Raw genomic sequence first — 56,855 nt, 5'->3', positions numbered from 1 at the left:
GCCGCTTGCCGGCTGGTCCTGTTCACGACCAAGGCGGCGAAATCCTACCTTGATTTCGAGTATACGGCCTCCGATGTCCTGCTGTTCGGGCGCGAGTCGGCAGGGGTGACCGACGCGGTGGTGGCCGCTGCCGATGCAAGGCTGCTGATTCCGATCAAGCCGACCATGCGTTCGCTCAATGTGGCCGTCACAGTGGCCATGGCCGTCGGCGAGGCGCTGCGGCAGACAGGTTCGGCAATTGCCGGATCGGCAACTTAAGGGATTTCTGGTGAGCTACGCGGTCAAGGAGATCTTTCTCACCCTGCAGGGCGAAGGCGCCCATGCGGGCCGCGCATCCGTGTTCTGCCGGTTTGCCGGCTGCAACCTCTGGAGCGGCCGCGAGCAGGACCGCGCCGGCGCGGTCTGCCGGTTCTGCGACACCGATTTCGTCGGCACCGACGGCACGCTGGGTGGCCGCTATGCCGACGCGGCGGAGCTCGCCGGCACCATTGCCGGGCAATGGACCGGCGGCGAGGCCGACCGCTACGTGGTCCTGACCGGCGGCGAGCCGCTGCTGCAGGTCGATACCGCCCTGATCGAGGCCCTGCACGGCCACGGCTTTGCGATTGCGATCGAGACCAACGGCACCATCGCCCCGCCCGACGGGCTCGATTGGATCTGCGTCAGCCCCAAGGCCGCGTCTGAGCTCGTGGTGCGCAAGGGGCACGAGCTCAAGCTGGTCTATCCGCAGCCGGAAAACGCGCCGGAGGATTTTGCAGGGCTCGCCTTCGAGCGCTTCTCGCTACAGCCGATGGACGGACCCGACGTGATCGAGAATACCGAACGGGCGATCGCCTATTGCCTGAAGCACCCGCAATGGCGCCTCAGCGTGCAGACGCACAAGACGCTCGGCATTAGATGAACTAACTGAAACTGGATTGTTGAGAGAGATGTGGGAATTGACGAAAGCGTTTCGGTTCGAGGCTGCGCATGCGCTGTCCGGAACGACCCTTGGCACGGCCAGCGAGGAGATTCACGGTCACTCGTTTCGAGCTGAGGTGACCGTCCGCGGCACGCCCGATCCGAAAACCGGGATGGTGCTCGATCTCGGCCTGCTCGAGCGCGCCATGGCCGAGGTGCAGAAGACGCTCGATCATAAGTTCCTGAACAGGATCGAGGCGATCGGTGTCCCGACGCTGGAAAATCTCTCACGCTTCATCTGGGAGCGCCTGCAGCACGCCGGCAAGCTGACCCGCGTCAGCGTCCATCGCGACAGCTGCAACGAGAGCTGCACTTACTTCGGCCCGCAAGGTTAGTCATGCTGCCAACAGACCCAGCCATCATCGAGGACCGCAAGACGCGCGCGCGCAGCTGGTTCGAAGCGCTGCGCAACGACATCTGCGCGGCCTTCGAGACGCTCGAGGACGATGCCCCTTCCGCGCTCTACCCCGGCAATGCCGGCCGGTTCGTGCGCACCCCCTGGGATCGCACCGACCACACCGGCAAGCCCGGCGGCGGCGGTGTGATGTCGATCATGAAGGGCAGGCTGTTCGAAAAGGTCGGCGTGCATTGCTCGACCGTGCATGGCGAGTTCGCACCCGAATTCCGCGCGCAGATTCCCGGCGCCGCCGACGATCCACGATTTTGGGCCTCGGGCATTTCGCTGATCGCGCATTTGCGCAATCCGAACGTGCCCGCCGTGCACATGAACACCCGCTTCGTCGTCACCACCAAGGCCTGGTTCGGTGGCGGCGCCGACCTGACGCCGGTGCTGAACCGGCGGCGCACCCAGGACGATCCCGATACGATCGCCTTCCATGCCGCGATGAAAGAGGCCTGCAGCGGGCCGAATGGCGTCGCCGACTACGACAAGTACAAGAAATGGTGCGACGAATATTTCTATTTGCCTCACCGCAAGGAAGCCCGCGGTGTCGGCGGCATCTTCTATGACTGGCACGACAGCGGCGACTGGGAGGCCGATCTCGCCTTCACCCAGGACGTCGGACGCAGCTTCCTGAAGATCTATCCCGAACTGGTGCGGCGCAATTTCGACGCCGCCTGGAGCGCGGAGGATCGCGACGAGCAGCTGATCCGCCGCGGACGCTATGTCGAGTTCAACCTGCTCTATGATCGCGGCACCATCTTCGGCCTGAAGACCGGCGGCAATGTGGATTCGATCCTGTCGTCGCTGCCGCCGGAGGTGAAATGGCCGTAATGAACCTGCCGCGCGCAATGCTGATCGACATGGATGACACCATCCTGTCGGCCTATGGACGCCCCGAGATCGCCTGGAACGCGATCACCACCGAATTCGCCGCCGAGCTCGCTCCCCTGCCCCCGGATCAGGTCGCCACTGCGCTATTGGCCTCTGCCCGGCAATTCTGGTCGACGGCCGAGCCGATCTGGCGGATCAAGCTCGGCGAGGCGCGGCGGCTCACCGTGAAGGGCGGCTTCGCGGCGCTGGCCGCAGCCGGCCACCGCTCGCTGCCCGACGATCTCGCGGATCGCATCGCCGACCGCTTCACCGCCTATCGCGAGGAAGAGATGTTCGTCTTCCCCGGCGCCCATGAGGCGATCGATGCGTTCAAGGCGCTCGGCATCAAGCTTGCGCTGGTCACCAACGGCGCGGCCGACATGCAGCGCGCCAAGGTCGAGCGCTTCGATCACATCCAGATCGAGGGCGAGCATGGCTTCGGCAAGCCGGAGGAGCGCGCCTATCTGCACGCGATGCAGGCACTTGGCGTGACCGCAGCCGATACCTGGATGATCGGTGACAATCTCGAGTGGGAAGTCGTGGCGCCGCAGCGGCTTGGCATCTATGCGATCTGGATGGACGTGCATGGTGTCGGGCTGCCGGAGGGATCGACGATCAAGCCGGACCGCATCATCCGCTCGCTGAGCGAACTGGTTCCGGTCGCGCAGAGATAGAAGCTGCGGCTGTTTTCACGGCAATCCACCGCGCAGGACACCGGCCGTGATCGGACTGTCATCACCGCCCGGTAGCTTGCCGGCCGCGTCATCCAGCGCGGAGGGAAAGTCATGGAACTGAAACCAGGCGATGTTGTCATGCTGAAGTCCGGCGGCCATCCGATCACGGTCGTCGAAGTCGACGAAGACAAGGTCGAGTGCCTGTGGATGGGAACGGACGGCGATCTGTTCCGCGAAACCTTGCCGCTCGTCGCACTCGAATCGACCGAGATCGATCCGGAAGATGACGAGGAAGACGACGAGGACGACGACGAGGAAGAAGAGGACGAAGAGGACGAAGAGGACGAAGAGGACGACGACGATGACGGCGACCGCAAGAAGAAGCGCAAGGCGGCTTAACGAGGCGGCGTAGAATTTCCCGGGCGATGCTGCCTGGCGCACCGCCGGCAGCATCGCCTTCGCGTCCCGTCACAACGCGCGCAACGCGCTCGCAATCATCACCACGCCGCCGGTGATCACGGCGGCATCGAGGATCGCGGTGTGGATATGCACCGGCATCCGCTCGACAAAGGCCTTGGCGAGGAATGCGCCGGGAATGGCGACCAGGCCGATCAAGAGCGCAAGCGCCAGTACCTGTGCGGTGATGACGCCGGTCAGGCCGAACACCGTCATCTTGACCGCGGCGCTTGTCAGCGAGATCACCGCATCGGTTGCGACCACGGCCGCGCCTTCTAGGCCCGCCGCCATCAACAGCGACAGCAGGATGACGCCGGAGCCCGCGGTGCCGCCGACCACGACGCCATAGCCGACAGCGCCGGCTGCAAGGCCGCGCTCGCCGATCCTGACGCTGTGCTTGCGCAGCAGCCGCCTGAGCGGGACACTGAGGATCAGCATGCTTCCGATCACGAGCGACGCCCCGGCGCTGGTCAGCCGCGTATAGCCGTAGGCGCCGAGCGCCGTGGAGAGCAGCGCCGCCAAGATCACGATGATCGCCTTGCGGCGGTCGGCAAACCTGACGAAGGCAATGAAGCGGCTGGAATTGGTGAAGATCGACGAGATCGCGATGATCGGTACGACCGGTTCGGCGCCGACCATCGGCACCAGGACCAGCGGCATCAAGGCGCCGGTGCCGTAGCCGGCGAGGCCTCCGATCACGGAAGCAAACAGGGCAACGCCTGCGACGAGCAGAATTTGAAGGAGCGAGATGTCTGCGAAGCCGGAGAGGAAATTCAAAGCCGATGATCGCGGGTGAAACGGGAAACGGTCTGGTCGGCGATGCCAGACAACACCTGCGGGTCAAGCGGGAAATCCGCGGCTAGCCAAGCATCCTCGGCCAGGGTCAGGACATGCCCCAATGCCGGCCCCTCGGCAATCCCGCGCGCGATGAAATCCGACGCCCTCAACGGAAAGTGAGGCGCGCGCCAGCGCTGCGGTAGCGTGGCGAGCGCGCGCCACTGCTCGACGTCGCGGTTCGCGCCGGTTCGCGCCCAGGCGAGCAGCAGCCGGTCGCGATACGGCTCCTCGTCGAGCCGGTAGAGCCGGCGCTTTGCACGCGCCTCGTCCATGCCGGGCAGGCGCCACCAGCGATGCCCCATCGAGTCGAGCGCCTTGGCTTCGGCGTTGGAGAGCCGTAGCCGGCTCGCGATGCGCCGCGCGTCCTCGGTGACGGCAACGGTCAGCGCGGCCAGCCTGCGCGTCGCGCTCGGCTTAAGCGCCATCAATTGCTCGATCTCGATCATCGCCGCGAACGGCCCGGTATAGGCGACGCCGCCGAACAGCGGCAGCAGCAATCCGCCATCGCCCATCGCGACCACCGCGCCCGGAGCACCCTTGGCCACCACGAGCTTGAGAATCTCCATCCGGATGCGCTCGGCCGACAAGCCGCTCAAGCCGGCGCGCCCGCTGACGCAGGCGAGATAACCGGCGCGATCGACCTCGCCGGCGGCATAGGCGGCGTGGAAACGGAAGAAGCGCAGGATGCGCAAGTAGTCCTCGGCGATCCGCTGGGCGGGATCGCCGATGAAGCGCACGCGCCTCGCCTCGATATCGGCGAGGCCGCCGACGTGATCGTGCACGATGCCATCGGCATCCACCGAAAGACCGTTGATGGTGAAGTCGCGCCGCTCGGCGTCGCGCACCCAGTCGCGTCCGAACGCCACCTTGGCCTTTCGGCCATAGGTCTCGGTGTCCTCGCGCAGCGTCGTCACCTCGAAGGGCTGGCTGTCGACGACGAGGGTCACCGTGCCGTGCTCGATTCCGGTCGGCACGCTCTTGATGCTTGCCCGCTTGGCGCGGCGGATCACCTCCTCCGGCAGCGCCGTGGTGGCGATATCGATGTCGGCGAGCGGAATCCGCATCAGCGCGTTGCGCACGGCGCCGCCGATCACCCGCGCTTCCTCGCCGTCGGCATTGAGCAGGCCGAGCACGCGCGCCGCAGGCCCTGAAGCGAGCCATGGCGCGTCGGACAACAGGCGCTCCTCGCTCATTTCTCAGCTCCCGGCACCAGCCTGCCATTCTCGATATGGGCGGGAACGTAGGTCGAGTTCGGCGGCGCGCCGGTCAGTTCGGCCAGCAGCACGAAGCTCACGATGACCATCACCAGCGCCGCCAGCGTCAGCTTCGCCAGCATGTCGAGCGGCCAGGACGCCGGCACCGTCACGCCGGACCGCGTCGCGATGAGGAAGATGGCATAGACCGCGAAAGGGACCAGAAAGATTCCGATCTCGGTCAACACCGTGCGGATCATGACAGATAGATCCGCTCATACAGCACCCGCAGGATGCCCGCGGTGGCGCCCCAGATATAACGTTCGGCGAACGGCATCGCGTAGTAGGACCGGTCCATGCCGCGGAATTCCTTGGTGTGGATCTGATGATTCTCGGGGTTCATCAGGAAGGCGAGCGGCACCTCGAACGCATCGACCACCTCGGCCTCATTGATCTCAAGTGCGAATCCCGGCTTCACCTTGGCGACCGTCGGCAGGATGCGGAAGCCGAACGCAGTGCCATAGAGGTCGAGATAGCCGACCGGGTCGATGAATTCCCGCTTCAGCCCAACTTCTTCGCAGGCCTCGCGCAGCGCGGCATCGAGCGGCGAGGCGTCGGTGGCGTCGATCTTGCCGCCGGGAAACGAGATCTGGCCGGCGTGGCTCGACAGATTGGGCGAACGCTGCGTCAACAGCACGGTCGGCTCGGGATGATCGACCACCGGGATCAGCACCGCAGCCGGCCGCACCGGTTGCTCCTGTGCGACGATCTCGAGCATGCGGTCGTTGCCGGAATCTCCGGTGCGCGGAATGATATGCGGATCGACCAGGCCGGGCGGCACTTCGAAATTGAGCCGCGTGCGGGCCCGCGCGAAGAATTCCGTCGAGCTGATCGTCGCCGGCTTCACCTTCAGCAACGGCTCGTTCAAAGTGCGTCCCTCACCTGGCTGGCATCGGCCATCGCGAAAAATTCGCCGCCGGACTCGATGCCGAACATCTCCTGACCATCGACCATCCGCTGCTCGCCCATGTCAACCAGATCGTAGTAGAGCGCACGGGTAACCTTGGCCCACAGGTCGGCGCGGACATGCAGATAGGGCGTCAGTCCGCCATCTTCGGCGGCCTCGAATCTGAGGCCATGGCCTTTCTCGCAATCGACCCAGTCGTCGACATTGGTGCGGAACTTGAGCAGACGGCCCCGCGCGTCTTCCTCGGTCCGCATTTCCACGGCAAGGAACGGCGCGTCGTCGACGCGGATGCCGACCTTCTCCACCGGTGTCACGAGAAAGTGCTTGCCGTCCTCGCGCTTCAGGATCGTGGAGAACAACCGTACCAGCGCGGGGCGACCGATCGGCGTTCCCATGTAGAACCAGGTGCCGTCAGGCGCGATTCGCATGTCGAGATCGCCGCAGAACGGCGGATTCCACAGGTGAACCGGCGGCAGCCCTTTGCGTCCGGCCGACCCCGATGTCGCAGCTTGATTGGCAGCGCTGGTGAGCCCTTCGAGGCCCCGCGTCTTGAGCCCCGTAATTTCACTGCCGGAATCGCTCTGCCCTTGCTTCGCCATTGTTTGCCCTGAAGTTTCCGACCTTCAATCTGGCACGTTTGGTGCACGTATCCTGAGATGTGGTCGGGATGTCATTCTCGCCACAACGTGATGCCGTTCATACCCTGAAATGCCGATAAGGTGGGGATAGTTTAATTCAACGAATACATGGCCTTCGCGCAGGTTTAGCATGAGGGCCAAGATGGCGACAGATGATGACGACGGATGGCGGCGCAGGAATGCTCACATCGTCGAGAAGGAGCTGATCGAATGGCCGGTGCAGACAGCGTCGAAAAACTGGAGGATGTGATCGTCCGTTCGGCCGAGCAGGTCGCGGGCCAGATCAAGGCCGCCAAGGAAGCCGTGTCCACGGTCATTTTCGGCCAGGATCAGGTGATCGAAAACACCCTGGTGACGATCCTGTCCGGCGGCCACGCGCTCCTGATCGGCGTGCCCGGCCTCGCCAAGACCAAGCTGGTCGAAACGCTCGGCATCACGCTCGGGCTCGATGCCAAGCGCATCCAGTTCACGCCCGACCTGATGCCGTCCGACATTCTCGGCGCCGAAGTGCTCGACGAGAGCTCCGCCGGCAAGCGTTCGTTCCGCTTCATCTCGGGCCCGGTGTTCGCGCAGCTCCTGATGGCCGACGAGATCAACCGCGCCAGCCCGCGCACGCAATCGGCGCTGCTGCAAGCCATGCAGGAGCAGCACATCACCATTGCCGGCGCGCGGCATGATCTGCCGAAGCCGTTCCACGTGCTCGCGACGCAGAACCCGCTCGAGCAGGAAGGCACCTATCCGCTGCCCGAAGCGCAGCTCGACCGCTTCCTGATGGAAATCGACGTCGACTATCCCGATCGCGACGCCGAACGGCGCATCCTGTTCGAAACCACCGGCGCCGAAGAGGCTGCGGCCAAGCCGTCGATGGACGCGGAGACGCTGCTCACGGCGCAACGCCTGGTGCGGCGCCTGCCGGTCGGCGATTCCGTGGTCGAGGCGATCCTGACGCTGGTGCGCGCCGCGCGCCCCGGCACCGAGGGCGGCGAAGCCGGCAAGCTGATCGCTTGGGGACCCGGTCCCCGCGCCAGCCAGGCCCTGATGCTCGCGGTGCGCGCCCGTGCGCTGCTCGACGGACGGCTCGCGCCGTCGATCGACGACGTGCTCGATCTCGCCGAGCCCGTGCTCAAGCACCGCATGGCGCTGACCTTCTCGGCGCGCGCCGAGGGCCGCACCATTCCTGACGTGATCAAGCAGTTGAAGACGCGGATCGGTTGATGGCAGCAGACAACAGGCACCAGAACGAGGAGATCCTTGCGGTTCGACGTGCCGATGGCGAAAGCCGAACGCTCGCCGCATCGCTGCCGCGTCTGGTGCTTGAGGCCCGCCGTGTCGCCGCCAACGTCATCCATGGCCTGCACGGCCGCCGCCGCGCCGGCTCGGGCGAGAATTTCTGGCAGTACCGCCGCTTCGTCTCCGGCGAGCCGTCGCAGCGCGTCGACTGGCGCCGCTCGGCCCGCGACGACCATCTCTATGTCCGCGAGCAGGAGTGGGAGGCCGCGCACACCGTGTGGATCTGGCCCGATCGCTCGCCCTCGATGGCCTTTGCCTCGCGCGAGGCACGCGACAGCAAGCTGGAGCGCGGACTGATCGTCGCCTTCGCGCTTGCCGAGTTGCTCGTTGCGGGCGGGGAACGCGTCGGCATTCCCGGCCTGATGAACCCGACCGCAAGCCTGAACGTGATCGACAAGATGGCGGAAGTGATTCTGCACGACGAGACGACGCGCGCGAGCCTGCCGCCGTCCTTCGTGCCCTCGTCGCTCGCCGAAATCGTCGTGCTGTCGGATTTCTGGTCGCCGATCGCGGAGATCACGGCGATGCTGGCCGGGCTTTCCTCCTCCGGTGCGCACGGCACCATGATCCAGGTGGTCGATCCCGCTGAAGAGACCTTCCCTTATTCCGGTCGCGTCGAATTCATCGAGCCCGAGGCCGGCAGCGCCATCACCGCGGGCCGCGCCGAGAGTTGGGCGAGCGACTATGTCGCCCGCGTCGCGCTGCATCGCGACGAGATCCGCAGCGACACCAACCGGCTCGACTGGCTGTTCTCGACCCACACCACCAGCCGCTCCGCGGCCGAACTGCTGCTGTTCCTGCACGCCGGCATGATGGTGAGCAAGGGCGGCGGACGCTCAACCGTCAAGGCGGGACGCAGCGCATGATCGCAGGCCTCCCGCTCTCCTTCGCCGAACCGTTGCTGCTGCTGGGGCTGGTCAGCCTGCCGGTGCTGTGGTGGCTTCTGCGCGTGATGCCACCGCGGCCGCGCCGGATCGAATTCCCGCCGACGCGGCTGCTATTCGACATCGCGCCCAAGGAGGAGACGCCGTCGCGCACGCCGTGGTGGCTGACGCTGCTGCGGCTCGCCGCCGCCGCGCTGGTGATCTTCGCCGCCGCGGGGCCGATCTGGAATCCGCAGACCGGCGTTGCCGCCGGCAAGCAGCCGCTGGTGATCCTGCTCGACGACGGCTGGAGCGCGGCCTCGAGCTGGGATGCACGGATCAAGGCGGCGGACGAACTGATCACCAATGCCGACAGCGACCGCCGCGGTGTCGCGCTGGTGCCGCTGTCCGAGCCGACACGCGACATCACGCTGATGCCGGCCGGCGCCGCGCGCGTCGCGTTGCGCCAGCTTGCGCCGAAGCCTTACTCGATCGACCGTGTCGAAACCCTCGCGACGCTCGAACGTTTCCTCAAATCGACCGGCGACTGCGACATCGCCTGGCTGTCGGACGGCGTCGACACCGGCCGCGGCAGCGAATTCACCGAAGGTCTCGGCAAGGTGATCGAGAGCCGCAACCTGACGATCTTTGCCGGCGGTGCACAATCCGCGCAGGCGCTGGTCGCCGCCGAGAACGCCGCCGCCAAGATGACGGTGAAGGTGCTGCGCACCGAGAACGGCATCGCGGCCGGAACGGTGCGCGCGGTCGATGCCAAGGGCTCGCCGATCGGCGAGGCCCGCTACAGTTTCGGCCCGCAGGACCGCGAGACCGAGGCCGCCTTCGATCTTCCGGTCGAACTCCGCAACGACATCTCGCGGCTCGAAATTGCGGGCGAACATTCGGCCGGCGCGGTGCAACTGCTCGACCGGCGCTGGCGCCGCCGCGCCATCGGCGTGGTCTCGGGTGCGAGCAACGACACCGCCCAGCCGCTGCTGGCGTCGACCTTCTATCTCTCGCGCGCGTTGTCGCCGTTCGCCGACGTCAGGCTCGGCGATCGCGCGCGCCGCAGCAGGTGATCGGGCAATTCCTCGATCAGCGGCTGCCAATGATCGTGATGGCCGATGTCGGCACGCTGTCGCCGGAGATCCGCGACCGGCTCAACGCCTGGATCGAGCAAGGCGGCGTGCTGGTGCGCTTCGCCGGTCCTCGCCTCGCGCAGGCCGATGACGACCTCGTCCCCGTCAAGCTGCGCCGCGGCGGACGCACGCTCGGCGGCAGCCTGACCTGGGAGAAGCCGCAGCACATGGCCTCGTTCGCCGCCGACGGTCCGTTCGCGGGCCTCACCGTGCCGAAGGATATCACCGTGAGCCGCCAGGTGCTGGCCGAGCCCGACGCCGTGCTCGCGACCAAGAGCTGGGCCTCGCTCGAGGACGGCACGCCGCTAGTGACCGGCGAGCATCGCGGCAAGGGCGTGGTCAGCCTGTTCCATGTCGGCGCCGACATGCGCTGGTCGGATCTGCCGATGTCCGGCACCTTCGTCGAGATGCTGCGGCGGGTGATCGACATGTCCGGCTACACCTCGAAGCCCGGCCCCGGCGTTGCCAGCGATCCCAATGCCGAGACGGTCGCGCCGCTGCGCACGCTCGACGGCTTCGGTGCCTTCGGCCCGCCGCCGTCGACCGCGAAGCCGATGTCGGCGGACTATCGCGACCGCGGCACCGCGGACCATCCGCCCGGCTTCTACGGCAGCGCCGAGAGCCCGATCGCGGTCAACACGCTCGCCTCCGCCGACCGCATCGCGCCGCTCGACACCTCCGGCCTGCGCGCGAAGCATGCGACCTACACCAACACCGAGCCGCGCGATCTGCGCGGCATCATGCTGTCGACGGCGCTGGCGCTGTTCCTGCTCGACGCGATCGTGGTGGCGATGCTCGGCGGCGGCCTCGCCGCGCTGATCCGGCGCCGCGCCGCGCCGGCGGTGCTTGCGTTGGCCTTCCTGCTCGCGACGACGATGGCGCCCGCGCCGACCCGCGCGCAGAACAGCAGCAGCGACGACTTCGCCATCAAGTCGGTGTCGCAGACGCGGCTCGCCTATGTCGTGACCGGTAATGCCGACGTCGATTCCATCGTCAAGGCCGGGATGTCCGGACTGACGCTGTTCCTCGGGCAGCGCACAGCGCTGGAGGCCGGCGATCCCGTCGGGGTCGATCCGGCGCGCGACGAGCTGGCATTCTTCCCGCTGATCTACTGGCCGATCGTGCCGGGCGCGCCGAAGCCGCCGCAGGACGCCATCAACAAGATCGACGCCTACATGAAGCAGGGCGGCACCGTGCTGTTCGACACCCGCGACGCCGTCGAAGCGCCGCCCGGCGACAACGGCTCGTCGCAGACGCCGGGCATGCAGTCGCTGCGCGAATTGCTGTCGACCCTCGACGTGCCCGAGCTCGAGCCGGTGCCGCGCGAACACGTGCTCACCAAGACGTTCTATCTGCTGCGCGACTTCCCCGGCCGCTTCAACACCGGCCAGACCTGGGTCGAGTCGCTGCCGCGCGAGGACGACGAGGAGGCTGCACAGCGTCCGGCCCGCGGTGGCGACGGCGTCTCCCCGATCATCATCACCTCGAACGATCTTGCCGGCGCCTGGGCGATCCGGCCCGACGGCCAGCCGATGCTGCCGCTGACGCCGGGCGAGCCGCGCCAGCGCGAATTCGCCTTCCGCGCCGGCGTCAACATCGTGATGTACACGCTGACCGGCAACTACAAGGCCGATCAGGTGCACGCGCCTGCCCTGATCGAGCGGCTGGGACAATAAGATGAACTACGGTATCGCGTTCACACCGCTGGTTCCTTCGATCGTGCTGTGGCTCGGGCTCGGCGCGATCGTCGTGATCGCGGCCGTGCTGTTGCTGTCGCGCGCGCGCGGCGCCGCGGTGCGTGTCGCCGCGCTGGCGTTGATCCTGCTCGCGCTGGCCAACCCCTCCTTCACCCGCGAGGACCGCGAGCCGTTGACCTCGGTCGCCGCCGTCGTGGTCGACAAGAGCCCGAGCCAGAATTTCGGCACGCGCAACCAGGAGACCGACAAGGCACGGCAGGCGCTGGTCGACAGCCTGAAGCAGATCAAGGGCCTCGAGGTCCGCGTCGTCGAGGCCGGCCAGGCCGACGGCGAAACCGACGGCACCAAGCTGTTCGGCGCGCTGACCTCGGCGCTGTCGGATGTTCCGGTCGAGCGCGTCGCCGGCGCTTTCATGATCACCGACGGCCGCGTCCACGATATTCCGGCCAACGCGCAGGCGCTCGGCTTCCAGGCGCCGTTGCACGCCCTGATCACCGGCCGCAAGGACGAGCGCGACCGCCGCATCGCGATCACGGCCGCGCCGCGCTTCGGCATCGTCGGCCAGACCCAGACCATTACTTTCCGGCTCGACGACCAGGGCGTCAGCGGCGAGCGCGCCAAGGTCACGATCCGCCGCGACGGCGAGGTGATCAACGAACGCACGATGACATCGGGTCAGACCTCGAGTGTCGATATCGACATCAAGCATGCCGGCCCGAACATCGTCGAGATCGAGGCCTCACCGCTCGAGAACGAGCTGACGCCGGTCAACAACCGCGCCGTGGTCGCAATCGACGGCGTGCGCGACAAACTGCGCGTGCTGCTGGTGTCCGGCGAGCCGCATTCCGGCGAGCGTACCTGGCGCAACCTGCTGAAGTCCGATCCCAGCGTCGATCTCGTGCACTTCACCATTCTGCGTCCGCCGGAGAAGCAGGACGGCACGCCGATCAACGAGCTGTCGCTGATCGCGTTTCCGACCCGCGAGCTGTTCCAGCAGAAGATCAACGAATTCCAGCTGATCATCTTCGATCGCTACGCCCGGCAGGGCGTGCTGCCGATCGCCTATTTCGACAACATCGCGCGCTATGTCCGCTCCGGCGGCGCGGTGCTGGTGTCGGCCGGTCCCGACTACGCCTCGACCACCAGCATCTGGCGTACGCCGCTGGATTCGGTGCTGCCGGCCGAGCCGGTCGGCGTCACCGAGAAGCCGTTCTACGCACATCTGAGCGATGCCGGTAAACGCCATCCGGTGACGCGCGGGCTGGAAGGCTCGAATGCCGAGCCGCCGCATTGGAGCCGATTCTTCCGCACCGTCGACACCCGCAACGCGATCAACCCACCGGTGATGACCGGTGCCGACGGCAAGCCGCTGCTGCTGCTGTCGCGCTTCGGCGAAGGCCGCGTCGCGCTGCTGCTTTCAGACCAGATCTGGCTGTGGGCGCGCGGCTATGAAGGCGGCGGACCGCATCTCGATCTGTTGCGGCGGGTATCGCACTGGCTGATGAAGCAACCCGACCTCGACGAAGAGGCACTGCGCATGCAGGTGCAGGGCAAGGACCTCATGGTGGTGCGCCAGACCATGGCCGACACCGTTGCGCCGGTGACCGTGACGTCGCCTAGCGGCACCACGCGTGAACTGGCGCTCACCGCCGGCGATCCCGGCGAGTGGCGCGCCACACTGCCCGCGAGCGAGCTCGGCCTGTGGCAAGCCACCGACGGCACGCTCAAGGCACTGATCAATGTCGGCCCGACCAATCCGAAGGAATTCTCGGAAGTCACCTCGACCACCGAGATGCTGAAGCCGCTGGCGCAGACGACCGGCGGCGACGCACGGCGCATCGTCGACGGATCGAGCCTCGACATGCCGCGCATCGTCCCAGTGCGCGCTTCCTCGATCTTCCGTGGCGATGGCTGGCTCGGGGTCAAGATGCGCGACGCCAGCGTCGTCAAGGGCGTCGGCGTGCTGCCGATGTTCGCCGGCCCGGTCGGCCTCTTGCTGTTGCTCGGCGGGTTCGCGGCAACCTGGCTGCGCGAGGGACGCTGAGCCCGGCCGGGCTCACGTCTGCGTTGCGTCAAACACACACAGGCAACACGTCGATACAATATGTCTGAACGTTGGTTGACATCGCGCACGCCATCCGATGTTATAATGTAACATCGGGACCGCTGGGGTGTTGACGCGCTCCCGACTGGGTGGGCGCTATCGGCATGAACTGGTTCCGGAGACGCATCAAGACTGGCTCACGGCTGGCGCTGTTCGCGCTCGCTGTCCAGTTCGTGCTGTCGTTCGGGCATGTCCACCCCATCGCGGCCGCACAAGCCGCGCCGGCGGTGCAGAGCGGCCTGTCGCTGCTCGATCTCGCCTATATCGGGACCTCGGCGACGCCGGACCTCGCGGTCCGGGTCACCGGGACCGAGCCGCCCGCCAGGCACGACAACGGCCGGCATCCGGCCGACAATTGCGCGATCTGCGCCGTCATCTCGCTCGCGAGCAGCATGCTGTTCACGGCGCCGCCGGTGCTGTTGCTGCCTGAGGCCGTCGAGCTTCTGTTCCGCACCACCAATGCCGAGTTCATCCATCTGAAGTCGGCGCCTGCGGCATTTCACTCCCGCGCACCTCCCCTGTCCTGACATCGACTGATTGCTTCACGCCCTGAGCGGACGGCCGCGTCACAGTTGCGGCCCGCTCCCGCCGGGCAAATCGGGATTGATCCGTCGTTTCGACGGTATCTGGATCGGGACAATGACACATCAGAAAAAACGAGCACTCCACATCGGGGGCGCGAGCTGGCTGCTGCTCGGTGCAATGAACAGCGCCGCGCTGGCCGACGACACGCCGACGCAACTCCCTGAGATCACCGTGACGGCGCCAAGCCCGATCCAGCGGCACCGGGCCACACCAACACGCACGCCGACCCGCGCGGTCCGGGCCGCTCCGAGCCGCAACCGCGAACGCGCAACCGCGGAGCAACAGGCGTCCGCTGCAGCGCGCCGGCGCCGCAACAGGGCGTGCTGCCTGTCGTCACCGACCAGTTCGCAACCGTCACCGTGATCTCCAACGAGGAACTGCGGCGCTCCGGCGGCGCCACGCTCGGCGATCTCCTGTTCTCGAAGCCCGGCATCACCGGTTCGAGTTTCGCCCCCGGTGCATCCAGCCGGCCGATCATCCGCGGCCTCGACGTCAACCGCGTCGGCATTGTCGAGAACGGTCTCGGCGGCGGCGGCGCCTCGGATCTCGGCGAAGATCATTTCGTGCCGATCGATCCGCTCTCGACCAACCAGGTCGAGGTGGTGCGGGGACCGGCCGCGCTGCGCTACGGCTCGACCTCGATCGGCGGCGTGGTCAGCGCCACCAACAACCGCATCCCCGATGCAATGCCGACCTGCGCGGCGGCGCCGTTCCAGAGCTACGGATTGCCGGGGAAGGCGCCGCTGGCCGACGCCGGTGGCCCGGGTTGCCTCAACGTCGAGACCCGCACCTCGGTGAGCTCGGTCAATCGCGGCGTCGACGGCGGCATGCTGCTGGATGCCGGCGGCAACAATGTTGCCGTGCATGCCGACGTCTATGGCCGCACCACGAGCGACTACAGCATCCCGAGCTATCCGTATCTGTTCGACCAGACCCGGCCGGTGGGCGGCCGCCAGCCGAACTCCGCGACGCAGTCGGACGGCGCCTCGGTCGGCGCCTCCTATTTCTTCCAGGGCGGCTTTATCGGCGCGGCGATCACCCAGAACGACTCGCTCTACCACATCCCCGGCATCGACGGCGCCGATCACCAGACCCGGATCGACGCGCACCAGACCAAGATCGCCGTCAAGGGCGAGTACCGCCCCGATGCCGCGGCGATCGACGCGGTGCGGTTCTGGGTCGGCGCGACCGACTATCGCCACAACGAGATTGGCCTTGCCGATCCGACCGATCCATTGAGCGACGGCGTGCGCCAGACCTTCACCAACAAGGAGCAGGAGGCGCGCGTCGAGGTGCAGATGATGCCGTTCAACGCACGCTTCGCCACCGTGACCACGGCATTCGGTTTGCAGGGTGGACACCAGGAGCTGACCGCCCCAAGTCCGGACGATCCGACTAGCCCGCTTAACGGATTATGGGACCCCAACAAGAACAACCGGGTCGCCGGGTATGTGTTCAACGAGCTGAAGTTCACCGACACCTCCAAAGCACAGATTGCCGGGCGGATCGAACACGTCGATCTTTCCGGCACAACGCCGGCTTTCATTCCTCCCGTATTCGACGTCGCCACCGACCCCGCAAGCATCGGTCCAGCGACACCGCAGAATCCGAATTTCACGCCCAAGAGCGGCAGCATCGGCTTGATCCAGAATCTGCCGTGGGATCTGGTAGCAAGCGCGACCGCCCAATACGTCGAACGCGCGCCGAAACCGGCCGAGCTCTTCTCGCGCGGTCCACACGATGCGACCAGCACGTTCGACATCGGCAATCCCAATCTCGGCATCGAAACCGCAAAATCGATCGAGATCGGATTACGGCGGGCGACCGGGCCACTGCGGTTCGAACTCACAGGCTACTACACCAGGTTCGACGGCTTCATATTCCGCCGGCTGACGGGCAACACGTGTGACGGGAGCGCGTGCCAGCTCGGCCCCGGCCTCGAACTGAACCAGGCGCGCTATTCGCAGCGTGACGCGATCTTCCGCGGCGCCGAATTCCAGAGCCAGCTCGATATCGGTCCGCTCAACGGCGGCATCTGGGGCATCGAGAACCAGTTCGACGTGGTGCGCGCCACCTTCACCGACGGCACTAATGTGCCGCGGATTCCGCCGGTGCGGCTCGGCGGCGGCGTCTACTGGCGCGACAGCAACTGGTTCAGCCGCATCAACCTGGTGCACGCGTTCGCGCAGAGCGACATCGCGGTGATCGGCGAGACCCCGACCGCGGGCTACAATCTGTTGAATGCGGAGGTGACCTACAACACCAAGCTGAATTCGTCATGGATCGGCGCGCGCGAGATGACGCTTGGCCTGGTCGGCAACAACCTGCTCAACCAGAACATCCGCAACTCGGTGTCCTACACCAAGGACGAGGTGCTGATGCCGGGCCTTGGGGTGCGGGCCTTCGCCAATCTGAAGTTCTGAGACAGGCGTATCCCTCTGCCGTCGGCGGCAGAGGGATCGCACGCTGACGTCCGCGCCGGTCAATGGCCGACGACGACTTCGCTGATCTGGATCACCGGCTGCTGATCGGTGTAGTTCGGAATATCGCCCATGATCTCCTGGGCGTGCTTGCCCATGGCGGCCCCGAAGGCCTCAACCGAGTCGGAGAAGATGTGGCACATGCCGACATAGGTTGCCGGTTGCCCCGGCGCACCGCCGGCGAGGCCCTTGTCGATGGTGTAGTACTTGCAGGCGTCGCCGAGCCGCGCCTTCACCAGCGGCATGTGCTTGTCGCGATAATAGTCGTGATCAAAGCGTGCGCCTGGATTGTTCGGATACATCACACTGACCTTGATCATGGCGCGCACTCTCCCTGTTGATATGACATGCGCCGGTCTTGTCTCGGCGCTTGCCGCAACTGTGCTTCAGTTTCCGATAGCGCGCAACCTTTCCGGCAATACTCGCGGGAACGTCAGATCGCCTTGCTCCAGTCCGGCTGGATCGGCCCGGTCACGCCCTCGAAAGCACCGTCCACCAGTTCCATGACAAGCAGACGACTGTAATCGACGGGGCCCGGCATCGTCATGCGTCCCTTCGGGACCGGCTTGAAACCGACCCTCGCATAATACGGCTCGTCGCCGACCAGCACGATGAGCCGGTGACCCTTGGCACGGGCGTCATTGATCGCACGCTCGAGCAGCGCGCGGCCGACGCCACGGCTGCGGAACGGCGGCTCGACCGTCAACGGCCCGAGCATCAAGGCCGGCGTATCGCCGACGCAGACCGGCAGCTGGCGCACCGAGCCGACCAGCAGCGTGCCGATCCGCGCCGTGAACGAGACATCGAGCAGATGATCGACATGCTCGCGCAGCCGGTAGGCGCTGAGCGCGAAGCGGCCGGGACCGAAGGTGCGCTCGTGCAGGCGCTCGATCGCCTGGGCGTCTTTCGGGGTCTCGGGCAGGATGGTCAGGGACAATTCGGTCATTGTGGGGCGCGGAATAGCATCTGGCGCGGGCGCGGTCCATCACCGCCACGTCGCCGTCGGCGACATCACCGCCATGTCGCCGGCGGCGGCTTGCCCTCGAGCACCTCCGCGATCCGCAACCGCGTACCGGGGGTGGTCTCGTCGGGCAGATCGGCCGGATCGAAGAAGCCGCAGGCCACGATCTCGCGATTCGGCTCCGGCAGGCGATCCTGCCGGTAGTTCCTGACGACATAGACCGCGACGTGATCGCGCGGCGAGACGTGGCTGTTGTGGAAGATGCCATGCAGCACCGGCTCGCCGGCGAGCTCGATCCGCCCCTCCTCCTCCAGTTCGCGCCGCAGCGACTCGATAAAACTTTCGCCGACCTCGACCCCGCCGCCGGGCAGGTACCAGCCGTGGACGTAGCTGTGCTTGACCAGGAACACCTTGTTGTCGGCGTCGAGCACGACGGCGCGGACCCCGAGCGTCATGCTGCGGACCAGCCGCCAGTAGAAATGAAACACCCACCTGATCTGCGGCTCGAAGCGCTTGCGTAAATCCAGCAGGATCGTCACTGAACCCTCGACATCATGGTGATTGATCCGTGCCTTGATCCCCGCATTGATCCTTGCGCGGCTGCGCAGCTCTTGCCAATACAGGGCGAGACGTTCGGGATAGCACGACATGACCGGCTGCCGGCCACTTTTCGCGGACAATCCGAAGGGAATCGCCTGATGGCGGCGTTCCGCCTCGCGCATCTGTCGGATCCGCATCTGCCGCCGTTGCCAACGGCGCGGCTGCGCGATCTCGCCGGCAAGCGCGCCTTCGGCTATTTGAACTGGACGCGCAACCGTCACAAATATCATCGGCGCGACGTGCTCGACGCGCTGGTGTCGGACATGCAGGCGCAGCAACCGGACCACATCGCCGTGACCGGCGATCTCGTCAATCTGGCGCTGGATGCCGAGTTCAATCCGGCCCGGCAATGGCTGGAGGGCGTCGGCGATCCCACCGGTGTGACCGTGGTGCCCGGCAATCACGACGCCTATGTGCGCGCCACCCGGCATCGCTTCGTCAGTCACTTCGGCGACTATCTGCGCGGCGACGCCGATGGCGCGACGACGCATTTTCCGTTCGTGCGCCGCCGCGGCCCGGTGGCGCTGGTCGGCGTCTCCTCGGCAGTGCCGACGCCGCCGCTGATGGCAACCGGCTGGCTCGGCCACGCCCAGCTCGGCGCGTTGGATACGATCCTCGGACAGCTGTCGCGGGAGGATGCCTTTCGCGTCCTGCTCGTGCATCACCCGCTGCACTCCGACGGACGCGCCAAGCGGCTGACCGATTCGCACCAGCTGCTGGCGCTGCTCAAGCGCCACGGTGTCGAGCTGGTGCTGCATGGCCACGACCACATTCATTCGACCATGTGGTTCGACGGCCCCGGGCAGAAAATTCCGGCGATCGGCGTGCCCTCAGCATCGGCGCTGGCGCGCAAGCACTATCCTGCGGCGGCCTACAATCTGTTCTCGATCGAGCGTGACGGAAACGGCTGGCGCTGCGAGCAGACCGTGCGCGGCCTCGGCAATCACGACGGCATTCGCGAGATCAAGCAAATACGGCTATCCTAGAGTCTTCTCCGTTCCGATTGAATCGGAACGGAGAGGGCCCTAGATTCTCGTTTGACGCATTTTCTTCACGCGAACCGGAATCCACTTCGCTCGAAAATGCTTTAGTCGCCGCCACAACCGCCACCGCTGTCGCCGCCACCTCCACCGTCACCGCCTCCACCATCGCCGCCGCCGTGGCCACCGCCGTCACCACCATCGCCGCCATGGCTTCCATCGCTGCCGGCATCGCCGAAGCCCGCGGACGATCCGTCGATCGACGAGTCGGAGAAATCGCCGCCGCAATAGGGACTGCTGCCGCCGATTCCGCTGCGGCGCAGCGCCTCGCAGTCGGTGTGATAGACGAAGCCGTTCGCAAGATTCAGCTTGGCGTCGAGCGCGAACAGCAGCGGCAGCCGCGTCGGCCTGACCGGATCGATGTTCTCGTATTTGCAGCAGTACCACCAGACCCGGCGCAGCCCTTCATTGCTCCGGCGCTGCTCCTTCACCAGCACGACGGCGGGCATATGATGCAGGAAGGTGCCGAAGGCGCGGCGGCAGAACGCATCATATTCGCGGGTGTAGAGGATGAATTCGTGCCAGAGGTCGTCGGCCGCCTGCGACGGCATCGAGACGTAACGCTTGCCGCTCATCAGATAGGCGAGGAAGAACTGTCGCAGGCCGCGCGACACCAGCGCGCTGTCCTTGCGGGTGAAGCCGGGGTGATGCTGCTCGAGCCGCGCCAGCAGGCCCGCCGGCCATTTGAAGGTGCGGATGTATTCGGCGCGGCGCAGCGTCTGCCATTTGCCGAACAACACGGCGCTGCCGACCACAGCGGCAGCTGCCAGCACGCCGAAGAATGCCGAGGCGGGAGTTATGACCACGATGCCCCCGGCCCTTCAGCGGCTAAAAGTTCTGCAAGCTCGCAAAGAGCGCGAGGCCGAACAGCGCCAGCGCGCCCATGACGAAGCCGAGCACGAACATGCCGACCCCGCCGCGGCGCTTCGGCGCCACCACCGGCACAGGCGGGGGTGCCGGCGGCTCGGCCACCGGAAGCGGCGTTGCGACCATCGCATGCTCGCGCTCGATCATGCGGCGCGCGACATAGTCGGTGACGGCATCGACGATCACGGCAACGTCGTGCGATTCGGCGAGCACGGTCCGGCCGAAGCGGGTGTCCTGCACGAAGCGGTAGATGCGCTTGTCGCGGCCCATCAGCACGTGCGCGACGACATCGATCCACAGCCGCGGCGTCTCGCCCTGGCTGATGCCGCGATCGAACAAATCGACCTTCTCCGGCACCTGCGCGAACAGCGGATCGAGCGCGTCGTTGAGGATCTCGAGCCGCGCCACTTCGGCATCGCGCAACTCGACCACGACGCCGGTGCGGTCGGCCGCCTCGATGCGCGCCCGCCGCAGCGCCTCACGCAGCGTCGGCCGCATCTCGCGCGCCTCGCTGCCGGTGTTGTGCGGATCGGACATGCCTTGCGGCCTCGTGCTGACGGGTTTGCTATGCATTAACTTATCAGCAACCATGACGTCCGCAAAGGACGTTGGTTCCCAAGCACTTAGGCTGCCACTTATCCCCAGATCAAACGGCCCTGGCACTGTCCCAAAAGCGGTCGACCCCACCCGGATGAACCGGATGGGGTCGCCGTCCTTGGACGTCTTCTTAGCTCTGATAGTTTTGGCGGTTAGGCCGAAACCCGCGACGGCTCCTCGACGATGGAGAAGCGCACACCGGCCTTGTGCCGGCTCTCTTCCGAGACTTCCTTCCAGCACTCTTCGGCTTCCTTGCGGGTCTTGAACGGACCGCGGACCTGAGCGGAGCCTTCGACGAGCTTGTGGAAGTTCATCGAGCCGAATTCGCCGCCGATCACCCAGAAATTGCTGCCCTTGCTCATCGTCAGTCTCCTCTAAAAAGTCGGGCTGCCTGCTCAGCCGCCTGAGTTCCGATCCCCGCAACCTATTCGTCGTCTCGACATTCGTGACAGCGTGTTGCGAACTGCGTGTCAGGAGATAAACGCGAAAAGGCGAAGTTCGTATAGATACCTTGTTTTTTATTGGTGATGTCATGTAACATCTGAACTTGTAATAAATGTCGATTTGTAAATTTTGTCACAAAATAGGTCAGGAAAGCTGCCATGCCTGGCGAGTCCGGGAAAAAGCTGTTCGTCGGTCCGCGGTTCCGCCGGATCCGCCAGCAATTGGGACTGTCGCAGACCCAGATCGCCGAGGGGCTCGGCATCTCGCCCTCCTACATCAACCTGATCGAGCGCAACCAGCGCCCGGTGACGGCGCAGATCCTGCTGCGGCTGGCCGAGACCTACGACCTCGATTTGCGCGACCTCGCGACTGCCGACGAGGACCGGTTCTTCGCGGAACTCAACGAGATCTTCTCCGATCCATTGTTCCGCCAGATCGACCTGCCGAAGCAGGAACTGCGCGACCTCGCCGAGCTCTGCCCCGGCGTGACGCATGCGTTGCAGCGGCTCTACGCCGCCTATACCGAGGCGCGCCGCGGCGAGACGCTGGTGGCGGCGCAGATGGCAGACCGTGAGGGCTCGCAGTTCGACGCCAACCCGATCGAACGGGTGCGCGACCTGATCGAGGCCAACCGCAACTATTTTCCGGAGCTCGAGACCGCGGCGGAGAATTTGCGCGACGAGCTCAACGTGCCGACCGAAGGCCTGTTCACGGCGCTCGCGACGCGGCTGCGGGAAAAGCATTCGATCGTCACCCGCGTGATGCCGGTCGACGTGATGCGCGAGACGCTGCGCCGTTTCGATCGGCATCGCCGGCAGCTCCTGATCTCAGAGCTTGTCGACAGCTCCGGCCGCAGCTTTCAGCTCGCGTTGCAGATCGGCTTCGTCGAATGCGGCGCCGCGATCGATGCGATCGTCAGCCGCGCCGGCCCGCTCGACGACACCGCGCGCAGGCTCTATCGCATCACGCTCGCCAATTATTTCGCGGCGGCCGCGATGATGCCCTATCAGGCGTTTCACTCCGCCGCCGAAGCCCTGAGCTACGACGTCCATGTGCTGGCGCAGCGCTTCAATGCCGGCTTCGAGCAGGTCTGCCATCGCCTCACCACGCTGCAACGGCCGAACGCGCGCGGCGTGCCGTTCTTCCTGCTGCGGGTCGACAATGCCGGCAACGTGTCGAAGCGGTTTTCCTCCGGCACCTTCCCGTTCTCCAAATTCGGCGGCACCTGCCCGCTCTGGAACGTGCATTCGACCTTCGACATGCCCGACCGCCTGCTCAGCCAGGTGATCGAGCTGCCCGACGGCACGCGCTATTTCTCGATCGCACAGATGGTGCGCCGGCCGGTGGCGCCCTATCCGCAGCCGCAGCCGCGCTTTGCGATCGGACTCGGCTGCGAGATCCGTCATGCGGCAAAGCTCGTCTATGCGACCGGCATGGATCTGGAAAAGGTCGAGGGCACGCCGATCGGCGTCAACTGCCGGCTCTGCGAGCGCGAGAATTGCAGCCAGCGCGCCGAGCCGCCGATTACGCGCACCCTGATCCTGGACGAGACCACGCGGCGGGTGTCGTCGTTCGCGTTCTCGAATGCGCGGGAATTGTAGCTTCCCCCTCCCCTGGAGGGTGCTTCAATCCACCGCAGCGAAGGCCTTGCACCAGCCCTCCTTGCTGATGGCACCCTCGACCACCTTGCAGCCATCGGGTGCCACGAACAGCGTGCACAGGCCGCAGGAGTAGATGCCGTTCGGCGTGTCTTGATACTCGGCCTGCGATTTTGTCATCTTGTCGGAGGCGGAAGCGGTTCGCAGCAGGAGCGTCGCAGGAAGTCCCGCGATAGCAGCGCCAATGAAGCAGCGCCGCGAACGATCGGCTTGTTGTTTGGCCACGATGTTCACCCCACGCGTCGTCCCTGCGAAAGCAGGGACCCATACTCCGTGACGGACATTGTAGACGAGACTCTTCGTTGTCGTCCTGGCGAAAGCCAGCCCCATAACCACCGCATTCCGTGATGAAGGGGATCGTAGCCCCAGCGTCGTGCAACAATGCGCATTTGGGGTAATGGGTCCTGGCGTTCGCCAGGACGACACCGGGGATGGCTCGCGCTTCGCGCGCCCCGGAATGACAAAGGCAAGCCGCTCAGGGTTTCCGCAGATTGAGCGAGAAGCGCAGGTTGAGCGGCTGCAACATTTCCGGCGGCGGCGCCTCGCCGACATTGCCGCGCTTCAGGATGGTGTGCAGATCCTCGGTCGCGCCGGCGTCATTGAATGCGGGAAACGTGACGCGCTCGACGGTGCCGTCCGGGTTGAGCCAGGCGCGCACCACGAGCGTCGGCGGTGGCCCGTTCTCCTTGCCGGAATGCTCGATGACCCAGTTGCGGAAGCGATTGGCGACCACATCGTCGGCTGCGATCCATTCCTCGAACCGGTATTTGACCAGCTTGGCAAACTGCGCCCATGACGGCGGCGCCTGTTCGGGATTACGAAAATTGATATCCTGGGCGCGGCCCGGCGCTGTCGAGAGGATGAACAGGCCGAACGAGAGCACGAGCGTGCCCCGCAAGATGAGCATGGTTCTGCACAAGGTTGACCGCAACAACGGGCTACAGGACGACGCGAAAGCATCCACCCCGGCAGCAACTAGTCGCTCATTGTTGCAGGCATGTGACGCGCGCCGAAATGCTCGCGGCACGGTGGGCGCGGGACGCGGTGCCGCTCATCTGCGGTCGGTCGTCTTCCTGGAAGCGGACGCCATGTGCGGCGAGAAACGACTTGGCGTGCGCTGCATCGACCGCCAGCACGCGATCGATCGTGGTCCTGCGGCTCACCACGCCTTCCACGAGACCACGGGAATCCAGCACCGGCGCACCGCTGGTGCCGAAGGTGACATTGGAGCGCAGCACGAGGTGCGCGGGATCGCGCTGGGTGGCATCGACGAACGCATTGCCAAGCGCGCCACCATGCGCAAGCATCGGCTTCAGGCGGTCATAGGCCTCGGCAAACACCATATCGTTGGCGGCAGACGGGCTGGCGCGTGGAAATACCGCCGCAAGGCCCAGCGTGCGCGGGACCTTGATCAATGCAATGTCGGTCGCAGCCAGCGCCACCACGCGCGCCGCGACGGATCGGCCCTCCTTGCTGACGACAATGCGGGCGCAGTCCACGACCGCATGCCGCGCGGTGAGCATGTGTCCGAGATCGTCGACAAAGAACGCAGTGCCGTCGAGCCGCTGACTGACCGTGGGCGGCCCGTTGACGTCGCGCGCCAGCGGTTTGGCAGCCTCCATCTGTCGTACCGGTTGAAACGCTGAGAACGGCACCTGCGCCGCCGCCGGTTGCGGCAAGAAGCCATTGAGGGCGCAAGCGATGGCCAGACCGCAGGCCAGCCGGACAAGACGAACAGGCCATCCCGCGCGCGCCGCCAACGCGGCACAGCCTGACATCGTAACCGAGTGATGCACCTTCAGACCCCAGCCCCAGCCCGCCACTTCAACGTCGCCGCTCAAATCACCTACCGTCAATTCATACACCACACTCTCTACTTCATTTCGCGCAACGCGACAGATCTTTCCGGCGCTGGTGGCAGCCGACCAAGCGCGTCGCTCGCGGCCAGGATCCGTCGGCGGACCCGGCTTGCCGTACGAGGCGGCGGACGTCGTGCGACGGCACAACCGGCCGGGGCTATGCGAGCCGGCATGCGCGCGCGACATCCGCCTGAGCTACCGCCCATCCGTTGACTGCGCCCCGGATCAGTGGCGCGCGCAACGGCGCCCGTCTCAGCGCGGCACGCTGGAAAGCGCCGCCGCGCGCGAGTGACGGCAGTCGTCAGACCACTTGCGGTTCTTGATCGTCCGCCCTGTCAGCTGCCGGGCGGCGAGTAGGCGGCCTTGAGCTTGCTTGCGTGCTGACGCACCACCTTGATCTCGTCCTGGGTGAACAGCCGGGTCAGCTTCACGTTCTGCATGGTGCCAGAGGCAACGACCACGCCGCTGATCGCAGGCGCGAAGCTCGGATCCGGCACGTCGAAGATCACCATCACGCTGGGGCCATCGACCGCCATGCTGTACATCGAAATCAATTTGCCGCCGGCCGCCTCGATCAGATTCCTTGCGGCCTCATAGCGATTGGTGTTCGGGTTCTCCATGATGTTGTTGAGCGCACGTGGGGTGTATTCACCAGAGAAGCAGAAATGCATGGCAATTGCTCCGTTTGGCTGGAATGGAAATGACACTCACCCGGGCGCGGCCCAGGCAGAAGAGTTTTCGTACTGAAAATGAGACCATAAGGCCTGCCGATGGCCACTGACGCTGCCGCGCATTCTCCGGAATTCGGCGTGACCGGTGGCAGCTCGCCTGCAATCTACATCAACCGCCGCGCAAATGAAATCGCATTCCTGCGCTGACGTCAAAGTCGCTTCATAACCGACAACGTAGCGAGGGGCAGCCATGCTGACGCGATCGCCGAAATCAATCTCTGCCTGAACCCGCTTGCGTGGTAAAGCTTGGCTGCGTCCATTGCCGGGCGCTCTGAAGTCATTGGCCAAGGAGTTTTCTGAAATGAATTTTCTTGCATTGAGTTCTTCAATTGCCGGCTTGCTTGCAGCAGTTTCTGCCGCCGCGGCGCAACAGGCACCGCCGAGCTATCAAGGCGATCCCGACACCTACAAGGTCATCTTCGAGGATCAGAATTTTCGCGTTATCGCCGCGAACTGGAAGAAAGGGACGACCGACAAGCCGCATTCCCACCCGGTGCCATTCGTGGTCTATCCGTTGACCGACTGCACCATTCGGCTGCACAATGCCGACGGCACCACACGGGACAGCCCCAGCAAGGCGGGCACGCCGTTTGCCGGGCCGATCGTGGTCTCCCATACCGCCGAGAACATCAGCAGCGACGACTGCAAGGCTATATTCGTCGAGCGCAAGTAGCCGAGTCCGCGAGGTCTCCGCGGTTATCCATCGGCATTCCGCCACCGGAATGCTGACGGATTCCATGACAGATGACACGCAACGCTGTTCACCAGGCCGGCGAGCAGCGTTGCACGATCGCGACTGGTGCTGGTCGCAACCGCACGAATGCGGCAACGCAATGCGAGCTCAGCGCCTTGCAATCAAGACCGATCTGTCTCAGTCTCCCGCGCCTCCCGTCAAGAGAACAAGCGAAAGAACAAACATGAAGCATCGCGCGCTCGGCCGCTCCGGCCTCACCGTCCCTCCCCTGTGCTTCGGCTGCAATGTGTTCGGCTGGACGGTGGACGAGGCCTCGTCGTTCCGGCTGCTCGACACCGTGCTGGATCAGGGGTTGACGTTCCTGGACACGGCCGATGTCTATTCGCGTTGGGTGCCGGGCCACAGCGGTGGCGAGTCCGAGACGATCATCGGCAAATGGATGAAGGCGCGCGGCAACCGCGACCGCGTCATCCTCGCCACCAAGGTCGGCATGGACATGGGAGACGGCAAGGTCGGGCTGAAGCCGGACTATATCGCGCGCGCCGTCGAGGACTCGCTGCGCCGGTTGCAGACCGATTTCATCGACCTCTACCAGTCGCACAAGGACGATGAGACGACGCCACAGGAAGAGACGCTCGCGGCCTACGACAGGCTGATCAAGGCCGGCAAGGTCAGGGCGATCGGCGCCTCGAACTTCTCGGCGGAGCGGCTGAAGAGCGCGCTGGATATTTCCAGGGCGAACGGACTGCCGCGCTACGAGAGCATGCAGCCCGAATACAGCCTGGCGGAGCGGTCGAGCTACGAAGGCGCGCTGCAACGCGTCTGCGTGGAGAACGACGTCGGCGTGATCACATTCTTCTCGCTCGCCGCGGGATTCCTCACCGGCAAATATCGCTCGGAAGCGGACTTCACCAAGAGCCCGCGCGGCGCGCGCAGCATTCCGAAATACATGAACCCGCGCGGCATGCGGATCCTGGCCGGCCTCGACGAGGTCGCCGCGGAGACGCGTGCCGAGCCGGCCGCGGTGGCGCTCGCCTGGCTGATGGCCAAGCCCGGCATCACCGCGCCGATTGCCAGCGCCACCAAGCCCGAGCAGGTTGCAACGCTGGTCACCGCGGCCAAGCTCGAGCTGAGCAAGGACCAGGTCGCACGGCTGGACGCCGCGAGCGCGTAGCGCGGTCTGCTAACCAATCGCACCGTCATGACCGGGCTTGTCCCGGCCGTCCATGTCTTTCTTCGCGAGAAGACGTGGATGCCCGGCACAAGGCCGGGCATGACGAGTTTGTGGAGGCATTGAGCGCATCTGCGATGGCTCTCTCCCGCAAGCAGGAGAGGAGCAGGCGACACTAACCCCACGGCCCACGCTGGCCCGAGGCTCCGCCCCACGGGCTGCGCGGCGGGTAGCTCGCACCGGTGGGGCGCGGTGCGGCCTGCGTGCCGAGTTCGGCGGCGAGCTGTTGAAGTGCGGCGATGCGGTTCGCGGTCGAGGGGTGGGTGGCGAACAGATTGTCTACGCCATGGCCCGACAGCGGGTTGATGATGAACATGTGCGCGGTGGCCGGATTGCGCTCGGCCTCCATGTTCGGCACCTGATGCGCTGAATTCTCGATCTTCGCGAGCGCGGACGCCAGCCACATCGGCTGGCCGACGATGCGCGCGCCGTAATTGTCGGCGGCATATTCGCGAGTGCGGCTGATCGCCATCTGGACCAGCATGGCGCCAAGCGGGGCCAGGATCATCATCGCGATCGAGCCGACGATGCCGGGACCGTTGTTGTTGCGGTTGCCGCCGAAGAACATGCCGAACTGCGCCAGCATCGAGATCGCACCGGCGATCGTCGCCGTGATCGTCATGGTCAACGTGTCGTGATGCTTGATATGCGCGAGCTCGTGCGCGATCACGCCGGCGAGCTCCTCGCGGCTGAGCTGCTGCATCAGGCCGGAGGTGACCGCGACCGCGGCGTTCTCCGGATTGCGGCCGGTCGCAAACGCATTGGGCTGCGCCTCGTCCATCACGAACACGCGCGGCATCGGGAGGCTGGCGCGCTGCGCGAGCTCGGCGACGAGATTGGTGAGTTCGGGCGCCGAGCGCGCATCGACCTGATGGGCGCCGTACATCGACAGCACCATGCGATCGGAATTCCAGTAGGTGAACAGATTTGTCGCAGCCGCGACGATCAGCGCGATCACCGCGCCGGTGCCGCCGCCGATCAGATAGCCGACGCCCATGAACAGCGCGGTGAGGCCGGCAAGCAGGAGCGCGGTGCGGAAGTAGTTCATCGTTGTTCCCTCACGGCGAGCGGAATGCTGCCACAACTGACGCCGCTGAGGTAGGGATTTTGCGACGCGCGTCGCAAGGGGAAGGTGTGCGTCGCAGCGCCGCGGCGCGGATTAACGATTGGTCATGTAGCCTGCTCGTAGACCGGATGAGCGAAGCGACATCCGGGGCATCGTCCCAGCATATCACTCCGCTTCATCCGGGTTACGAGATCCTGCCTACTCCGCTGGCTCCTGCGCGACCACCGCCTCTTCCTCGCGCAGCGCGACGCGCAGCATGCGGGCAAGCTGGGCGCGGCTGTAGGGCTTTGCCAGGAACAGGATGCCCTGCGCGAGCTTGCCGTCCTGGTCGATGGCATTCTCGGTGTAGCCCGAGGTGAACAGCACGCGCAGACCGGGACGGCGCTTCTGCGCCTCGGTGGCGAGGTCGCGACCGTTCATCGCACCGGGCATGATGACGTCGGTGAACAGCAGCTCGACCGGCGCACCGCTGTCGAGCACGGCGAGCGCTTCAGAGCCATTGTTGGCCGAGCGCGTGGTGTAGCCGAGGCTCTCGATCTGGGTGAGCACATAGGAGCGCACCAGTCTGTCATCCTCGACGACGAGCACGGTTTCCCGCGCGCCGCGCACGTCCGGCTGCCGCCGCTCGGGCACCACGGCCGGCGAGGCCATCGCCGCACGTGGCAAATAGAGCATCACCCTGGTGCCGCGGCCGACCTCACTGTCGAGCACGACGTGGCCGTTGGACTGCTTGACGAAGCCGTAGACCATGCTGAGCCCGAGGCCAGTGCCCTTGCCGACATCCTTGGTGATGAAGAACGGCTCGAACACTTTTGCCAGATCGGCCTCCGCGATGCCCTCGCCGTTGTCGATCAGCGCGATCGCGACATAATCGCCGGCGGCAAGCCCGTCATGGCCCTGCACGTCAGACGGCTTGAGCTCGGCAGTGCCGGTCTCGATCCGCAGCCGGCCGCCCTTCGGCATGGCGTCGCGCGCGTTCAGCGCAAGGTTGATGATCGCGGTGACGAGCTGGTTGGAATCGACCAGCGCGCGCGGCAGATTTGGCGTCGGGCAAAAGTCGATGTCGACATGATCGCCGATGGTCGGCCGCAGCAGCTCGATGGTGTCGACCATCAACGCATTGACGTCGACGTCGCTCGGCTGCAGCGGCTGCTTGCGCGCAAATGCAAGCAGATGCCGCGTCAGCGACGCGCCCCGATCGGCAGCGTCGCGGATCAGCCCGGTGATCTCGACCAGTTGCCGGTTGTGGGTGACCGCATCGGACAGGATGTCGATGGTGCCGGTGATGACGGTGAGGATGTTGTTGAAGTCGTGCGCGATGCCGCCGGTGAGCTGGCCGACCGCTTCCATCTTCTGCGCCTGGCGAATCTTGCTCTCATTGGCCTCGGCCTCGCGGAACCGCTCGAGCAGGAATTCCGAGCGCTGGCGCTGCCGTCCCTCCTCCGCGAGCGCGACATGCGCCTCGCGCAGCTGCGCCTCGCTCGGGATCGCCAGGATCTTCGGGATCAGCGGCCACAGCAGCACCGCGGTGAAGATCGAAGCGACTGCAGTCAGCGCCTTGAGCAGGCCCTCGAGGCCGTAGATCGGCACCCACAGCGTGTAGATAGAGAACACATGGGTGAGGCCGCAGGCGAGGATGAAGGCGGCGAACGGCCAGGCCATCCAGCCGAACTGGAAGTCTCGCCGCTTGGAGACGAGGATCGCCAGCGCAAACGGGATCGAGAAATACGAAGCGGCGATCAGTGCGTCTGAAATCACGTGCAGCCAGATCAGCTCCGGCTCCCACAACAGGCAGATGCCGTGCGGCGAAAATGTCGACGAATCCAACAGACGCTCGAGAAAACTCCACATGGGTCCCTCCGGGCGTGATCGATCCGCCGACACCCCTGCCCGCGAATCACTTGGCCCGATCATAGCGGCCGCGACTCAACCTGCCGAAGCCCAATTGGTCTAACAGGCGCACCCCCGTTGTTGCCCGGTGTCGCCCTGGTGTATGCAGGATAGGTTTTATCCCCCCTATTCAAGCCGGTGATATCGATGCCAGCATTCCCCCTCCGCGCCCCGATCATGATCGCAGCGATCGCGGGGGCACTGGCGCTGTCCTCATTGGCCTCGGCACAGCAGCCGCTGCCCAATCCCGCAGCTGCCGCACCGGTCCGGGCGCGCCCGGCCGCGGTGGCCGCACCGAGGGCTGCGTCCTGCCACAACGGGCAGAGCTTCGATCGCTTCCTCGCCGAGCTGAAGCAGAAGGCGATCGCCGCCGGCGTCTCGCAGCGCACGATCGCGGAGGCCGCGCCCTACCTCATTTACGACCAGGGCATCGTCAACCGCGATCGCGGCCAACGCGTGTTCGGACAGATCTTCACCCAGTTCGCCGGGCGCATGGCGGCGAACTATCGCATGCAGCAGGGCCAGCAATACATCCGGACCTATGCGGCCGCGTTCGCGCGCGCCGAGAAGGAGTACGGCGTGCCGCCCGCGGTGATCGCCGCGTTCTGGGGACTGGAGAGCGACTTCGGCGTCCAGATGGGCAATCTGCCGACGCTGAAATCGCTGGTGTCGCTGGCCTATGATTGCCGGCGCTCGGAGATGTTCCAGGGCGAGACCATCGCGGCGCTGAAGATCATCGAACGCGGCGACCTGACGCCCGACGAGATGATCGGCTCGTGGGCCGGCGAGCTCGGCCAGACGCAATTCCTGCCGACGCATTATTTCAACTATGCCGTCGACTACGATGGCGACGGCCATCGCAACCTGTTGCAGAGCGGACCCGACGTGATCGGCTCGACGGCCAACTACATCGCCAACGGATTGAAGTGGCGTCGCGGCGAGCCGTGGCTGCAGGAGGTGCGTGTGCCGCAGGCCGCGAACTTTCCGTGGGACCAGGCCGACCTCACCATCAAGCTGCCGCGCTCGAAATGGGTCGCGCTCGGCGTCACCTCGACCGATGGCAAGGCGCTCGCCAATGACGAGATGCCGGCCTCGCTGCTGCTGCCGATGGGCCGCACCGGCCCGGCGTTCCTCGCCTATCCGAATTTCGCTGCCTATACCGAGTGGAATAACTCGCTGATCTATTCGACCACCGCCGGCTATCTCGCCGGCCGCATCGCGGGCGCACCGCCGATGCAGCGCCCGCATGCGCCGGTCGCGCAGCTGCCGTTCAACGAGATCAAGGAGCTGCAGTCGCTGCTGGCGCGCGCCGGTTACGACGTCGGCAAGATCGACGGCGTGATGGGTCAGGCGAGCCGCAGCGCGGTCAAGGCGATGCAGATGAAATACGGCCTGCCCGCGGATTCCTGGCCGACCGCGGAGCTGTTGGCGCGGATGCGCGGCGGCGGCCGCACGCAGCCGGCCGCGGAAGCGGCGGTGCCGGCGCGGTAAATATTCGGACTCCCTCGCCCCGCTCTTGCTCGTGCGGGGAGAGGGTTGGGGTGAGGGGCTCTCTCCGCTGGGCGGAGCGAATCGATGGATCCGTACCCCCTCACCCGGATCGCGTCTTGCGATGCGATCCGACCTCTCCCCGCAAGCGGGGCGAGGTAAGAACGAAGAATATTTGACCAAGTGTTACGGCCGTCCGCAGTTGTATTCTTCCCCTTGTCGCCCCATGTGCAGCATCGCCGTTCGGTCACATCCGGATTTCATCAGCACAGGGAGCATCCCATGTCCTTTTATGACGCTGTCGTCCCCGCCTATCTGCTGATCCTCAACAGCCTCACCGGCGAACTGACCAAGACCGAAGCGCATTGCGAGACCAAGAAGATTGCGCCCGAAGTGCTGCTGGGATCGCGGCTCTATCCCGACATGCTGCCGCTGACCAAGCAGATCCAGCTGGTCTGCGATCACGCCGCCAGGGGCTGCGCGCGGCTGACCCATAGCGCGGTGCCGTCGACGCCCGACACCGAGACGAGCATCGGTGAACTGAAGCAGCGACTGGCCAACACGATCGAATACGTGAAGTCGTTCAAGCCGGAGCAGTTCGAGGGCGGCGACGCCAAGGACGTCACCTTCCCGGTCGGCCCCGAGCGCACCATGACCCTCAAGGGCCAGCAATTCCTCAACGCATTTTCGTTCCCGAACTTCTATTTCCACGCCGTCACCGCGCACGGCATCCTGCGCCACAACGGCGTCGAGATCGGCAAGCGCGACTTCCTCGGCGTCAGCTGACGCGCGCCTAGCGGGTCATTCCGGGGCGATGCGCGAGCATCGAACCCGGAACCTTGGGTACAACGTCCAGATTCCGGGTTCTCGCTTCGCGGGCCCCGGAACGACGAACAAACATATTCCCCGCTGCGGGATTTTGGCCTCACATGCGCGGCCGTGCTACTGCTCCCTGACAACAACAAGACGTCAGGGAGCACGCCATGTCGACCACAACCCACGCACCGAAAGCCATCGATCCCTCCGCCTCGCTGCACGCGGAAGCGCTGGGGCTGGCGAAAAACCACGGTCGCCTCGCCGGCCGACGCATCATCGTGGTCGGTGCGGGACAGCGCACAACCGTGGATGAAGCGCCCCCGATCGGCAATGGCCGCGCCATGAGCGTGCTGTTCGCGCGCGAGGGTGCTTCCGTCGCCTGCCTCGACGTCAACAAGGACGCCGCCGACGACACTGTCGCGCAGATCGCAAAGGAAGGCGGCAAGGCCTTCACCGACGTGGTCGATGTCTCCGACGTCGCGGCGATCGCGCCCGCGGTCGATCGCTGCGCGCAAAAGCTCGGCGGGCTCGACGGGCTGGCGCTCAATGTCGGCATCTCCTCCGGCCTGTCGCTGCCCAAGATGACGGCAGAAGCCTGGGACCGCGACTACGCCGTCAACGTGCGCAGCCACATGCTGTTCGCGCAGAAGGCGCTCGAAGTGATGGCGCCGGGCGGCGCGATCATCCTGATCTCCTCGATGGCAAGCCAGCGTGCCGGCGGCCGCAACCCGGCCTATGAATCCTCCAAGGCGGCGCAGATCGCGCTCGGCCGGGCGATCGCCCGTGCCGGCGAGGACAAGGGCATTCGCTGCAATGTGATCGCACCGGGCTTCATGGATACGCCGATGGGCCGCGACGCCAGCCGCAGGCGGTCGGATCGCGCCCTGACAGTGCCTTTCGGCCGCCAGGGCACCGGCTGGGAGGTCGCCTATACTGCGCTGTTCCTGATTTCGAATGAATCCTCCTATGTGAACGCGCATACTTTGTTCCTCGATGCCGGCCACATGGGCGGGATCGTGCGCGGCTGATCTGCTGCCTGCGAATGTGACAGGCCATTGCGCTCGTCGCCGCAATGCACAACTCTCCCTTATCCATCATTGTCTGGAACGTTTCACATGAGCCAATCGACCAAACTCCTCGAGCCCTACAAGCTTGGCGCGCTGACGCTGCCGAACCGCGTCGCGATGGCGCCACTGACGCGCAACCGCGCAGTGCCGCCCGGCATGGTGCCAAGCCCGCTCGCGGTGGACTATTACGGCCAGCGCGCCTCCGCCGGCCTCTTGATCACCGAAGCGAGCCAGGTCTCGCAGCAGGGCCAGGGCTATCAGGACACGCCCGGCATCTATTCGAAGGAGCAGGTCGAGGCCTGGCGCAAGGTGACCGATCGCGTGCATGAGCGCGGCGGCCACATCTTCATCCAGCTCTGGCATGTCGGCCGCATCTCGCACACCTCGTTGCAGCCGAACGGCGGCGCGCCGGTGGCGCCGAGCGCGATCCGCGCCAAGACCAAGACCTTCGTCAACGGCACCTTCGCCGACGTATCCGAGCCGCGCGCGCTCGAACTGTCGGAAATCCCCGGGATCATCGAGGACTTCAAGCGCGGCACCGCGAACGCGCTGGCCGCCGGCTTCGACGGCGTCGAAATTCACGGCGCCAACGGCTATCTGCTCGACCAGTTCGCCAGGGACAGCAGCAACAAGCGCACCGATGCCTATGGCGGCGGAATTGAGAATCGCGCCCAGCTGATGCTGGAGGTTTCAAAAGCGGTCGCCAAGGAGGCCGGCGCCGATCGTACCGGCATCCGCATCTCGCCGGTGACGCCGGCCAACGACGTCTCCGACTCCAATCCGCAACCGCTGTTCGACTACATCGTCGACCAGCTCAATGCGCTGAAGCTGACCTATATCCACGTCATCGAAGGCGCGACCGGCGGCCCGCGCGATGTCGCGCCGTTCGACTACGCCTCCCTGCGCAAGCGCTTCAAGCAGACCTATGTCGCCAACAACGGCTACGACTTCGCGCTGGCCGAGAAGGTGCTGGAGGCAGGCGCGGCCGACATGATCGCATTCGGCAAGCCGTTCATCTCCAACCCTGACCTGGTCGAGCGGCTGAAGGCCGGCGCCCCGCTCAACGAGTGGGACAAGGCGACCTTCTACGGCGGTGGCGCCAAGGGCTATACCGATTATCCGACGCTGAAGGCGACTGAAGCGGCGGAGTAATCAAGTCCCCTCTCATCATATCGTAGTTCCGGGCTCGCACTTCGCGCGCCCTGGAATGACAGAAGCGAATGTTGCGATAGCGATTAAGAAGGCCGGGCTCGCTCCCGGCCTTTGCTTATTGTGCCGTAGGCGCCTTCATGCATCCACGGCCTCGCCACTCTCAACCTCTTCCGCCACCATGCGATCGAGGTTTCGATTGAGCCGCCGCAGCAGGTCGAGCAGCGTTGCGGCTTCGGCCGCACTGAAGCCGGCGAGCGCCTGATCCTGATTGCGATGAAGCGCCTTGCGCGCGGCCGGCAATTTCGCCCTGGCCCCCTTGGTCAACGAAACCTGCTGGCTGCGGCCGTCGCCCGGCATCGGCTTGCGCTGGATCAGGCCGTCGCGCTCCATCCGCGCCAGGATTTGCGCCATCGATGGCTGCTCGACTTTCGCGGCGCGGGCAAGATCGCGCTGCGACATCGCCTTGCCGTCACGCAACAGATAGAGCACCGGCAACTGGCCGATGCTGAAGCCGTACGGCTTCACCCGCCGCTCCCCGATCCGCAGGAAGCTGCGCGACGCCATGTTGACCAGCGGCGCAGGACGATCGAACAAGTCCCAATCGGTCACGATTCCACCATTTACATAGGTCCCTATTTATACTAGATAGGCCCCTATGTATCATGTTGTGAGCGTGGCGTCCATGAGTTGCAATCCAATTCGCATTGCCATCGTCGGCGCCGGCCCCGGTGGACTGACGCTCGCCCGACTGCTGCATGTTGCCGGCATCAAGGCCAGCCTGTTCGAGCAAGAAAGCTCGGCAATGGAGCGGCCGCAAGGCGGCACGCTCGACCTGCACGCCGAGAGCGGCCAGCTCGCCCTCGCGCGCGCCGGACTCACCGATGGCTTCCGGCGCATCGCACGTTACGAGGACCAGGGCAGCCGGCTCTACACGAGCGACGGCCGGTTGCTGCTGGCGGATGACGACATGACCGGTGACCGTCCGGAGGTCGACCGCTCCGCGCTTCGCGACCTGCTGCTGCAATCCCTGCCGCCGGATGCCGTCGCCTGGGGCCGCGCCTTGCTCGAGGTCGCGCCGCGGGATGACGGCCGTTACGATCTCGTCTTCGACAATTCGCGCGAAGGGCCGTTCGATCTCGTGATCGGCGCCGACGGCGCGTGGTCGCGGGTGCGGCCGCTGGTCTCGCGTTATCAGCCGCAATACAGCGGGCTGACCTTCATCGAATTCGGCATCGACGCGGTCGACACACGCCACCCCGCACTGTCGCAGCTGGTCGGCCGCGGCAAGATGGGCGCAGAGAGCACCGGCCGCAGCCTGATGGTCCTGCGCAACGGCAACGCCCACCTGCGCGGCTATGCGATCTTCCGCGTGCCCGTCGAATGGGCCGAGCGGCGGTTCGACGTCGCTTCGCCGTCCGCGATGCGCGACGCGCTGCTGGGCGAATTCGCCGGCTGGGCCGATGCCCTGCTCGACCTGATCCGCGCCAGCAATGATCTATTCGCGCTCCGGCCGATCCACGCGCTGCCGGTCGGGCATCATTGGACCAACCGCCCCGGCATCACCCTGCTCGGCGACGCCGCGCATCTGATGTCGCCGTTCGGCGGCGAAGGCGTCAACGCCGCGATGCTGGACGCTGCGGAGCTGGCCGAGCATCTGACGGGATCGTCCGATTGGCGCGAAGCCGTCCGCGCTTACGAGGCGGAGATGTTCGTGCGCGTCGCCGAGCCCGCCGGCGAGGCCGCCGAAGCCGCCGCGATCGAGCTGTCGCACATCAGCCAGGAACTCACGCTGGCGCACCACAAAGCCTACATGCAGATGCGCACGGCTGCCGGCAGCAACGCAGCGCGGTAAGCACTGGTCATGACTTCCGGCGCCGCATAGCATGGACCGTAACGAATTGGACCGAAGACGCTCACGCACGTGATAAAGCAGGACAACGCCGAGGATATCGTTCGACGCGCCACTACGGCCTTCAATGCCGGGCGGCATGGCGAGGCGGTCGAGCTCTGCGAGCACGGCCTCGCACGCCAGCCCGGCGAGCCGATGCTGAGCCATCTGCTGGCCGCGGTGCTGTTCGCCAGAGGCGAGATCGCGCCGGCCCGCAAGCATGTCGAGACCAGCCTGGCGCGGCGCCCCGACAACGCCGCGGCGCGGCTGCTCGCCGCCCGCCTCGCGCGCAGCAGCGGCGAATTCGGTGCGGCGCTGACGCATCTCGACCGCGCCATCGCGCTCAAGCCGCACCGCGATGCCTTCGTCGAGAAGGCGCGCACGCTGGAGCTCGCCGGCCGCAGGGCACAGGCCCGCGAGGCCTGGGAAGCGATCCGCAAGGCCATCCCGGAGCACCAGGAAGCCAATGCGCAGCTCGGCCGGATGGCCTGGGAGGATGGTGACCTCGCGGGTGCCGCCCGCCTGCTCGAGCGCGCGACTGCGAGCGCGGCGCCCGCCTCGGTGTGGTTCGACCTCGGCGTCGCAAAGCAGGATCTGCGCGACCATGACGGCGCTGCATGCGCCTATCGCAAGGCGATCGAGATCAGGCCGGATTACGCCGAAGCGGCGCTCAATCTGGGGATCGTGCTGCAGGAAAGCGGCGAGCTCGACGCCGCGATGCAGGCCTTCGCGCGCGCCTATGCGTTGCGTGCACAATTGTTCGGATCGATCGCGATGGCGCTGACCTCCGCCCCGCACGGCCGCCTGTGGCTCGACGAGCGCGCGCTGCGCGCGGCGCTAGAGCATGATCCGGAAAAGTGCGAAGCGGTTTTCCGAAACGATCATGCGCCAACAAAAGGCTGAAGCGCGATGACGATTCAACCCAATCTCATCGCGCTTTAGGTGGTTAGCCGCCCGCGCTTGGCGCGGAAATGCTTGCGATAGACATTGGGCGCAGCCAGCACCTCGCCGACGACTTTCGAATAGGCTTCGCGGTGCGCGTCGTCGAAGGCCTCGAATGTCAATTCGGGCGCCTCGCGCGGCACGCCGAAGCATTGCGCGACCGGCGTCCCTTTCGGCAACACGCCGGCAAAATCGGGCTGGGTCCAGACCGCCGGGAAATTGATCCCGCCGTCGTGAAACCGGTCGGCGTCGACCAGCCCCGAAATCAGGCGGAACGGCAGGTCGTCGCGATTGACCGGATGGGTCGCGAACAGCGACCAGCCCGGCTCGAGCTCGATGGTCCAGAAGCTGTTGAATTTCAGCGCGGCCTGCCCGTTGGCGAAAGGCGCGTCGGCCAATTGCGCGATGGGATGGAAGCTGAGCGGCGCGCGCGGATGGCCCTGTGTTGCCGGCTCCGGAATATCCCAGTCCCATGCGAACGCGCCGCGCTCGACCCTGACGTCGCAAGGCAGCGGGATCATGACCCCATAGGCCATCGCATCGACAAAGGGCGGGCATTGCTTGACCGTGCGGATCTCACGGTCGTGGATATCGGAATGCACCTTCGCCGGCATCGCGCGCAGCCAGTCCGGCAACGCGCTACGGGCCGGGAACGGCCGCGGCAGATGATCGGCAAGCCGCGGATCGCAGCGAAAAATCATGCGCATGGTGAGCTCCCGGATCATGGTGCGACAAAGGACACACATGATGATCTCATCGCGTCATTTGAGCACAATCGAGAGCCGGCCTCCACTCTCCAAGCCTCGAATGCCGGACGGCAAAAAAGGCCGGGATTGCTCCCGGCCTTTTGCAGCCTTCGGATGCCGTAGGCTGGTAAGCCTTACTTCGCTTCGGCGCGCTTGGGCGGCGAGGCCGGCCACGACTTGATCAGCGTGTCGTAGTCGACCGTCTCACCCTTCGGCTTTTCGTTGGCAAGCTTGCGCTGCGGCGCAATGTTGCCATCCTTGGCCGACTTGGCGAACCAGTACTCGGCGGTTTCCTTCTTGTTCAGCTTCGGTCCGCAGGCACCCTGCACACCGGACTTCTCAAGACGCTCCATCACCGAATCCTGGGCCGCGGCGAGCGCGTCCATCGCAGCCTGCGGCGTCTTCGCACCGGACGACGCATCGCCGATGTTCTGCCACCACAGCTGAGCGAGCTTCGGATAGTCGGGCACGTTGTTGCCGGTCGGGGTCCACTGCACGCGCGCGGGCGAGCGGTAGAACTCGATCAGGCCGCCGAGCTTCGGCGCACGCTCGGTGAACGACTTGTCCCAGATGTCGGATTCACGGATGAAGGTGAGACCGACGTGGCTCTTCTTCAGGCTCGTCGTCTTGGAGACGATGAACTGCAGGTAGAGCCAGGCCGCCTTGCGGCGGTCGACCGGGGTCGACTTCAGAAGCGTGATCGAACCCACGTCCTGGTAGCCGAGCTTCATGCCTTCCTTCCAGTACGAGCCGTGCGGCGACGGAGCCATACGCCACTTCGGCGTACCGTCCGCATTCATCACGGGCAGGCCGGGCTTCACCATGTCAGCGGTGAAGGCGGTGTACCAGAATATCTGCTGGGCGATGTTGCCCTGCGACGGCACCGGGCCCGATTCGGAGAAGGTCATGCCCTGCGCCTGCGGCGGAGCATACTTCTTCATCCAGTCGAGATATTTGACGATCGAATAGACCGACGCCGGACCGTTGACGTCGCCGCCACGCTCGACCGACGAGCCGACCGGACGGCAGCCTTCCATGCGGATGCCCCACTCGTCGACCGGCAGGCCGTTCGGGAGACCCTTGTCGCCGTTGCCGGCCATCGACAGCCAGGCGTCGGTGAAACGCCAGCCGAGCGAGGGATCCTTCTTCCCGTAGTCCATATGGCCGTAGACCTTGACGCCGTTGATCTCCTTGACGTCGTTGGTGAAGAAGTCGGCGATATCTTCATAGGCCGACCAGTTCACGGGAACGCCGAGATCGTAGCCGTACTTGGCCTTGAACTTGGCCTTGTAGTCCGGGTTGGTGAACCAGTCGTAACGGAACCAATAGAGGTTCGCGAACTGCTGGTCGGGCAGTTGGTAGAGGTGACCGTTCGGTGCCGTGGTGAACGACTTGCCGATGAAGTCGTCGACGTCGAGCGCCGGATCGGTGACGTCCTTCGCTTCGCCCTTCATCCACTCGGTCAGGTCGACGGCCTGGCCATAGCGGAAGTGGGTGCCGATGAAGTCGGAGTCGTTGATCCAGCCGTCATAGACGTTCTTGCCGGACTGCATCTGGGTCTGGATCTTTTCGACGACGTCACCTTCCTGGATGATGTCGTGCTTGACTTTGATGCCGGTGATTTCCTCGAACGCCTTGGCGAGCGTGCGGGATTCGTACTCGTGCGTGGTCAGGGTTTCGGAGACGACGTTGATCTCCATGCCCTTGAAGGGGGCAGCGGCCTTGATGAACCACTGCATCTCCTTCATCTGGTCGTCCTTGGAGAGGGTCGACGGCTGGAATTCGCTGTCGATCCACTTCTTCGCGGCCGCCTCGTCGGCGTGGGCCGGCGCGACAAGAGTGACCGATGCTGCGACGAGCGCGAGCGCGCTGGTCATCGTCAAAAGACTATCTTTAGTCATTCGTAAATGTCGCATTAGATTCCTCCGGTTGCAGCGACTAAATCCAGGCCCGGGTAGACCCCGGATCTGCTCTTTTTCGCGTTCCTCAGACGGTGCGAAAGATCACCACGGCTGAAAGAAGCGAAATTACCGTTCCGAGCCACAGGCTCGAAATCTCGACGCCCTCACCAATCGGCAGGCTGAAAATCGGGTCGGTGCCCACCACGCCGATCCACACCAAGTGGATGACGGCGGCCAGCACCAGCGAGACGAACAGGCGATCGCCGCGCGTGGTCGGAATCCGCAGCACCCCGACCCGCTCCGCCTCGGGATAGGCGGCCGCGAGCCAGGTCATGACGCCGAGCGTCGAGGCCAGCAGCACGAAGAAGATCGCGGTCGGCAGCGTCCAGGCCATCCATGCGATGGATTCCATAGCTCAAGTCCTCCCACGCGATGCGCTGCGCCCCCTCTCCCATGGGGAGAGGGCTGGGGTGAGGGGGTACGGTCCATCGATCGAGACAAACCCCTCGCCCGGATTTGCCGCTTCGCGCCAAATCCGACCTCTCCCCTCGGGAGAGGTGAAGCGCGATGTCGAGATGGTGCCTCGCTGCTTCATCATGACGCTAGACCCGGCCGAGCGCGAAGCCGCGCGCGATGTAGTTGCGGACGAACCAGATCACGAGTGCGCCCGGGATGATGGTGAGCACGCCGGCCGCGGCAAGCAGGCCCCAGTCCATGCCGGCGGCCGACACCGTCCGCGTCATCACCGCGGAGATCGGCTTGGCGGCAACCGATGTCAGCGTGCGCGCGAGCAGCAGCTCGACCCATGAGAACATGAAGCAGAAGAAGGCGGCGACGCCGATGCCGCTCGCGATCAGCGGCACCAGAATCTTGATGAAGAAGCGCGGAAACGAATAGCCGTCGAGGAAGGCGGTCTCGTCGATCTCGCGCGGCACGCCGGAGACGAAGCCTTCGAGGATCCACACCGCCAGCGGCACGTTGAAGATGCAGTGCGCGAGCGCGACCGCCCAGGGCGTATCGAACAGGCCGATCGCCGAGTAGAGGTTGAAGAACGGCAGGGCGTAGACCGCCGCCGGCGCCATGCGGTTCGACAGCAGCCAGAAGAACAAATGCTTGTCGCCGAGGAAGCGGTAGCGCGAGAAGGCATAGGCTGCCGGCAGCGCCACCGCGATCGAGATCACGGTGTTGATGACGACATATTCCAGCGAATTGATGTAGCCCGAATACCAGCTCTCGTCGGTGAAGATCCGCTTGTAGTGCTGCAACGTCGGCGTATGCGGCCACAAGGTCATCGTCGAGATGATCTCGGCGTTGGTCTTGAAGCTCATATTGACGAGCCAGTAGATCGGCAACAACAGGAAGATCAGGAACAGCCCCATGATCAGGCGGCGGCCAGGGATCGAGTGCATCACGCCGCTCCTTCCTTGACCGGACGCTCGGAGCCGGCATTGGTCATCACGGTGTAGAACACCCAGCAGACGATCAGGATGATCAGGTTGTAGGCCAGCGACAGCGCGGCCGCCTTGCCCAGGTCGAACTGGCCGAGCGCGATCTTGACGAGCTCGATCGAGACGAAGGTCGTCGAGTTTCCGGGACCGCCGCCGGTGACCACGAACGGCTCGGTGTAGATCATGAACGAGTCCATGAAGCGCAGCAGCACCGCGATCAGCAGCACGCGGTTCATCTTCGGCAACTGGATCGCCTTGAACACCGCCCAGCGCGACGCGCCGTCGATCTGCGCCGCCTGGTAGTAGGCGTCGGGGATCGACTTCAGGCCGGCGTAGCAGAGCAGCGCAACGAGGCTGGTCCAGTGCCAGACGTCCATCACGATGACCGTGACCCAGGCGTCGATATCATTGGCGACGTAGTTGTAGTTGAAGCCGAGATGATTCAGCACATAGCCGAGCAGGCCGATATCGGGCCGGCCGAAGATCTGCCAGATGGTGCCGACCACGTTCCACGGGATCAGCAGCGGCAATGCGAGGATGACGAGACAGGCCGCGACGCTCCAGCCCTCGCGCGGCATCGACAGCGCAACGACGATGCCAAGCGGCACCTCGATCGCGAGGATCACGGCGGAGAAGAACAGGTTACGGCCGAGCGAGGCCAGGAAGCGGCCGCCGAGATCGGTCGAGGGATCGAGCAGCTCCTTGAACCAGCCGACGCCGTTCCAGAAGAACTGGTTGTTGCCGAAGGTGTCCTGCATCGAATAGTTCACGACCGTCATCAGCGGTAGCACCGCCGAGAACGCGACCACCAGGAACACCGGCAGCACCAGGAACCAGGCTTTTTGGTTGATGGTCTTGTCCATCAGGCGACCCCTTCCACCAAATGGCTGTCGGCATAGACGTGGACGTAGGCGGGATTGAAGATCAGGCCGGCGGTATCGCCGGAGACCGAGAAGCCCGGCGGCACGCGCGCCGCAAGTTTGGTGTTGCCGACGCGAACGCGGGCGAACTGGATACGGCCGAGATCGTCGATCCGCTCGATGGTGGCCGACAGCAGCCCCGATGCGGGCGCCGCGACGTCGACGAATTCAGGCCGCACGCCGATCTCGATCTTCTTGCCGGCCGGCAGCACACCATAGTTTCGATGCAGGCCGATGACATGGCCGTCGATCCGCGCCTCGTGGCCGGAGACCTCGGCCGGTACGATGTTCATGCCGGGCGAGCCGATGAAATAGCCGACGAAGGTATGCGCCGGCTTGTCGAACAATTCGGCCGGCGTGCCGCTCTGCACCACCCGGCCGTCATGCATGACGACGACGGTATCGGCAAAGGTCAGCGCCTCGGTCTGGTCGTGGGTGACGTAGATCATCGTGAGGTCGAGCTCGCGATGCAGCGCCTTCAGCTTGGAGCGCAGCTGCCACTTCAGCTCGGGATCGATCACCGTCAGCGGTTCGTCGAACAGCACCGCGGCGACGTCGGAACGCACCAGGCCGCGGCCGAGCGAGATCTTCTGCTTGGCGTCGGCGGTGAGCCGCGTCGCCTTGCGGTTCAGATACGGCGTGAGGTCGAGCAGGTCGGCGATCTGCTTGACCCGCGCATCGACCTCGGCCTTGGCGATGCCGCGGTTCTTCAGCGGGAAGGCCAGGTTCTCGCCCACCGTCATGGTGTCGTAGATCACAGGGAACTGAAACACCTGCGCGATGTTGCGCTTCTGCGTCGACAGCGGCGTGATGTCACGGCCGTCGAACAGGATCCGACCGCGCGACGGCGTCACGATGCCGGAAATCAAATTGAGCAGCGTGGTCTTGCCGCAGCCGGACGGCCCGAGCAGCGCATAGGCGCCGCCCTGCCGCCAGGTCATGGTGACCGGCTTCAGCGCAAAGGATTCCAGCGGCGCGTCATTGCCGTTGTAGGACTGCGCGAGATCGACGAGGTCAATGCGGGCCATGAAGCATCTCCCTCACTTCGAGAAACTTGTTGCGGGTGAAGCGACGAGGCGATCGGCCGCGTCGAACACGAAGATGTCGTCGGGATCGAGCGCGGCGTCGAGCACCTGCCCGGGTTCATATTCATGCACGCCGTGCAGCACTGCGACCCAGTTCGAGTCATGGACATGGACGTGCACGAAGCTCTCCGAGCCGGTGATCTCGGTCACCGTCACGGTGGCCGCGAATTTGTGGCGGCCCGCCGCAGCGCTGCCGACCTCGAGCTGGTGCGCACGGAAGCCGATCCGGTAGGCGCCGTCGGGCAGCTTGGCGTAGAGGCCGGCCGCGGGCGCCTGCTCGCCGCCGGCATAGATCACCCGGTCACCTTTCTTTTCGATGCCGATGACATTGAGCGGCGGATCGGAGAACACCTGCCCGACGCGCAGCGTGTCCGGATGGCGGTAGACCTTCGGCGTCGCGCCGATCTGCAGCGCCTCGCCTTCCCACATGCAAACCGTGTCGCCGCCGAGCAGGAGCGCTTCCGACGGTTCGGTGGTGGCGTAGACGAAGATCGCGCCGGAGGCCTCGAAGATACGCGGCAGCTCGGCGCGCAGCTCCTCGCGCAGCTTGTAGTCGAGATTGGCGAGCGGCTCGTCGAGTAGCACGAGGTCGGCGCCCTTGACCAGCGCGCGCGCGATTGCGGTGCGCTGCTGCTGGCCGCCGGAGAGCTGCAGCGGCGTGCGCTTGAGGTAAGGCTCGAGCCGCAGCAGGGCGGCCGCTTCCGCCACCCGCTTCTCGATCTCGGCCTTCGGCTTGCCCTGCACCCGCAGCGGCGAGGCGATGTTCTCGTAGACCGTCAGCGAGGGATAATTGATGAACTGCTGATAGACCATCGCGACCGAGCGCTGCCGCACGTCAGCGCCGGTGACGTCCTTGCCGTCGACCAGCACCCGGCCGGTGGTCGGCTTGTCGAGTCCGGCGAGCAACCGCATGATCGAGGTCTTGCCGGACAGCGTCGGCCCGAGCAGCACGCTGAGCGTGCCACGCTCCAGCGTCAGCGAGACGTCGCGGATGGTCGGAATGCCATCGACGGCTCGCGTGACGTTCTGCAGTGTAACGCTCATGCCCGTCCTCCCGCTTCGCGGAGGGAACGTTCACCGGACACACGGTTGGCGACCATCCACTCGTCGAGCGCGGCGATTTCACCCGCCGTCATCCGCAAGCCCAGCTTGGATCGTCGCCAGACGACATCTTCCGCAGTCCGCGCCCATTCGTTCGCCATCAGGTACCGGACTTCACTCTCCGTCAAGGTGGCGCCGAAGGACCGGCCGAGATCTTCAGCCGATGCTGCATTGCCCAAGACTTTTCTGGCGCGCGTGCCGTAGGCATGCGCGAGACGGTTGGCGTGGGGCTGCGTGAGGAATGGATGGTTGCGAACCAGCTCGGCGCTCAGCGCCGCGACCGCCGACACGTCCATGTCGCCGCCGGGCAGCGGCGCCTTGCCGGTCCAGCCTTCCTGCGCTTTCGCGCCGCGAAGATAGGGCGACAGCCGTTCCAGCGCCTCTTCGGAGAGCCGGCGATAGGTCGTGATCTTGCCGCCATAGATCGACAGCAGCGGCGCTCCGCCGGGCGTATCGAGCTCGAACACATAGTCGCGCGTCGCGGCCTTGGCCTCGCTCGCGCCGTCGTCATAGAGCGGACGCACACCGGAGTAGTTCCAGACCACGTCCTCGGGCTTCACCGGCTTCGCCAGATACTCGCTGGCGGAGGCGCAGAGATACTCGATCTCCTCCTGCGTCGCCTTCACCTTGGCCGGATCGCCGTCATAGTCGCGATCGGTGGTGCCGATCAGCGAAAATTCGTTCTGATAGGGAATCACGAAGATGATGCGGCCGTCGGCATTCTGGAAGATGTAGGCGCGGTCGTGGTCGTAGAGCTTCGGCACCACGATGTGCGAGCCCTGCACCAGGCGCACCTTGGCCCGCGCGTTGACGCCTGCGCCGGTGGCCAGCACCTGCTCGACCCACGGACCGCCGGCGTTGACCAGCACGCGCGCCTTGATCGTGTCGCGGGCGCCGGTAGCGCGATCCTCGACCGTGACGTGCCAGACGCCGTCGATCTGCCGGATCTCGACCGCACGGGTGCGGGTGCGGATCTCGGCGCCACGATCGGCGGCGTCGCGCGCAGTCAGCGCAACCAGCCGCGCGTCGTCGACGAAACAGTCGGAATACTCGAAGCCCTTGGTATAGCGACCCGCGATCAGCGGCTTGCCGACCACGTCGCGCGTCAGATCGAGCGAGCGCGTCGCCGGCAGCAGATGCCGTCCGCCGATATGATCGTAGAGGAAGAGACCGAGCCGCAGCAGCCAGGCCGGGCGCAGGCCCGCGTGATGCGGCAAAACGAAACGCAGCGGGCGAATGATGTGGGGCGCGATCTGCCAGAGGATCTCGCGCTCGATCAGCGCCTCGCGTACCAAGCGAAACTCGTAATATTCGAGATAGCGCAGGCCGCCATGCACGAGCTTGGTCGACCAGGACGACGTCCCGCTGGCCAAGTCATTCATTTCGCAGAGGAAAACAGAGTTACCCCGGCCCGCCGCATCGCGCGCGATGCCGCAGCCATTAACGCCGCCTCCAATGATGGCGAGGTCGTAAATTCGATCCAAAGAACGCTTCCCCCGGCAACCATCTTCGCTTTGACGGTTTTACTTTCGGATTGGAGTAGATCACAACCGAAAACGAAAGCAAAGTGAAAATGGGGAACTTTTATTGGGGATTTTTTGGGCGAGATGACCGTCGCGGGGGCACTCCCTAGCCGTCACCCTGAGGTGCGAGCGGAGCGAGCCTCGAAGGGTGCACGGCCCGGCTGGTGGCCGCCGATCCTTCGAGACGCGCGCAAGGGCGCGCTCATCAGGATGACGGTGAGAGAGCTGCGCGCGCGGATTTGCTGAATCGCCGAGCGATAACAGCGAAGCGATACGGAATCACGCGCTGCGCAGCGTCGCCGGTGCCGCGTCTGCGCCGTTGTCGTCGATATCGACTGCCGGCTTGTCCATCGCGACGACCACCTCGATGCCGCGGCTGTGGCAGATATTTGCGAGGCCCGCCGGCAGGGGCGAATCGGTGATGAAGGTCTGGATCTGACTCATATGGGCGATGCGCACCGGCGCGCTGCGGCGGAGCTTGGTCGCATCCGACACCAGCATCACGTTGCGCGCATTGGCGATGATCGCCTGCGCCACCTGCACCTCGCGATAGTCGAAGTCGAGCAGCGCGCCCTCCTCGTCGATCGCGGACGCGCCGATGATCGCGTAATCGACCTTGAACTGGCCGATCAGCTGCGTCGCGGTCGAGCCGACCACGGCGCCGTCGGCGCGGCGCACCGTACCGCCGGCCACCACCACCTCGATGCGCGGATGACGATACAGCAGCATCGCGACGTTGAGGTTGTTGGTGATGACGAGCAGATCCTCGTGCGAGGTCAGGGCGCTCGCGACCTCTTCCGTCGTGGTGCCGATGTTGATGAACAGCGAGCAGCCGTTCGGAATCCGGGCGGCTGCGGCGGCGCCGATCGCCTTCTTCTCCTCGGCAGCGACGAAGCGGCGCGCCTCATAGGCGAGGTTCTCGACACCCGAGGCGATGATCGCGCCGCCATGGATGCGGGTCAGCGACCGCTCGTCGCAGAGATCGTTGAGGTCCTTGCGGATGGTTTGCGCCGACACCTCGAATCGCTTGGCGAGATCTTCGACCATGACCCGGCCAAAAGCACGCGCGATGTTGAGAATTTCAGTCTGGCGGTGGGAGAGTCCGGCCACGGCGGCCCCCTTGAAACGGCGAGTCGCCTATCGTGCGACCGTTCGGCACCGACGTCAACGAGCAAGCATTGCCGGGGTTAACTGCGTTGCAGCAAATGCCGAGGCGGTGCGTGCCGGCACGCTTCCTCACCACGCCATTGCCGATGCGACCAAGCGGATCAATTCCGGATCGTCGAAGGCCCGGGCGCTCGCGACGGCGCCGGCCGCGATCAGATCGGCGTGACCGAGCCCGGTTCGCATCCCGATCGTCGCGATGCCCGCCGTCGTCGCAGACTGGATGCCGGAGCGCGAATCCTCGAACGCTAGCGAAGCCGAAGCCTGCGCGCCCGCGAGGCGCAGCCCCTCGAGATACGGCAATGGGTGCGGCTTGCCGTGCGCCAGTTCATCGCCGATCACCACGGCCTTGAATCGGTGCGCGATGCCCAGTCCCGCGAGCAGCAGTTCGGCGTTCGGGCGCGGTGCATTGGTCACCGCCACCACGGCCACGCCGGCGCGATCGGCCCGGTCGAGCAACGCCAGCAATCCCGGCACCGGCACGATCTGGCCAGCGACCAATTCGCGGAAGATCCGCTCCTTCTCGCCGAGGATGCTGGCGCGGCGTTCAGTCGGCTCGTGTGCGAGAAAGCGCTCGCCGATCGACGCGTTGGAGAAGCCTTGCAGCTCCTTGCCGAAGCGCGCGTGATCGAAGCTGTGTCCATAAGGGCCGAGCACCCGGTTGAACGCTGCCAGATGCAGCGGATCGGTGTCGGCAAGCGTGCCGTCGATATCGAACAGCAACGCCTTGTTTTGCGGCTGCGACGCCTTGTCCTGTGTCTGCGACGCTTGGCCTCGTGTCTGCGACATCCGAAAAACGTTTCCGTGAGCTCGGATGCATCAATACAGACTATTGCGGTGCAAGCAAACGCCGCTCCGCCTGGCTTGCCATCAGGAGGCCAGCTGCAAATCTTGCCCGGTGACAAGCCGTCGCGCGGCGCGCTCGGCCTCGCGTGCGTTGCGGAAGATCTGGCCTTCGAGTGCTTGGAAGCGGTGCGAGGCGGCAAAAAACGCGTAACCACCGGTATCGCGCACCACGATACCCGCGGTCTGTGAACTCACTTCGATGACATAGCAGTCAGACATAGTCGGCCTCGGTTTGATTCGGCCCGACAACGGTGTCACCGCCTGTTTGTTCCTCGATTTATTTGCGACGTGAAGCGCCGCATTTGCAATCAAGCCGCGCTGCGGTCTCAGTTTCGACGCGTTTTCCTTCGCACCGAATCAACTGTATCTGCCGCGAAAAAACGTCAGGTCGAAATCGTCGCGCCGTCGCGCTGGATCGGTTGCGGATGGCCCTGCTCGTCGATCGAGACGTAGGTGAAATTGCCGTCGGTCACGAGGATCGACTGCTGCTCGCGGCGGCGTAGCACCCAGGCTTCGAGATGCACCGTGATCGAGGTGCGGCCGACGCGCACGAGGTTGGCGTGCACCGAGACGAGATCGCCGACATAGACGGCCTTGCGGAAATTCATGGCCTCGATCGCGACTGTCACGGTGCGGGACTTCGCAACCTTGCCCGCGAACACGCCGCCGCCGAGATCCATCTGGCTGAGCAGCCAGCCGCCGAAGATATCGCCATTGGCGTTGGTGTCGGCCGGCATCGCCAACGTGCGGATGCAGAGATCGCCCTGTGGCTCGTTGCCGGTGATCGCCGGCGCGTGAACGTGGGTTTGAGTGTCGGGCGTTTGCGCGGCGGTCACTTGCGAGTCGGTCACTTGAAAGCCTCCCAGCCTGCGTCGGGTACGAAACGGTCGCCGAACTTCTGCGCCAGCGCGCGCAGCGCAGACACCACACTGTCGACGCCGCGGCTGCGCGCGTAGTTGAGCGGACCGCCGCGGAACGGGGCATAGCCGGTGCCGAAGATCATCGCGCCGTCGACCATGTCGGCGTCGTCGACGATGCCCTCGCGCAGGGCGGCAACGCAGACATTCGAGATCGGCAGCACCAGGCGATCGATCATTTCGTCGCTGACGCGCGGACCGGTTTCCGGCAGCGGCGCCTTCTCCGCCCTGCCGTCCTTCCAGGTGTAGAAGCCCTTGCCGGTCTTGCGGCCGAGCTCGCCCTTGGCGACCTTCTCGCGCAACCACGCAGGCGTCGGCGGCAGAGTGTCGCCGAACTTCGAGCGCAGCATGTCGCCGACATCGAGGCAGATATCGAGGCCGACCTGGTCGGCAAGCTCGATCGGGCCCATCGGCATGCCGAACTCGACAGCGGCCGCGTCGATCAGGCGCTGGTCGGTCTTCTCGTCCAGCATCATCATCGCTTCCAGCATGTAGGGCGTCAGCGCGCGGTTGACGAGGAAGCCCGGCGAGCTCTTTACCGGCAGCGGCAGGCGATCGATGGCGCCGACAAAGGCGAGCGCCTCCTTGAGCATGCCGGCATCGGTGCCGTCATGGCTGACGACCTCGACGAGCTGCAGCCGCGACACCGGATTGAAGAAATGCAGGCCGAGCAGCCGCTCCGGGCGTGCCAGCGTGGTGCGCAGATCCTGCAGCGGAATGCTCGACGTGTTGGTGGCGAGGATCGCGTCCGGCTTCATCTTCGGCTCGAGCGAGGCATAGACCTTCTGCTTCAGCTCGAGCTTCTCCGGCACCGCCTCGATGATGAGGTCCGCATTGCGGACGCCCTCGCCGTCCATGTCGGGGATCAGCCGGTCGAGCGCATCGCGCTGGTCGATCTTCTTGCGCATGATCTTGCCGAACAGCTCCGACGCCCGCTTCATCGCGCCCGCGATCGGCTCGGCCTTCATGTCGGCCAGGGTCACTCGCATATCCTGGTTGGCGCACCAGGCCGCGATATCGCCACCCATCGCACCGGCGCCGATCACATGGACGTGCGCAACCTTGTTGCCGCTGCCGGCTGCTTTCTTCATCTGCTCGCGCAGGAAGAACACGCGGATCAAATTCTGCGCGGTCGGTGTCACCATCAGGTTGGCGAAGGACGCCTTCTCTGCATTCAGCATCGCCGAGCGGTTGCCGGCGTGCTTCTCCCAGAGATCGATCAGCGCATAGGGCGCCGGGTAATGCTTGCGCGGCGCCGCCTTCTCGGCCTCGCGGCGCATCCGCGAGGCGAGGAAGCCACGCACTGGCCCGAGATTGAGAAGCTTGTTCAGCGGCCCCGGCTTGGCGCGCTTCAGCCGGCCGAACACCGCATCCTTCACCGCGTTGCGGACATGGCGCTCCTGCGTCACGGCATCGACCAGGCCGAGCGACTTGGCGCGGCGCGCGTCGATGGTCTTGCCGGTCAGCATCAAGGTCATCGCCTGCATCGGATTGACCAGCTCGGTGAATCGCACGGTGCCGCCGAGGCCGGGATGCAGGCCGAGCATCACCTCGGGAAAGCCGAACCGGGCATCGTCGATCGCGATCCGCATCTGGCAGGCCAGCGCGACCTCGAGGCCGCCGCCGAGGCAGAAGCCATGGATCACGGCGACCGACGGCACGCGCAGCGCCTCGAGCCGGTCGATCACCGCATGGGCGCGGCCGATCGCGGTCTCGACCGCGCGCGGATCGCTCGCGCCGCGGAATTCATTGACGTCGGCGCCGGCGATGAAGCCGCTCTTTTTCGCCGAGCGCACCACGAGGCCGGTCGGCCGCTGGTTCTCCAGCGCCGTGACGACAGCATCGAGCTCTTCGAGCAGATCGGCGGAGAGCGTGTTGGTGCTGGCGCCGGCGCGGTCGAACAGCAGCCAGGCGATGCCGTCCTCATCGCGCGTCAGCCTGAAGTTCTTATATGGGCTGTCGGCGGCCGGCTTCGGCCCGAGCTCGAGCACGCGGTCGGCGAGAAGGTCCATGATCCGTGAATCCATGATCACACCATCTCAATCAACATCGCGCCGCCCTGCCCGCCACCGATGCATTCGGTGGCGACGCCGCGTCTGGTGCCGAGCCGCTTCATCGCATTGACCAGATGCAGCACGATGCGGTTGCCGCTGCAGCCTACGGGATGGCCGAGGCTGATTGCACCGCCGTCGACATTCAACTTGGCGCGGTCGATCTCGCCCGCGGCGCCATCGAGACCGAGGATCTCGCGGCAGAATTTCTCGTCATTCCAGGCGGCGAGGCAGCCCAGCACCTGGGTGGCAAAGGCCTCGTTCAGCTCCCAGGTCTCGACGTCCTGCAAGGTCATGCTGTTGCGCTTGAGCAGCGCGCCCGCCGACAGCACCGGGCCGAGCCCCATGATCGAGGGATCGAGCGCCGACCACTGGCTGTCGAGGATCACGGCTTTCGGCGTCAGCCCGTGCTTGGCCACCGCATTCTCGGACGCCAGGATCACCCAGGACGCGCCATCCGTGATCTGCGAGGAATTGCCGGCGGTGACCTGCCCCCATGGGCGCTCGAACACCGGTTTAAGCTTTCCAAGCGTCTCGGGCGTCGAGTCCGGTCGAACGCCGTCGTCATGGTCGTAGAACTGGCCGTCGCGGGCGAACGCGGTCTCGACCTCGCCCTTGAGGAAACCTTGCTTCTGCGCGTTCGCCAGCCGCTGATGGCTCTCAGCGGCGTAAGCGTCGGATTGCGCGCGCGTGATGCCGAAGAGATGGCCGACCTTCTCAGCGGTCTGCCCCATGTTGAGCTCGGTGATCGGGTCGGTGAGACCACGCTCGAGGCCGATGATCGGCCTAAAGTAGCTCGGCTTCACTTTCAACGCCGCGGCGATCTTGGCGCCTAATCCCTTGGCGCCGGCAAAGCCGGCAAACCAGCGCACGCCGGAATTGGGCCAGACCAGCGGCGCGTGGCTCAAAGCTTCGGCGCCGCCGGCAAGGATCAGGTCGGAGATGCCCTCGCGGATATAGCGGTAGCCGGTATCGATCGACTGCATGCCGGAGCCGCAATTGATCTGCACCGTGAAGGCGACCATCTGCTCGCCCATGCCGAGTCTGAGTGCTGCGACCCTGGCCGGATTCATCTCGTCGGCGATCACGTTGACGCAGCCGAGGATGACCTGGTCGAAGGCGGTGGGTGCGAAAGGCTGCCGCGCCAGCAGCGGCCGGCCGCATTGCACGGCGAGATCCACCGGGGTGAACGGGCCGGGACCGGAGCGCGCCTTCAGGAACGGCGTCCGGCTGCCGTCGACGATAAAGACTGGTCGCGCCATCAGCTCGCCGCCCTCTGCTCTCCGAGCTCCTGGAAGAACTGATGCACGTCGGCGGATTTCTTGTAAATCGGGGACAGCGCCTCCGGCGCAAAATCGTCAACCTCGATGACCTTGGCGACGGCCTCATGGGCGGCGGCGAGCTTCTCGCCGTCGGCCTCGGTGATGACGCCTTTCTTCACCGCTTCCTTCCAGTCGTGCAGCCGCGCCGCGCGCAACTGCTTGGCTGCGTCCTCGGCCTGGGTGACGAGGCGGAAGGCCTTTTCCAGCCGTGCGACGCCGCCGTCGTCCTCGACAAAGGCGAGGTCCGGCGTCAGGCGGTCGCGCGCGGCCGACGGCAACAGCACGAGCTGCGCGCATTGCTGCACGACGCGGTCCGACGGGCCGATGACGCGCGCGCCGAACGGCTGGATCAGGAATTTCAGCATCCACGCCACCGGACGGTTCGGCAGATTGGCGAGGATCTCCGCAAAGCGGTTCTCGATGGTCTTGAAGCCCGATGCCATGCACCATTCGAGCGCTGGAAGGTCCTCCTTCTGCCGGCCCTCGTCCTGCCAGCGTTTCAGCGCAGCCGAGAGCAGATACAGCTCGGACAGGATGTCGCCGAAGCGCGCCGACAGCATTTCCTTGCGCTTCAATGCGCCGCCGAGGGTGAGCAGCGCCATGTCGGCGCACAGCGCGAACGCCGACGAATAGCGCGACAGCTGGCGATAGAATTCCGTTGCATCGCCGGCATCCGGCGCCGGCGCAAACAAACCGCCGGTCCAGCTGCGGCCCCAGGCGCGGAACATGGTCGCAAAGCTGTGACCGACATGGTTCCAGAACGCGGTGTCGAAGGCGGTGAGGCCCTTGTCGCGGTCGGTCTCGCTGAGCGCGTTCATCTCCTGCAACAGATAGGGATGCGCGCGGATCGCACCCTGCCCGAACACGATCAGGTTGCGGGTCAGGATGTTGGCGCCCTCGACCGTGATGCCGACCGGCACCGAGCGGTAAAGTCCGCCAAGATAGTTCTGCGGCCCGTCGATCACAGCCTTGCCGCCATGGATATCCATGGCGTCGTCGATCGCGATCCGCATCCGCTCGGTGGCGTGCAGCTTCATGATCCCCGAGATGACGGCGGGGTGATGCCCCTCGTTCAGCGCTGCGCAAGTCAGCCGTCGCGCGGCGTCGAGCAGATAGGCTGTCGCCGTGATGCGCGCGAGCGGCTCCTCGATGCCCTCGAACTTGGAGATGGAAATGCCGAACTGCTCGCGGATGCGGGCATAGGCGCCGGTGGTGCGCGCGGCATAGGCCGCACCCGCTGCCGACAGCGACGGCAGTGAGATGCCGCGGCCGGCGGCGAGCGCCGTCATCAGCATCTTCCAACCCTGGCCCAGACGCTCCTGGCCGCCGATGATGTAGTCGAGCGGGATGAAGACGTCGCGGCCCCAGTTCGGGCCGTTCTGGAACACCTGCATCGCCGGCAGATGGCGGTGGCCGATCGAGACACCGGGCAGATGGGTCGGGATCAGCGCAACGGTGATGCCGAGCTCTTCCTCGTTGCCGACCAGGTGATCGGGATCATAGGCCTTGAAGGCAAGGCCGAGCAGCGTCGCGACCGGCCCCAGCGTGATGTAGCGCTTGTGCCAGTTGAGCTTCAGCCCGAGCACCTCGCGGCCTTCGAAATTGCCCTTGCAGATGATGCCGGTGTCGATCATCGAGGCGGCGTCCGAGCCGGCCTCCGGGCTGGTCAGGCCGAAGCATGGAATGTCCTGGCCGGAGGCCAGCCGCGGCAGCCATTTGTCCTGCTGCTCCCTTGTGCCGAAGCGCATCAGGAGTTCGCCCGGCCCGAGCGAGTTCGGCACCATCACGGTGACGGCTGCGGTCAGCGAGCGCGACGAGATCTTGCGCACCACTTCGGAATGCGCGTAGGGCGAGAAGCCGAGGCCGCCGAATTCCTTGGGGATGATCATGCCGAAGAATTTCTTGGCCTTGATGAAGGCCCAGACCTCGGGCGGCAGATCGCGCCATTCCCAGTTGATCTTCCATTCGTCGAGCATCGCGCAGAGCTCGTCGACCGGACCGTGCAGGAAGGCGTTCTCCTCGTCGGTCAATCTGGCCGGCGCGAACGCCAGCAATTTCGACCAGTCGGGATTGCCGGTGAAGAGATCGGCGTCCCACCAGACGTCGCCGGCTTCCAGCGCTTCGCGCTCGGTGTCCGACATGGTCGGCAGCACGCCACGCGCCCAGGAGAAGATCGGTTTTGTCACATAGTCGCGGCGGAAGCTCATGGCGGATCCTCATGAAACGGCGGCGCGGATGGGTGATCTTATCGGAAAGTGCCGGTCCCCGGTGAACACTTCGCTGTTCAAATAAAGCGAAATTGACGCGGCCCAGCCGCCGTTTGTTAACGGCAGGCCGCGCGTTCAGTTCCGAAAACTGAGATGCGACAATCAGGTAGCGGGGACGGCGACGGGCCGTCCGGTCCGCGCGAGGCTGGCCAAGTTGCCGGCAGCGGCGAAAGTTCACCTCTCCCTTGGGAGAGGTCGGCGCGCAGCGCCGGGTGAGGGGTTGCGGTCTCTCGTTGGAGCAGCTCCCCCTCACCCGATTTGCTTCGCAAATCGACCTCTCCCCGCTGGGGAGAGGTGAAGTGAAATCGAGATCAGGCCGGCCCGGCACCCTGGGTCGCGGTGTAGACTGCGTAGAGCGACTGGCTTGCGGCCATGAACAGGCGGTTGCGCTTGGGGCCACCGAAGGTGATGTTGCCGCAGACCTCGGGCAGCCGGATGCGACCGAGCAGCTTGCCTTCCGGCGACCACACCGTGACGCCGTTGTAGCCGACCGCGCGGCCGGCATTGCTCGAGCACCAGACATTGCCGTTGACGTCGCAGCGGATGCCGTCCGGCCCGCACTTCACGCCGTCGATCGTGAAGTCGCTGAACCGTTTGCCGTTGGTCGGCTTGTTGTCGGGCCCGACATCGAACACGAAGACGTCGCCCTTGCCGCCCGGGCCGCTATCGCCCGGTCCCTTGCCGGTCGAGACCACGTAGAGCTTCTTGTAATCAGGCGAGAAGCAGATGCCGTTCGGATCCGGCACCTGGTCCTCGCTGACCACGAGATCGACGCGGCCGGAGGGATCGATTCGATAGCAATTGGTCGGCAGCTCGCGCTTGGCCGCCACGAAGCCCGCCGGTTGGCCGATCCGTGGATTGAGCTTGCCGGCGGAATTGCCGGGGCCGCCGGCCGCATCCGGCTCGCCCTCATAGAGCTGGCCGCCATAGGGCGGATCGGTGAACCAGTAGCTGCCGTCGGGATGCGCGACGATATCGTTCGGCGAATTCAGCCGCTTGCCTTGATAGGAATCCGCCAGCACGGTCGCAGTGCCGTCATTCTCGTAGCGCGTGACGCGGCGGGTGAGATGTTCGCAGGACAGCTGGCGGCCCTGGAAGTCGAACGAATTGCCGTTCGAATAGTTCGACGGCATCCGGAACACGCTGACATGGCCGTCATCCTCCGACCAGCGCATCTGCCGGTTGTTCGGGATGTCGCTCCACAGCAGATAGCGGCCCTGCGAGCTCCAGGCCGGGCCTTCCGCCCAAAGCAGCCCGGTATGGAGGCGCTTGATCGAGGTGTTGGGCTGGGCCAGGTCGTCGAAGGACGGATCGACCGCGATGATGTCGGGATCCCAGAAATAGGTGGTCGGCGCCCCGCGCGGACTGAAGTCGCGCGGCGGGCTGGTGATGGTCGTCGGCGGCCCGACCGGCGCCGGCG

The 56,855-nt window shown here is 65.4% G+C and carries 54 protein-coding genes and 2 pseudogenes (1 of these 56 running past the window's edge); 21 read left to right on the top strand and 35 right to left on the bottom strand.

The genetic code is table 11. From position 1 onward, the window contains the following. The 5 genes in view from H8A92_RS13785 to H8A92_RS13765 are tightly spaced (at most 28 nt apart) and all read left to right on the top strand, a layout consistent with a single transcriptional unit that may run on beyond the window. Window positions 1-258, top strand: the 3' portion of a protein-coding gene (locus H8A92_RS13785) for a tRNA (cytidine(34)-2'-O)-methyltransferase (RefSeq protein WP_229186487.1). It extends 213 nt beyond the left edge of the window; only the last 258 of its 471 coding nucleotides appear in the window; the start codon falls outside the window, past its left edge; it ends in the stop codon at window positions 256-258. 10 nt (window positions 259-268) lie between these two features. Further along, the gene (gene queE, locus H8A92_RS13780; protein WP_229196327.1) at window positions 269-901 is read left to right on the top strand and encodes a 7-carboxy-7-deazaguanine synthase; all 633 of its coding nucleotides are present in this window, start codon (window positions 269-271) and stop codon (window positions 899-901) included. Between the two features lie 28 nt (window positions 902-929). After that, window positions 930-1,295: a 6-pyruvoyl trahydropterin synthase family protein gene (locus H8A92_RS13775; RefSeq protein WP_229196326.1), complete on the top strand. Its 366-nt coding sequence runs from the start codon at window positions 930-932 to the stop codon at window positions 1,293-1,295. A 2-nt stretch (window positions 1,296-1,297) separates the two neighbouring features. Beyond that, on the top strand, window positions 1,298-2,194 hold the full coding sequence (gene hemF, locus H8A92_RS13770; protein WP_229196325.1) for an oxygen-dependent coproporphyrinogen oxidase: 897 nt from the start codon (window positions 1,298-1,300) through the stop codon (window positions 2,192-2,194). Continuing rightward, window positions 2,185-2,907, top strand: a complete 723-nt coding sequence (locus H8A92_RS13765) for an HAD family hydrolase (protein ID WP_229196324.1) — start codon at window positions 2,185-2,187, stop codon at window positions 2,905-2,907. Before hemF ends, H8A92_RS13765 begins: the two co-directional genes overlap by 10 nt. Window positions 2,908-2,922: 15 nt before the next feature. Here the strand turns inward: H8A92_RS13765 and H8A92_RS41315 are convergent, their stop codons facing one another. From H8A92_RS41315 to H8A92_RS13735, 6 genes are read right to left on the bottom strand one after another with little or no spacing between them, the layout of a single operon-like run. Beyond that, the gene (locus H8A92_RS41315; protein ID WP_476695694.1) at window positions 2,923-3,360 is read right to left on the bottom strand and encodes a hypothetical protein; all 438 of its coding nucleotides are present in this window, start codon (window positions 3,358-3,360) and stop codon (window positions 2,923-2,925) included. 15 nt (window positions 3,361-3,375) lie between these two features. Then, window positions 3,376-4,140, bottom strand: a complete 765-nt coding sequence (locus tag H8A92_RS13755; protein ID WP_229196320.1) for a sulfite exporter TauE/SafE family protein — start codon at window positions 4,138-4,140, stop codon at window positions 3,376-3,378. After that, on the bottom strand, window positions 4,137-5,393 hold the full coding sequence (locus tag H8A92_RS13750) for a CCA tRNA nucleotidyltransferase (RefSeq protein ID WP_229196319.1): 1,257 nt from the start codon (window positions 5,391-5,393) through the stop codon (window positions 4,137-4,139). The genes H8A92_RS13755 and H8A92_RS13750 overlap by 4 nt, the downstream gene beginning before the upstream one ends. Then, a complete protein-coding gene (locus H8A92_RS13745; RefSeq protein ID WP_229196318.1) occupies window positions 5,390-5,653 on the bottom strand; it encodes a DUF6111 family protein in 264 nt (87 codons plus the stop codon). Before H8A92_RS13745 ends, H8A92_RS13750 begins: the two co-directional genes overlap by 4 nt. Beyond that, on the bottom strand, window positions 5,650-6,285 hold the full coding sequence (locus H8A92_RS13740) for a CoA pyrophosphatase (RefSeq protein ID WP_394329917.1): 636 nt from the start codon (window positions 6,283-6,285) through the stop codon (window positions 5,650-5,652). Before H8A92_RS13740 ends, H8A92_RS13745 begins: the two co-directional genes overlap by 4 nt. Before the next feature lie 32 nt (window positions 6,286-6,317). Then, complete coding sequence (locus tag H8A92_RS13735) at window positions 6,318-6,959, bottom strand: DUF1285 domain-containing protein (protein WP_229196317.1); 642 nt, start codon at window positions 6,957-6,959, stop codon at window positions 6,318-6,320. A 249-nt stretch (window positions 6,960-7,208) separates the two neighbouring features. On the opposite strand from H8A92_RS13735, the gene H8A92_RS13730 reads away from it, so the two are divergent. The 6 genes and pseudogenes from H8A92_RS13730 to H8A92_RS13705 all read left to right on the top strand — a co-directional run bounded on the left by H8A92_RS13730 (window position 7,209) and on the right by H8A92_RS13705 (window position 17,096). After that, window positions 7,209-8,213 (top strand): AAA family ATPase, encoded by a 1,005-nt coding sequence (locus tag H8A92_RS13730; protein WP_229196316.1) that lies wholly within the window; start codon window positions 7,209-7,211, stop codon window positions 8,211-8,213. Then, complete coding sequence (locus H8A92_RS13725; protein WP_229196314.1) at window positions 8,213-9,154, top strand: DUF58 domain-containing protein; 942 nt, start codon at window positions 8,213-8,215, stop codon at window positions 9,152-9,154. Before H8A92_RS13730 ends, H8A92_RS13725 begins: the two co-directional genes overlap by 1 nt. Continuing rightward, window positions 9,151-11,963, top strand: a pseudogene (locus H8A92_RS13720) (DUF4159 domain-containing protein). The gene H8A92_RS13725 and the pseudogene H8A92_RS13720 overlap by 4 nt, the downstream one beginning before the upstream one ends. A 1-nt stretch (window position 11,964) precedes the next feature. Then, entirely contained in the window at window positions 11,965-14,028 is a 2,064-nt protein-coding gene (locus H8A92_RS13715) for a hypothetical protein (RefSeq protein ID WP_229196312.1), read from the top strand. 164 nt (window positions 14,029-14,192) lie between these two features. Continuing rightward, window positions 14,193-14,615: a DUF2946 family protein gene (locus tag H8A92_RS13710; protein WP_229196311.1), complete on the top strand. Its 423-nt coding sequence runs from the start codon at window positions 14,193-14,195 to the stop codon at window positions 14,613-14,615. A gap of 112 nt (window positions 14,616-14,727) precedes the next feature. After that, window positions 14,728-17,096, top strand: a pseudogene (locus H8A92_RS13705) (TonB-dependent receptor). 59 nt (window positions 17,097-17,155) lie between these two features. On the opposite strand, the gene H8A92_RS13700 reads toward H8A92_RS13705, so the two are convergent. The 3 genes from H8A92_RS13700 to H8A92_RS13690 all read right to left on the bottom strand — a co-directional run bounded on the left by H8A92_RS13700 (window position 17,156) and on the right by H8A92_RS13690 (window position 18,653). Then, window positions 17,156-17,473, bottom strand: coding sequence for an EthD family reductase (locus tag H8A92_RS13700; protein ID WP_229196310.1), 318 nt, complete (start codon window positions 17,471-17,473; stop codon window positions 17,156-17,158). A 113-nt stretch (window positions 17,474-17,586) separates the two neighbouring features. Next, window positions 17,587-18,099 carry a GNAT family N-acetyltransferase gene (locus tag H8A92_RS13695; RefSeq protein ID WP_163157015.1) on the bottom strand — a complete coding sequence of 171 codons (513 nt, stop codon included), beginning with the start codon at window positions 18,097-18,099 and terminating at the stop codon, window positions 17,587-17,589. Window positions 18,100-18,164: 65 nt separating this feature from the next. Further along, window positions 18,165-18,653, bottom strand: a complete 489-nt coding sequence (locus H8A92_RS13690; RefSeq protein ID WP_163157017.1) for an NUDIX domain-containing protein — start codon at window positions 18,651-18,653, stop codon at window positions 18,165-18,167. Between the two features lie 159 nt (window positions 18,654-18,812). Between H8A92_RS13690 and H8A92_RS13685 the strand changes: the two genes are divergently transcribed. After that, window positions 18,813-19,700, top strand: a complete 888-nt coding sequence (locus H8A92_RS13685; RefSeq protein ID WP_229196309.1) for a metallophosphoesterase family protein — start codon at window positions 18,813-18,815, stop codon at window positions 19,698-19,700. Between the two features lie 101 nt (window positions 19,701-19,801). Here H8A92_RS13685 and H8A92_RS13680 read toward each other — a convergent pair whose 3' ends face one another. From H8A92_RS13680 to H8A92_RS13670, 3 genes are all read right to left on the bottom strand, one after another. Then, window positions 19,802-20,560, bottom strand: a complete 759-nt coding sequence (locus H8A92_RS13680) for a glycine-rich domain-containing protein (RefSeq protein WP_229196308.1) — start codon at window positions 20,558-20,560, stop codon at window positions 19,802-19,804. A 22-nt stretch (window positions 20,561-20,582) separates the two neighbouring features. Further along, on the bottom strand, window positions 20,583-21,158 hold the full coding sequence (locus tag H8A92_RS13675; protein ID WP_229196307.1) for a hypothetical protein: 576 nt from the start codon (window positions 21,156-21,158) through the stop codon (window positions 20,583-20,585). A gap of 212 nt (window positions 21,159-21,370) precedes the next feature. Then, on the bottom strand, window positions 21,371-21,580 hold the full coding sequence (locus tag H8A92_RS13670) for a DUF4170 domain-containing protein (protein WP_016839740.1): 210 nt from the start codon (window positions 21,578-21,580) through the stop codon (window positions 21,371-21,373). A 240-nt stretch (window positions 21,581-21,820) separates the two neighbouring features. Between H8A92_RS13670 and H8A92_RS13665 the strand changes: the two genes are divergently transcribed. Beyond that, on the top strand, window positions 21,821-23,263 hold the full coding sequence (locus H8A92_RS13665; RefSeq protein WP_163159497.1) for a helix-turn-helix domain-containing protein: 1,443 nt from the start codon (window positions 21,821-21,823) through the stop codon (window positions 23,261-23,263). 24 nt (window positions 23,264-23,287) lie between these two features. Here the strand turns inward: H8A92_RS13665 and H8A92_RS13660 are convergent, their stop codons facing one another. The 4 genes from H8A92_RS13660 to H8A92_RS13645 form a co-directional block, all read right to left on the bottom strand. Beyond that, window positions 23,288-23,554, bottom strand: coding sequence for an iron oxidase (locus H8A92_RS13660; protein WP_229196306.1), 267 nt, complete (start codon window positions 23,552-23,554; stop codon window positions 23,288-23,290). A gap of 241 nt (window positions 23,555-23,795) precedes the next feature. Continuing rightward, window positions 23,796-24,227: a hypothetical protein gene (locus H8A92_RS13655; RefSeq protein ID WP_229196305.1), complete on the bottom strand. Its 432-nt coding sequence runs from the start codon at window positions 24,225-24,227 to the stop codon at window positions 23,796-23,798. 76 nt (window positions 24,228-24,303) lie between these two features. Further along, the gene (locus tag H8A92_RS13650) at window positions 24,304-25,185 is read right to left on the bottom strand and encodes a S1 family peptidase (RefSeq protein WP_229196304.1); all 882 of its coding nucleotides are present in this window, start codon (window positions 25,183-25,185) and stop codon (window positions 24,304-24,306) included. Window positions 25,186-25,514: 329 nt separating this feature from the next. Beyond that, on the bottom strand, window positions 25,515-25,850 hold the full coding sequence (locus tag H8A92_RS13645; RefSeq protein ID WP_229196303.1) for a GYD domain-containing protein: 336 nt from the start codon (window positions 25,848-25,850) through the stop codon (window positions 25,515-25,517). Window positions 25,851-26,190: 340 nt separating this feature from the next. Here H8A92_RS13645 and H8A92_RS13640 point away from each other — a divergent pair, with 340 nt between their 5' ends. Further along, complete coding sequence (locus tag H8A92_RS13640) at window positions 26,191-26,583, top strand: cupin domain-containing protein (RefSeq protein WP_229196302.1); 393 nt, start codon at window positions 26,191-26,193, stop codon at window positions 26,581-26,583. 244 nt (window positions 26,584-26,827) lie between these two features. Beyond that, the gene (locus H8A92_RS13635; RefSeq protein WP_229196301.1) at window positions 26,828-27,778 is read left to right on the top strand and encodes an aldo/keto reductase; all 951 of its coding nucleotides are present in this window, start codon (window positions 26,828-26,830) and stop codon (window positions 27,776-27,778) included. A 172-nt stretch (window positions 27,779-27,950) separates the two neighbouring features. Here H8A92_RS13635 and htpX read toward each other — a convergent pair whose 3' ends face one another. Then, window positions 27,951-28,883 carry a zinc metalloprotease HtpX gene (gene htpX / locus H8A92_RS13630; protein ID WP_229196300.1) on the bottom strand — a complete coding sequence of 311 codons (933 nt, stop codon included), beginning with the start codon at window positions 28,881-28,883 and terminating at the stop codon, window positions 27,951-27,953. A gap of 216 nt (window positions 28,884-29,099) precedes the next feature. Then, complete coding sequence (locus H8A92_RS13625; RefSeq protein ID WP_229196299.1) at window positions 29,100-30,752, bottom strand: ATP-binding protein; 1,653 nt, start codon at window positions 30,750-30,752, stop codon at window positions 29,100-29,102. A 216-nt stretch (window positions 30,753-30,968) separates the two neighbouring features. Here H8A92_RS13625 and H8A92_RS13620 point away from each other — a divergent pair, with 216 nt between their 5' ends. The 4 genes from H8A92_RS13620 (at window position 30,969) to H8A92_RS13605 (ending at window position 35,314) form a co-directional block, all read left to right on the top strand. Further along, window positions 30,969-32,282 carry a lytic murein transglycosylase gene (locus tag H8A92_RS13620; protein ID WP_420831323.1) on the top strand — a complete coding sequence of 438 codons (1,314 nt, stop codon included), beginning with the start codon at window positions 30,969-30,971 and terminating at the stop codon, window positions 32,280-32,282. Window positions 32,283-32,561: 279 nt separating this feature from the next. Next, on the top strand, window positions 32,562-33,065 hold the full coding sequence (locus tag H8A92_RS13615; RefSeq protein ID WP_229196297.1) for a DUF1993 domain-containing protein: 504 nt from the start codon (window positions 32,562-32,564) through the stop codon (window positions 33,063-33,065). 197 nt (window positions 33,066-33,262) lie between these two features. After that, entirely contained in the window at window positions 33,263-34,123 is an 861-nt protein-coding gene (locus tag H8A92_RS13610; RefSeq protein ID WP_229196296.1) for an SDR family NAD(P)-dependent oxidoreductase, read from the top strand. An 87-nt stretch (window positions 34,124-34,210) separates the two neighbouring features. Beyond that, window positions 34,211-35,314, top strand: coding sequence for an alkene reductase (locus tag H8A92_RS13605; protein WP_229196295.1), 1,104 nt, complete (start codon window positions 34,211-34,213; stop codon window positions 35,312-35,314). A gap of 135 nt (window positions 35,315-35,449) precedes the next feature. Here the strand turns inward: H8A92_RS13605 and H8A92_RS13600 are convergent, their stop codons facing one another. Beyond that, the gene (locus tag H8A92_RS13600) at window positions 35,450-35,923 is read right to left on the bottom strand and encodes a MarR family winged helix-turn-helix transcriptional regulator (protein ID WP_229196294.1); all 474 of its coding nucleotides are present in this window, start codon (window positions 35,921-35,923) and stop codon (window positions 35,450-35,452) included. A gap of 73 nt (window positions 35,924-35,996) precedes the next feature. Between H8A92_RS13600 and H8A92_RS13595 the strand changes: the two genes are divergently transcribed. Next, window positions 35,997-37,166: an FAD-dependent oxidoreductase gene (locus H8A92_RS13595; RefSeq protein ID WP_229196293.1), complete on the top strand. Its 1,170-nt coding sequence runs from the start codon at window positions 35,997-35,999 to the stop codon at window positions 37,164-37,166. Window positions 37,167-37,235: 69 nt separating this feature from the next. Further along, a complete protein-coding gene (locus H8A92_RS13590) occupies window positions 37,236-38,105 on the top strand; it encodes a tetratricopeptide repeat protein (RefSeq protein WP_229196292.1) in 870 nt (289 codons plus the stop codon). A 35-nt stretch (window positions 38,106-38,140) separates the two neighbouring features. Here the strand turns inward: H8A92_RS13590 and H8A92_RS13585 are convergent, their stop codons facing one another. The 16 genes from H8A92_RS13585 to H8A92_RS13510 form a co-directional block, all read right to left on the bottom strand. Continuing rightward, entirely contained in the window at window positions 38,141-38,851 is a 711-nt protein-coding gene (locus H8A92_RS13585; protein ID WP_229196291.1) for a hypothetical protein, read from the bottom strand. Window positions 38,852-39,024: 173 nt separating this feature from the next. Beyond that, a complete protein-coding gene (locus tag H8A92_RS13580; RefSeq protein ID WP_420831322.1) occupies window positions 39,025-40,767 on the bottom strand; it encodes an ABC transporter substrate-binding protein in 1,743 nt (580 codons plus the stop codon). Window positions 40,768-40,876: 109 nt separating this feature from the next. Then, window positions 40,877-41,203 carry a DUF2160 domain-containing protein gene (locus H8A92_RS13575; protein ID WP_229196289.1) on the bottom strand — a complete coding sequence of 109 codons (327 nt, stop codon included), beginning with the start codon at window positions 41,201-41,203 and terminating at the stop codon, window positions 40,877-40,879. Window positions 41,204-41,393: 190 nt separating this feature from the next. Then, complete coding sequence (locus H8A92_RS13570; protein WP_229196288.1) at window positions 41,394-42,200, bottom strand: carbohydrate ABC transporter permease; 807 nt, start codon at window positions 42,198-42,200, stop codon at window positions 41,394-41,396. Next, window positions 42,200-43,102 (bottom strand): carbohydrate ABC transporter permease, encoded by a 903-nt coding sequence (locus H8A92_RS13565; protein WP_229196287.1) that lies wholly within the window; start codon window positions 43,100-43,102, stop codon window positions 42,200-42,202. The genes H8A92_RS13570 and H8A92_RS13565 overlap by 1 nt, the downstream gene beginning before the upstream one ends. Further along, a complete protein-coding gene (locus tag H8A92_RS13560; RefSeq protein WP_229196286.1) occupies window positions 43,102-44,187 on the bottom strand; it encodes an ABC transporter ATP-binding protein in 1,086 nt (361 codons plus the stop codon). The genes H8A92_RS13565 and H8A92_RS13560 overlap by 1 nt, the downstream gene beginning before the upstream one ends. 12 nt (window positions 44,188-44,199) lie before the next feature. Beyond that, a complete protein-coding gene (locus H8A92_RS13555; protein WP_229196285.1) occupies window positions 44,200-45,288 on the bottom strand; it encodes an ABC transporter ATP-binding protein in 1,089 nt (362 codons plus the stop codon). Beyond that, window positions 45,285-46,829: a glycerol-3-phosphate dehydrogenase gene (gene glpD, locus H8A92_RS13550; protein ID WP_229196284.1), complete on the bottom strand. Its 1,545-nt coding sequence runs from the start codon at window positions 46,827-46,829 to the stop codon at window positions 45,285-45,287. Before glpD ends, H8A92_RS13555 begins: the two co-directional genes overlap by 4 nt. 318 nt (window positions 46,830-47,147) lie before the next feature. Then, entirely contained in the window at window positions 47,148-47,978 is an 831-nt protein-coding gene (locus H8A92_RS13545; RefSeq protein ID WP_229196283.1) for a DeoR/GlpR family DNA-binding transcription regulator, read from the bottom strand. A gap of 126 nt (window positions 47,979-48,104) precedes the next feature. Continuing rightward, the gene (locus H8A92_RS13540; protein ID WP_229196282.1) at window positions 48,105-48,821 is read right to left on the bottom strand and encodes an HAD family hydrolase; all 717 of its coding nucleotides are present in this window, start codon (window positions 48,819-48,821) and stop codon (window positions 48,105-48,107) included. A gap of 81 nt (window positions 48,822-48,902) precedes the next feature. Then, window positions 48,903-49,097, bottom strand: a complete 195-nt coding sequence (locus tag H8A92_RS13535; protein ID WP_163161526.1) for a hypothetical protein — start codon at window positions 49,095-49,097, stop codon at window positions 48,903-48,905. Between the two features lie 164 nt (window positions 49,098-49,261). After that, complete coding sequence (locus H8A92_RS13530; RefSeq protein WP_420831321.1) at window positions 49,262-49,729, bottom strand: acyl-CoA thioesterase; 468 nt, start codon at window positions 49,727-49,729, stop codon at window positions 49,262-49,264. Next, on the bottom strand, window positions 49,726-51,822 hold the full coding sequence (locus H8A92_RS13525; protein WP_229196281.1) for a 3-hydroxyacyl-CoA dehydrogenase NAD-binding domain-containing protein: 2,097 nt from the start codon (window positions 51,820-51,822) through the stop codon (window positions 49,726-49,728). Before H8A92_RS13525 ends, H8A92_RS13530 begins: the two co-directional genes overlap by 4 nt. A gap of 2 nt (window positions 51,823-51,824) precedes the next feature. Continuing rightward, window positions 51,825-53,108 carry an acetyl-CoA C-acetyltransferase gene (locus H8A92_RS13520; protein ID WP_229196280.1) on the bottom strand — a complete coding sequence of 428 codons (1,284 nt, stop codon included), beginning with the start codon at window positions 53,106-53,108 and terminating at the stop codon, window positions 51,825-51,827. Next, complete coding sequence (locus H8A92_RS13515) at window positions 53,108-55,375, bottom strand: acyl-CoA dehydrogenase (protein WP_229196279.1); 2,268 nt, start codon at window positions 55,373-55,375, stop codon at window positions 53,108-53,110. The genes H8A92_RS13520 and H8A92_RS13515 overlap by 1 nt, the downstream gene beginning before the upstream one ends. A 371-nt stretch (window positions 55,376-55,746) precedes the next feature. After that, on the bottom strand, window positions 55,747-56,855 hold a 1,109-nt coding region (locus tag H8A92_RS13510; protein ID WP_233285434.1), incomplete at its 5' end, for an SMP-30/gluconolactonase/LRE family protein.

Origin of the sequence: Bradyrhizobium acaciae (genome assembly GCF_020889785.1) — a bacterium.
GTDB classification, from domain to species: Bacteria; Pseudomonadota; Alphaproteobacteria; order Rhizobiales; family Xanthobacteraceae; genus Bradyrhizobium; species Bradyrhizobium acaciae.
Note: the sequence above shows the minus strand (reverse complement) of the source record. Positions and strands in the feature narration are given on the sequence as shown.

What these genes read in the sequence shown, in the direction of transcription:
- H8A92_RS13710 (WP_229196311.1), top strand. Translation starts at nt 14,193, where the DNA reads ATGAACTGGTTCCGGAGACGCATCAAGACTGGCTCACGGCTGGCGCTG.
- H8A92_RS13695 (WP_163157015.1), bottom strand. Translation starts at nt 18,099, where the DNA reads ATGACCGAATTGTCCCTGACCATCCTGCCCGAGACCCCGAAAGACGCC.
- H8A92_RS41315 (WP_476695694.1), bottom strand. Translation starts at nt 3,360, where the DNA reads ATGCTGCCGGCGGTGCGCCAGGCAGCATCGCCCGGGAAATTCTACGCC.
- H8A92_RS13625 (WP_229196299.1), bottom strand. Translation starts at nt 30,752, where the DNA reads ATGTGGAGTTTTCTCGAGCGTCTGTTGGATTCGTCGACATTTTCGCCG.
- H8A92_RS13620 (WP_420831323.1), top strand. Translation starts at nt 30,969, where the DNA reads ATGATCGCAGCGATCGCGGGGGCACTGGCGCTGTCCTCATTGGCCTCG.
- H8A92_RS13525 (WP_229196281.1), bottom strand. Translation starts at nt 51,822, where the DNA reads ATGGATTCACGGATCATGGACCTTCTCGCCGACCGCGTGCTCGAGCTC.
- H8A92_RS13765 (WP_229196324.1), top strand. Translation starts at nt 2,185, where the DNA reads ATGGCCGTAATGAACCTGCCGCGCGCAATGCTGATCGACATGGATGAC.
- H8A92_RS13675 (WP_229196307.1), bottom strand. Translation starts at nt 21,158, where the DNA reads ATGTCCGATCCGCACAACACCGGCAGCGAGGCGCGCGAGATGCGGCCG.
- H8A92_RS13670 (WP_016839740.1), bottom strand. Translation starts at nt 21,580, where the DNA reads ATGAGCAAGGGCAGCAATTTCTGGGTGATCGGCGGCGAATTCGGCTCG.
- H8A92_RS13520 (WP_229196280.1), bottom strand. Translation starts at nt 53,108, where the DNA reads ATGGCGCGACCAGTCTTTATCGTCGACGGCAGCCGGACGCCGTTCCTG.
- H8A92_RS13565 (WP_229196287.1), bottom strand. Translation starts at nt 43,102, where the DNA reads ATGGACAAGACCATCAACCAAAAAGCCTGGTTCCTGGTGCTGCCGGTG.
- H8A92_RS13615 (WP_229196297.1), top strand. Translation starts at nt 32,562, where the DNA reads ATGTCCTTTTATGACGCTGTCGTCCCCGCCTATCTGCTGATCCTCAAC.
- H8A92_RS13605 (WP_229196295.1), top strand. Translation starts at nt 34,211, where the DNA reads ATGAGCCAATCGACCAAACTCCTCGAGCCCTACAAGCTTGGCGCGCTG.
- H8A92_RS13715 (WP_229196312.1), top strand. Translation starts at nt 11,965, where the DNA reads ATGAACTACGGTATCGCGTTCACACCGCTGGTTCCTTCGATCGTGCTG.
- H8A92_RS13655 (WP_229196305.1), bottom strand. Translation starts at nt 24,227, where the DNA reads ATGCTCATCTTGCGGGGCACGCTCGTGCTCTCGTTCGGCCTGTTCATC.
- H8A92_RS13725 (WP_229196314.1), top strand. Translation starts at nt 8,213, where the DNA reads ATGGCAGCAGACAACAGGCACCAGAACGAGGAGATCCTTGCGGTTCGA.
- H8A92_RS13585 (WP_229196291.1), bottom strand. Translation starts at nt 38,851, where the DNA reads ATGCGCATGATTTTTCGCTGCGATCCGCGGCTTGCCGATCATCTGCCG.
- H8A92_RS13645 (WP_229196303.1), bottom strand. Translation starts at nt 25,850, where the DNA reads ATGCATTTCTGCTTCTCTGGTGAATACACCCCACGTGCGCTCAACAAC.
- htpX (WP_229196300.1), bottom strand. Translation starts at nt 28,883, where the DNA reads ATGAACTACTTCCGCACCGCGCTCCTGCTTGCCGGCCTCACCGCGCTG.
- H8A92_RS13575 (WP_229196289.1), bottom strand. Translation starts at nt 41,203, where the DNA reads ATGGAATCCATCGCATGGATGGCCTGGACGCTGCCGACCGCGATCTTC.
- H8A92_RS13515 (WP_229196279.1), bottom strand. Translation starts at nt 55,375, where the DNA reads ATGAGCTTCCGCCGCGACTATGTGACAAAACCGATCTTCTCCTGGGCG.
- H8A92_RS13580 (WP_420831322.1), bottom strand. Translation starts at nt 40,767, where the DNA reads ATGACCAGCGCGCTCGCGCTCGTCGCAGCATCGGTCACTCTTGTCGCG.
- H8A92_RS13535 (WP_163161526.1), bottom strand. Translation starts at nt 49,097, where the DNA reads ATGTCTGACTGCTATGTCATCGAAGTGAGTTCACAGACCGCGGGTATC.
- H8A92_RS13595 (WP_229196293.1), top strand. Translation starts at nt 35,997, where the DNA reads ATGAGTTGCAATCCAATTCGCATTGCCATCGTCGGCGCCGGCCCCGGT.
- H8A92_RS13730 (WP_229196316.1), top strand. Translation starts at nt 7,209, where the DNA reads ATGGCCGGTGCAGACAGCGTCGAAAAACTGGAGGATGTGATCGTCCGT.
- H8A92_RS13700 (WP_229196310.1), bottom strand. Translation starts at nt 17,473, where the DNA reads ATGATCAAGGTCAGTGTGATGTATCCGAACAATCCAGGCGCACGCTTT.
- H8A92_RS13635 (WP_229196301.1), top strand. Translation starts at nt 26,828, where the DNA reads ATGAAGCATCGCGCGCTCGGCCGCTCCGGCCTCACCGTCCCTCCCCTG.
- H8A92_RS13570 (WP_229196288.1), bottom strand. Translation starts at nt 42,200, where the DNA reads ATGCACTCGATCCCTGGCCGCCGCCTGATCATGGGGCTGTTCCTGATC.
- H8A92_RS13540 (WP_229196282.1), bottom strand. Translation starts at nt 48,821, where the DNA reads ATGTCGCAGACACGAGGCCAAGCGTCGCAGACACAGGACAAGGCGTCG.
- H8A92_RS13610 (WP_229196296.1), top strand. Translation starts at nt 33,263, where the DNA reads ATGTCGACCACAACCCACGCACCGAAAGCCATCGATCCCTCCGCCTCG.
- hemF (WP_229196325.1), top strand. Translation starts at nt 1,298, where the DNA reads ATGCTGCCAACAGACCCAGCCATCATCGAGGACCGCAAGACGCGCGCG.
- H8A92_RS13665 (WP_163159497.1), top strand. Translation starts at nt 21,821, where the DNA reads ATGCCTGGCGAGTCCGGGAAAAAGCTGTTCGTCGGTCCGCGGTTCCGC.
- H8A92_RS13685 (WP_229196309.1), top strand. Translation starts at nt 18,813, where the DNA reads ATGGCGGCGTTCCGCCTCGCGCATCTGTCGGATCCGCATCTGCCGCCG.
- H8A92_RS13735 (WP_229196317.1), bottom strand. Translation starts at nt 6,959, where the DNA reads ATGGCGAAGCAAGGGCAGAGCGATTCCGGCAGTGAAATTACGGGGCTC.
- H8A92_RS13555 (WP_229196285.1), bottom strand. Translation starts at nt 45,288, where the DNA reads ATGAGCGTTACACTGCAGAACGTCACGCGAGCCGTCGATGGCATTCCG.
- H8A92_RS13745 (WP_229196318.1), bottom strand. Translation starts at nt 5,653, where the DNA reads ATGATCCGCACGGTGTTGACCGAGATCGGAATCTTTCTGGTCCCTTTC.
- H8A92_RS13775 (WP_229196326.1), top strand. Translation starts at nt 930, where the DNA reads ATGTGGGAATTGACGAAAGCGTTTCGGTTCGAGGCTGCGCATGCGCTG.
- H8A92_RS13560 (WP_229196286.1), bottom strand. Translation starts at nt 44,187, where the DNA reads ATGGCCCGCATTGACCTCGTCGATCTCGCGCAGTCCTACAACGGCAAT.
- H8A92_RS13750 (WP_229196319.1), bottom strand. Translation starts at nt 5,393, where the DNA reads ATGAGCGAGGAGCGCCTGTTGTCCGACGCGCCATGGCTCGCTTCAGGG.